This is a genomic window from Janthinobacterium psychrotolerans, assembly GCF_001677885.1.
GTDB lineage: Bacteria > Pseudomonadota > Gammaproteobacteria > Burkholderiales > Burkholderiaceae_D > Janthinobacterium > Janthinobacterium psychrotolerans.
Genome location: NZ_LOCQ01000062.1, coordinates 1 through 56,727 on the forward strand (window position 1 = coordinate 1; position 56,727 = coordinate 56,727).

The window sequence follows — 56,727 nt, forward strand, 5'->3', positions numbered from 1 at the left end:
GCGCTCCGCCTAAGTTGTTATCCAACGGCAAGCCTTCAGCGCTTGCCGTTTTCTTTCCCGGATTGCCATGCCCGACTTGCGCCGACCATTGACCGCTGGTGAAACCGCCATGGTGCGCAGCGTCTTCCAGGACGCCATCGACACCACGCGCGTGCGCGTGGTGCGCGGCTCTTTTCTTCCCTTCAATTTGCAGGACCGGAACACGGCCATGACGCCACGCGGCAGCCTGTATTTCATGCCGGCCCAATACCGCATTGACTTTTCACGCGAGGAGGCCGGCGGCAAGCTGTTCTTCATCCATGAAATGGTGCATGTGTGGCAGTGGCAGCTGGGCTACAACTGCCTCTGGCATGGTTTGCTGCTGGCGCTGTCCGGCGGCTATTTTCGCCAGCGCGCCTACCGCTACGACAGCAGCGTCCAGGAGACGACCTTGGCCAGCTACAATATGGAGCAGCAGGCCGAGCTGGTGTCCCATTATTTTGGCGCCACCCAGCTGGGCCTGGCGTCGATGACAGCCAGGCTGCCTTTTTTGCGCCAGGTGCTGGGCGGCTTTTTGCAGTCGCCCGGCAATGCGAACCTGTTGCCGAGGCGCTGGTTTACAAGGTGAGTTCGCCTTCTTCCTCGCCATCCCAGTAATGGATGCGCCTGGCTTGCACCTTGATCAGGATGATGCCTGGCGTGGCCGGGCCCTGCTTGAACCAGCGGTCCATGCTGTCGTCCCAGTGTTCCGTGAATGCGGCCTGGTCGGTGATCAGCTCGGCCTGGCCTTCGACGGCGATAAACAGCGGCGGCGCGCCGAACAGATGCGCCTTGCCCTGGTAGGCCAGGCCGACGGACGGATCGCGGCGGATATCGTCGACCATGCGCGCGTCGCTCCAGGTAAAGTACCAGGAAGTGCCGTCGTAATCGACGTCCTCGTTATTGCTCATCGGGCGGGCCGCCAGCTGGCCGTCTTCGGCGCGCGTTGACAACATCAGGTAGTCGATATCGGCCATCTTTTTTGCCAGTTCCGGCAAGGTCATAGTGCTCATGTGATGCTCCCGTGGTCATGGTGATTGGATCGTGGCGGCGGCAACAGGCACGCCGCGTCCATGGATGGAGTTGACCACAGGATGCGTCCGCCCTGCGTGCGGCAGCTCACCTTGCAGGGCAGATAGTCAGGCAGGCGCTGCGGGAGGCGAGACGTTGCTGACGACGCGGTTGCGTCCGCCGTCCTTGGCCTGGTACAGCGCGCGGTCGGCGGCGCCGATCAGCTGGTCCATGTCGAGCGGCGCCGCGCCGCTGTGGGTGGCCACGCCGATACTGACGGTGATATGGCGTGGCGCACCGTCTTCATGGCCGTTGTCGATGGACAAGGTGCGCACACTCTTGCGTATCGCCTCGGCCAGGCCCAGCGCCTTGGCCAGTTCGGTGTCGGGCAGGATGGCGGCAAACTCTTCGCCGCCGTAGCGGGCCAGCACATCGCCGGAACGGTTGAGCATGGCGGCCAGCGCGCCGGCCACTTGCTTCAGGCAGGTGTCGCCCTGCTGGTGGCCGTACTGGTCGTTATAGTCCTTGAAGTGGTCGATATCGATCATCAGCAGCGACAGCGGAATGCCGCTGCGCCTGGCGCGGCGCATTTCCTTGTCGATCGCCACGTCGAAATGGCGGCGGTTGGCTACGCCCGTCAGGCCGTCCGAAAAGGTTTGCGAGCGCAACACCATGGTCTGTTCGCGCAGCAGTTTTTCGCGGCCGACGGCGATGGTCACGTCGCTGATCTGGATCAGGCAGTGGCGCCGCGCGCCAGCCAGGCTGATGGGCGTGACCGCCACCGCCTGCTGCATGCGTTCGCGGCTTTCGCTGGCCATGGCGGACTGCTGGTACAGCGGGAACGGGGCTTTGTGCAAGGACTGCGACAGCAGGGACTGGAAGTTGTCGCGCAAGGCCTGGGTAATCGCCGACTCGATGCGCTTGTGCTGCAGTTCCGGGAATACCTCGAAAAAATCGCGTCCCAGCACGGTGTCGGCTTTCCATCCGGAATGACGCTCCAGCCAGCGGTTCCACAGTACGATGCTGCGGTGGTCATCGAGCACGATGGCACCCAGGTTGACGGCGCCGACAATGCTTTCGAGCAGGCTCAAGCGGTGCAAGGTCTCGGCCATGGTGCTCACGCCGGTCCGAAGACCTTGGCCAGGTAGCGGCTGACCTGTTCTTTCAGGTCGTGCAAGGCCGACAGGTTCAGCACGAAGGCGACATAGCCGTGGATCTGGTGCTTGGCCAGCACAAAGTCGATATGCAGCATCAGCACCACGTCGTCGCCTTGGTCGCCGAAGACGGACAGGATTTGCGCACTGGTGCCCACGTGGTAGACGGGCAGGGAGCCGTGCAGTTCGCTGTCGAACAGATTGGCCAGCGTGCCGACGCAGGAATTGAGGATGATGTTGCCGATTTCACACATCGCCTCCTGTTCCATTTCCGTCAGTTCCTGCAGCGGCACCGCGTCGCCCACCATCAGGCGCACGATCTCCAGGCTCTTATCCTCGGGAAACATCAGGATGGCTTCGGTGGCAAACGCGCCATCGTAATGCTGGCTCACGCCGCAGATGCGGTCGCCATCGCGCTTGCTGCCCAGCAGGGCTGCCGCGTCGGCGCGGTTCAGGAAGGTAATCGAGGGCACCGACATGATGACTTCCTCGTTGACGATCTCGCTCATGGCCGCCGCCGCATGGCCCACGCCGATATTGAAGATTTCGACCAGCGCGTCGTTTTCCAGCTCGGACAGGTTGACCATGTTCAGGCGTCCAGCGTATCGATCAGCTGGTGGATGCGCGTTTCCGTGATCGGCTTTTCCATGAAGCCCACTTTCAGCTCGCTGGCGCGGTGGCGGATGGCGTTTTGCACATTCGCCGTCACCAGGAAGATATGGGTCTGCGGATACAGGGCGCGCAACTGCTCGGCAGCGGCCACGCCGCCCATGCCCGGCATATTGACGTCCAGTAAAATCAGGTAGGGGGTCAGCGCCTGGGCTTTTTCCAGTGCTTCTTCGCCCGTGGCCGCTTCGGTGACCTGCCAACCGGCATGTTTGCTGAGAATGAACTGATGCGCCATCAAACGTGAAACCCGGCTGTCATCGACAACAAGTACCTGTTTACTGTGATCCATTTGCTATTCCTGAAGCGTCATTTCTGTCAATCTCGCATTTTCGCATAGATTGCCCGGGTAGCTGATAATTCGCCATGCGAATTGCCCTATGGCAAAAAAATGAAGATCTGTTTGCTTGCAGTCTGTTGTGCTGCCGCCCATGCGCATGTTTTCCGCTACGGCGATCCAGTAAAATAGCGCCATTCCCACTTCACCCTGCCCACCATGACCCAAGACGAATTGAAACAAGCCGTAGCCCGCACCGCCATTGATTACGTTGTAAAAGGTGAAATTATCGGTGTCGGTACCGGTTCGACCGCCAACTTCTTCATCGATGAACTGGCCAAGATCAAGGACAGCATCAAGGGCGCGGTCGCCTCGTCCGAAGCCACCGCCGCGCGCCTGGCCGGCCATGGCATCGCCGTGTTCGACCTGAACGACGTGAGCGAGATCGCCGTCTACATCGACGGCGCCGATGAAATCACGGAAAGCGGCGCCATGATCAAGGGCGGCGGCGCGGCATTGACGCGTGAAAAGATCGTCGCGTCGGTGGCGAAGCAGTTCGTCTGCATCGCCGACGGCTCCAAGCTGGTCGACACCCTGGGCGCCTTCCCGCTGCCGGTGGAAGTGGTGCCGATGGCGCGCGCCAGCGTGTCGCGCCAGCTGGCCGCACTGGGCGGCACGCCGCGCCTGCGTTTGAAACCGGCCAGCGACGAAGCGTTTATTACCGACAACGGCGGCGAGATCATCGACGTGCTGGGCTTGAAGATTGTCGACCCGGTGGCGCTGGAACAGCAGATCAACCAGATCGTCGGTGTGATTGCCGTCGGCCTGTTTGCCGCACGCGGCGCCAATGTTTGTTTGCTGGGCACGCCTGAAGGCGTGCGTACGCTGGCTTACTGATCGCCAGCGTTGTCTTAAACAGCGGCCCCCTGCGGGCCGCTTGTCATTTGCGCCGCCCGGTACACTGCCAGTGTACGCAGCAAGCCGCCCAGGAAGATGCCGCTGAAAACGCCGTACAGCAGGCAAACCGCCAGTACGAAGCCGGTCGCATGGGCATAGGCCGGATGCATCGCCAGCGATACCGCCACCGCATATTTCATGCAGAAGATCGCCAGCATCAGCGCCAGCGGCAACCAGCTGCCGGCCAGCTCCATCGTGCCGCGGTCGGGGTGTGCCACCAGCTTGCGCGGATTGGTCATCGACCAGGCCAGCAGGCCGCCAGCGAGCGCACCGCCCGCCCAGGCGATTGGCGCCACGCCGTCAAAACCGAAACTGCCACGCACGCCGGACAGCGACAGCGCCAGCATCACCAGCGGAATAATGCACAGCTTGCGCAGGGTCACTTCGCGCGCACGGCTGGCCAGCACGCCGCGATAGACGAGAAAACCGAGGATGGCCCAGACGTAGAGGGGAGTGTGGTTGAAGAGCTGTTGCATGGTATCCGCCTTGGAAAGTCGTTGTCGATGGAAACACTGTGCCAGCTGGCGGCCAGGGCGGCGAGCGGACTGCGACGAAACAAAGGAGCGATGCCGTGAAACGGCTGGAGGCGACGTGAAACGAAGATGAAAATCTGCCCGTGACGCGGTCACGGGCAGGCAGTAAAACTTATTCCGTCGGCGGCACGTAACCCATGGCGGCGTCGGCGCCGTCACCGAAGAAATGCTTTTCCATCTGCGTGGCCAGGTATTTGCGGGCGCGCGCGTCGGCCAGGTTCAAACGGTTTTCGTTGACCAGCATGGTCTGGTGCTTGAGCCAGGCGGCCCAGGCTTCTTTCGACACCGATTCGTAAATTTTCTTGCCCAGTTCGCCCGGGTACGGCGGGAAGTCCAGTCCTTCGGCTTCCTTGTTGAGTTTGACGCAATGGATAGTGCGGGCCATCTGTGCTCCTGAATCGGTATAGAGATAAAGCGTGATTATAAGGCACTTTGCGCGGCGCTACCCGCAGCCATGGCCAGCCGGCCGCGCCGCTTGTGGATCGCCCTTGCGCCAGATCAAATTTGATCTGCGCCGCCCCAGCTAGTAAGATGTGTTGTCGCGCAAGTGCGCTCTTGCGCCAGTCATGCATCAACCACGCGGCCTGCCCGCCCAACAAGAATGGAATCCCCTATGGTCTCGGTCCAAGTCAACGACATCAGTGTCAGCAATGAAGGCAAGTTTGTGCTGTTTGGCGGCATCAACGTGCTCGAATCGCGCGATCTCGCGCTGCGCGCCTGCGAAGAATATGTGCGCGTCACGCAAAAGCTCGGCATCCCGTATATTTTCAAGGCCAGCTTCGACAAGGCGAACCGCTCGTCGATCCACTCCTACCGCGGCCCGGGCCTGGAAGAGGGCATGCGCATTTTCCAGGACGTGAAAGCCGCCTTTGGCGTGCCGATCATTACCGACGTGCATGAGCCATGGCAGGCGCAGCAGGTCGCCGAAGTGGTCGATGTATTGCAGCTGCCCGCTTTCCTGGCGCGCCAGACCGACCTGGTGGTGGCCCTGGCCAAGACCGGCAAGGTGATCAACATCAAGAAGCCGCAATTCCTCAGCCCCGGCCAGATGGCCAATATCGTGGAAAAATTCAAGGAAGCGGGCAACGACCAGTTGATCCTGTGCGACCGCGGCACCTGCCTTGGCTACGACAACCTGGTGGTCGACATGCTGGGCTTTGGCGTGATGAAGCAGACCTGCAACGACTTGCCCATCATTTTCGACGTCACCCACGCCCTGCAGCAGCGCGACCCCGGCGGCGCCGCCTCCGGTGGCCGCCGCCAGCAAGTGGCCGACCTGGCCCGCGCCGGGCTGGCGGTCGGCATCGGCGGCCTGTTCCTGGAAGCCCATCCCGATCCCGACAACGCGCGCTGCGACGGGCCGAGCGCCTTGCCGCTCGATAAACTGGAACCGTTCCTGACGCAATTGAAAGCGCTGGACGACCTGGTGAAATCCTTCCCCGCACTGAATATCAATTAATGGAAAACGGTAAATTGAACGCGCGCCTGGCCATCGTCATTCCGGCCCGCTACGCTTCCACGCGCCTGCCGGGCAAGCCGCTGGCTGATATTCTCGGCAAGCCGATGGTGCAGCATGTGTATGAACGGGCGCTGCAAGTGCCCGGCGTCGACACGGTGGTGGTGGCCACCGACGACGCGCGCGTGGCGCACGCCGTGCGCGGCTTTGGCGGGCGCTGCGTGATGACCTCGCCCGACCATCCTTCCGGCACCGACCGCCTGGTCGAAGTGATGCAAACGGTGGAGGCCGACATCTATATCAACCTGCAGGGCGACGAGCCGCTGGTGCGACCAGGCGATATCGCGCTGCTGGCCGAGGGCATGCGCGCGGACAGCGCGGTGCAGGTGGGCACCTTGTGCCATGCCATCGATGCAAAGGAGGCGCGCAATCCGAATACCGTCAAGGTGGTGCTGGCCGCCAATGGCGACGCCCTGTATTTCAGCCGCGCGGCGATTCCGTTCGCGCGCGACGAAGCTCCGGCCCAGTACCTGAAACATGTGGGCGTGTACGCCTACCGGCGCGACGTGCTGGCCGCGTATTCGGCCCTGCCGGCGGCCATGCTGGAGCAGGCCGAAAAGCTCGAACAATTGCGCCTGCTGGCGGCCGGCCTGCGCATCCGCGCCTTCCAGGTGGCGCCTTCCGGGCCCGGCGTCGATACGCCCGAGTGCCTGGCCAGGGTGCGCGCGCTGATGGCCGGCGAAACGCCGGCAGCGCTGCCGGTGCTGGCTGATATCAAACTGGTGATTACCGACGTCGACGGCGTGCTGACCGACGGCGGCATTTACTATGACGCCACCGGCGAATGCCTGAAACGCTTCCATGTGCGCGACGGCCTGGGCATGCGATTGCTGGAAGAAAACGGTGTGCGGGTGGCGGTGCTGTCCGGCCGCGATTCGCCGACCTTGCGCAAGCGGGTGGCGGACCTTGGCATCACGCTGTACCAGTTCGGCGTGAAGGACAAGCATGGCGCCTGCCGCGAACTGATGGCGCAAGCCGGCGTCGAAGTGAACCAGACGGTGTGCATCGGCGACGACAGCATCGACCTGCCCGCGTTTGCCGCCTGCGGCCTGTCGTACGCGGTGGCCGACGCTCCCGTCTACGTGCAGGCGTGCGCCAGCGCCGTGCTGGTGAAGGAGGGCGGCAAGGGCGCTTTCCGCGAACTGGCCGACGCCATTCTGGTCGCCCAGGGCAAGGAGCACGTGTTCGGTTCGGCCGAGGGCTTTTCCACCGTGATGGGAAGAGTCGTACAGTAGCTCGAAGTCGCTTGGCGTAGGTCGGATTAGCGCAACGCGCGTAATCCGACACCACCACCGGCATCACAAGGTCTTGATCAGCACCTGCGACTTGCGCTGCCAGTTGTACATATGCTGGCGGTCCTTCGGCAGGTCGTCGACGGTGGCCGGCAGAAAGCCGCGCTTCTTGAACCAGTGCGAGGTGCGCGTGGTCAGCACGAACAGTTTGGTCAGGCCGGCGGCGCGCGCGCGGTTTTCCATGTGCTTCAGGATACGCTCGCCGTCGCCCTGGGTCTGCACTTCGGGGTTGACGATCAGGCAGGCCATTTCGGCCATCTTCTCGGCCGGGAACGGGTACAGCGCGGCGCAGCCGAAGATCACGCCATCGTGCTCGATGACGGAGAAATAATCGATTTCGCGTTCGATCAGCTCGCGGCCCCGTTTGACCAGGGTGCCGTCCGCTTCCATCGGCTCGATCAGCTTGATGATGCCGCCGACGTCCTCGATGGTGGCCTGGCGCAGGCTTTCCAGGTTTTCATGGCTGATCATGGTGCCCACGCCATCGTGGGTAAACAATTCCAGCAGGGCCGAGCCGTCCATGGTGAACGGCACGATGTGCGAGCGGTCCACGCCGTTGTGGCAGGCTTTCACGCAGTGTTTCAGATAGAACGCGGTGGCGTCCGGCAAAAATCCGGCCATCAGCACGGCTTCGGCCTGGTGCGAGGACAGCTCGCGAATTTCCACGCCGGTGGCGTCCGCCATCATCGGCGTTTCGGTAATGAAGATCAGCTTGTCGGCGTGCAGGGCGATCGCGGCGCTGCAGGCCACGTCTTCCATGGTCAGATTGAACGCTTCGCCGGTCGGCGAAAAGCCCAGCGGCGACAGCAGCACCAGGCCGTCGGAACCGAGGATGGAGTGAATGGTTTCAGCGTCGACCTTGCGCGTGATGCCGGTCAGTTCCAGGTCCACGCCATCGATCACGCCCAGCGGACGCGCCGTGATGAAATTGCCGGAAATAATACGGATCGCCGCGTTCGACATCGGCGTGTTCGGCAAGCCCTGGCTGAAGGCGGCCTCGATATCGAGGCGCAATTCGCCAGCCGCTTCTTTCGCGCACTCGAGCGCGGCGATGTCGGTGATGCGCACGCCATTGTGAAAACGGCCTTCGACGTTACGCAGCGCCAGCTGTTCGGCCACCTGCGGACGCGAACCATAGACCACGGTCACATTGATATCGAGCGCATGCAGCAGAGACAAGTCATGGGCCAACACCTGCAGCGCCCCGGCGCTGACGAGTTCACCGGGGAAGGCGACCACGAAGGTCTTGCCGCGAAAGGCGTGGATGTAGGGCGCGACGGAGCGCAGCCATTGGACGAATTGGGTAGGGTTTTCCATTAAGCGCATTATAATTCGCTGCGCGATGTGCGCGCTCAAAATACCTGTAAAAAACAATGTCTTCAGCCAGCAATAAGTCTTCCCCTCCTTCCACTGTTGCGAATGCGCCCAATCTGGACGCTCGCCAGCGCCCTTCCGCCAGCCGGCAAGCGCCGCAAGACCGCGAAGCGCGCGATGCCGCCCGCGCCGCGCGCGAGGCGGAAAAAGCGTTCCGCAATCCGCTGCCGCCGATCACGTATCCGGAAGACTTGCCGGTGTCGGGCCGGCGCGCCGAAATCGCCAAGGCCTTGACGGAAAACCAGGTCATCATCGTGTCGGGCGAAACCGGTTCGGGCAAGACCACCCAGCTGCCGAAGATTTGCCTGGAACTGGGGCGCGGCCAGAAGGGCATGATCGGCCACACCCAGCCGCGCCGTATCGCCGCCTCGTCGACCGCCAAGCGCATCGCGCAGGAACTCGGTACGCCGCTCGGCGTTACCGTCGGTTTCAAGGTGCGCTTTGCCGATACCCTGACCAGGGGCGCGTCGGTCAAGCTGATGACGGACGGTATTTTGCTCGCCGAGACGCAGACCGATCCGCTGCTGAAGAACTACGACACCATCATCATCGACGAGGCGCACGAACGCAGCCTGAACATCGATTTCCTGCTCGGGTACCTGAAGCAGCTGCTGCCGCGCCGGCCGGATTTGAAAATCATCATCACCTCGGCCACCATCGACGCCGAGCGCTTCGCGCGCCACTTCGGCACGCCTGAGAAACCGGCGCCCGTGATCGAAGTGTCGGGCCGCTTGTACCAGGTGGAAGTGCGCTATCGCCCGGTCGAGCGCGAACAGGTCGCCATGCCTGGTGCCGCGAACCCGGACAAGCCGGGCCAGCGGACGGCTGCGGCGCGCGAAAAGCGCGACCTGATGGACGCCGTGGTCGATGGCGTGGAAGAGCTGTGCCGCATCGGCTCTGGCGACGTGCTGGTGTTCCTGCCGGGCGAGCGCGAGATCCGCGACTGCGCCGAAGCGCTGCGCAAGCATCATCCGCCGCATGTGGAGATTTTGCCGCTGTTCGCGCGCCTGTCGGCCGAAGAGCAGGAGCGGGTGTTCAAGACCAGCAATGCGCGCCGCATCGTGCTGGCCACCAACGTGGCGGAGACCTCGCTGACCGTGCCCGGCATCCGCTATGTGGTCGACGCGGGCCTGGCGCGCGTGAAACGCTACAGCTACCGCAATAAAGTGGAGCAGCTGCAGGTCGAACCGATCGCGCAGTCGGCCGCCAACCAGCGCGCCGGTCGTTGCGGCCGCGTCGCCGATGGCGTCTGCATCCGCCTGTATGAAGAGCAGGATTATTTGCTGCGCCCGAAATTCACCGAGCCGGAAATCCTGCGCTCGTCGCTGGCGGCCGTCATTTTGCGCATGAAGTCGCTGCACCTGACGGACGTGGAAACCTTTCCGTTTATCGAGCCGCCACTGGCGCGCGCGATCGCCGACGGCTACCAGCTGCTGCAGGAACTGGGCGCCGTCGATGAAGTCAACAAACTGACGCCGCTGGGTAACAAGCTGGCCAAGCTGCCGCTCGATCCGCGCGTGGGCCGCATGATTTTGGCGGCGCTCGACAACGCGTGTTTGACCGAAGTGCTGATCGTGGCGTCGGCCTTGTCGGTGCAGGACCCGCGCGACCGTCCGATGGAACACCAGCAGGCGGCCGACGAAGCGCACAAGAAGTTTGCCGATGAAAAATCGGAATTTATCAGCTACCTGAAGATCTGGCGCTGGTTCGAGTCCGCCATCGAGCACAAGAAAACCAACCGCCAGCTGCAGGACAATTGCCGCAGCAATTTCCTGTCGCAGATGCGCCTGCGCGAATGGCGCGACGTGCATTCCCAGCTGCTGACCATCGTCAAGGAGCAAGGCTGGCGATTGAACGAGGCGCCGGCCACCTATGACAACTTGCACATGGCGCTGCTGACCGGATTGCTGGGCAATATCGGCTTCAAGGGCGAGGACGAGCCGGGCGCGGGGTATCTGGGCGCGCGCGGCATCAAGTTCCATATCTGGCCCGGTTCGTCGCTGCTGAAAAAGCCGGGCAAGTGGATCATGGCGGCCGAACTGGTCGATACCACGCGATTGTATGCGCGCTGCGTGGCGCAGATCCAGCCCGAGTGGCTGGAAAAAGTCGGCGAGCACCTGCTGAAAAAATCGTGGGGCGAGCCGCGCTGGGAAAAACGCTCGGCGCAAGTGACCGCCTCGGAACGCGCCACCTTGTACGGCCTGGTGGTGTACAGCCAGCGCCGCATCAACTACGGCAATTTCAACCTGCCGGAAGCGCGCGAAATCTTTATCCGCGACGCGCTGGTGGGTGGCGACTTCGACACGCGCGCGCCGTTCTTTGCGCACAACCACAAGCTGATCAAGGACATCGAAAACCTCGAACACAAATCGCGCCGCCTCGATGTGCTGGTCGACGATGAACTGATCGCGGCCTTCTACAACCAGCTGCTGCCGGCCGACGTGTGCAATGGCGCCGGCTTCGAAAAATGGCACAAGGAAGCCACGCGCGAGAACCCCAAGCTGCTGTACCTGAACCGCGAAGAGCTGATGCGCCACGAGGCGGCCGGCGTGACCACCGACCTGTTCCCGAAAACCATGTCGGTGACGGGCCTGGAGATGGGCCTGACATACCACTTCGAGCCGGGCAGCGTGCGCGATGGCGTCACGTTATCGGTGCCGCTGTATGCGCTGAACCAGCTGCCGCGCGAGCGCTGCGAATGGCTGGTGCCGGGCATGCTGAAGGAAAAAGTGCATCTGCTGTTGAAGTCGCTGCCGCAAAAGCTGCGCCGCCACTGCGTGCCGCTGCCCGATTACGCCGCGAAATTTTGCGAGCGTGTGCACGAGGCGGGCGTGTTCGGCCGTGGCGATCTGATCGACGCGATTATTGCGGACATCCGCACGCAGATCACCATCAATGTCTTGAGCACCGACTTCAAGCCGGAAACCCTGCCTGCCCATCACTTCATGAATTTCAAGGTGATCGACGAGCATGGCCGGCAACTCGACATGGGCCGCAACCTGGCCACCTTGCAAGCCGAATTCGGCAGCCAGGCGCGCCAGAGTTTTCAAAAGCTGGCCGAGGTGTCGGGCGTTTCCGGCGCCGGCACGCCGGGTGCGAAAGTGGCGGGCAGCCAGGTTGCCGCGCGCTTGCAGGCACAGGCGGCGCCGGCCAAGGGGGCGGCGCCAGCCAAGGCCGCTGCTGCTGTTTCTGCTGCGGGCAATACCGTCGCCCAGCATATGGGCCTGACGGGCTGGACCTTTGGCGAATTGCCGGAGCTGCTAGAAATCGTGCAGGGCAAGCTGACACTGATCGGCTTCCCGGCCCTGGTCGACAAGGGCACGCATTGCGACCTGGAAGTGTTCGACGACCCCACCGTGGCGGCGCGCACGCACCGTGCCGGCCTGCGCCGCCTGTTCGCCTTGCAGATGAAGGAGCAGATCAAGTTCGTCGAGAAAAGCATCCCCGGCCTGCAGCAGATGGGCATGCAGTTCATGGCCCTCGGGTCGCAGGAGGAATTGCGCGAGCAAATCATCAACAAGGCGATCGACATCGCCTGCCTGCAAGATCCGCTGCCGCTGGATGCCACCTCGTTCGCCAAGCGCCAGGCGGAGGGCAAGTCGCGCCTGGTGTTATTGGTCAATGAAATCGCCCGCCTGCTGTCGCAGGTGCTGACGGAATTCCACGGCCTGCCCAAGCGATTGCAGAATATTCCCGCGCCGGCCGCAGCCGATATCCAGGCCCAGCTGCAGGGACTCGTGCACAAGCGCTTCCTGACGGAAAACGAGTACACCCAGCTGTCGCATTTCCCGCGCTATTTGAAGGCGATCAATGTGCGCCTGGAAAAACTGCGCGCCGACCCGGCCCGCGATACCAAGCTGATGGCCGAATGGCAGTCGGCCGCCGCGCCGTATCTGCGCCAGGCCAAGGATCGCCAGGCTGGCAAGAATACCGACCCGAAACTGGTCGATTTCCGCTGGATGCTGGAAGAGCTGAGGGTGTCCCTGTTTGCGCAGGAATTGCGCACGCCGATGCCGGTCTCTGCGAAACGCTTGCAGAAAGTATGGGAGTCGATGCAACGATAGACGACGTTGCGTAGGTCGGATTAGGCGCGAAGCGCCGTAATCCGACATCACCGTGACGTCAACAATGTTGTCGGATTACGCGAGGCGAAGCCTCGCTAATCCGACCTACGCTACCCCTGCGGCTTGATCAACTGCGCCGGTTCATCTCATCATCGTCGCTCAAGGACGAGCGCGAGCCCAGGTCGTCCTGCAAGCTGCCGGTCCCGGTCCCGGTCCCGGTCCCGGCCCGGCTGCCGCTCATCGACGAGCCAGACATCGACGAGCTGCTCATGCTGCCGCTGGTGTCGGACTGCAGGCTGGCGCCACCGCGCAGGTCGCTGCCGGAGCGCGCGCCGCCCATGCTGCTCATGTTGCCCATGCCATAGCGCGAGGTGGTGCCGTAGAACTGGTTCATCTGGTCGTTCCACGCGTCGCTGGCCATGTCGGGCCAGTTGTCCTTGTCGAAGCCGGGGGCGTTTTTCAATTGATCCTTGTCGACGTCGAGCAGGAAGCGCTTGTTGACGGTGTCCAGGGTCAGCTTTTCCCAGGGCACGGCAAACAGCTTTTCGCCCAGGCCCAGCACGCCGCCGAAGGACAGCACGGCATAGGCGATCTGGCCACTGCGCATGTCGAGCATGATTTCCTTGATGTCGCCAAGTTGCTCGTCGCTGTGGTTGTAGACGTCGTCGCCAATCAGGGTGTCGGCACCCATCAGTGCGGGGCCGGGGCCGTTGTTGTTGCGGTACATGCCCAGCATGTCGCGGTCCAGATAGCTCATGGTGTTTTCTCCAGTGAAAAGTGGATGGAAGTGCGCGGTGAGCATCCAGATTAAGCATGGCGCCTGATGGGCGTTTGAGTTGCCTCAATTGTGCCTGGGGAACTTTTAAAAGCTCAGGATCGTACTGTGTCGGGCGGCAAGTGCGGTACTCTATGCTGTCCAATCAGGAGACGGTGCAATCATGGTTAAACCCGCCACGACCTGGCTGCGCGGCTTGCTGCGTGCCGGCAAGGTGCAGCAGCGCACGGCGACCAGGCTGGCCAAGGTGCTGTTCGGTCCACCTGCGGCCAAGCCCGCTTCCAAGCCGCGCCGCAAGGCCGTCCCCAAGGCCGGGCCCACCGGTGCCGCCTTGGGGCCGCCGCGCGTGCGCAAGAAGGCCGCACCGGCGCCGGGCAAATGGCTGGCCGCGCACTATGCGCCGTTGGTGGAGCCGGGGCAGTTGCCGGGCCGGCGCCTGCCGTATTACCTGTATCTGCCTGACAAAGCACCCAATGCCGCCATGCGTACCGGTGGCCGGCCGCTGCTGGTGATGCTGCACGGCTGCGAGCAGAGCGCCACCCAGTTTGCCGAAGGCACGCGCATGAACCGCCTGGCCGAGCGCAAGGGTTATGCGGTGCTGTATCCGCAGCAGTCGCTGCGCTCGCATGCGCGGCGCTGCTGGAAATGGTATGAAAAGCTGACCCAGGATGGCGGTGGCGATGTGAGCCTGATCGTCGGCGCCATCGCCCAGGTGGCCGCGCGCTATCCGATCGACCGCTCGCGCATATATATCGGCGGCATTTCGGCCGGCGCCGGCATGGCCCATATCGTGGCGCTGAACCATCCGCAGCTGTTTGCCGCCGTGGGCCTGCATTCCGGCCCCGTGTTCGGCGCCGGCCACAGCCTGATCGGCGCCATGCATGTGATGCAGCATGGCGCGGTGGGCCGGGTCGACAGCGCCATCGATGAAGTGCTGGCGCGCCAGCCCCTGTTTCCACACCTGCCGACCATGCTGATCCAGGGCCAGCAAGACAGTGTGGTGCGTCCCGTTAACCAGACCCAGCTGGTACGCCAGAGCATCCGCATCAACCGCATGCCGTTCGACACCGTGGTGACGGCCGAGCGCTGGCCGCCAGGCGCCACGGGTAGCCGCAATCCGGCGCATGGCTACGCCGTGCATGATTATCAGGTGGGTGGAGAACTGCTGCTGCGCGTGGCGCAGATCGAACAGCTGGAACACGCCTGGAGCGGTGGCGACGCCAGCCTGCCATTCAATGCCAAGGCGGGGCCGGACGCCAGCAAGCTGCTGCTGGACTTTTTTGCGCGCCAGCAGCGGCGCTTTTAACGATGGCCATCGTGCTACTTGAAAAAACATGGATACGGAACGACTCAATCACTACATCGACAGCCATCACTACACGCTTGATTTCAAGACCGATGGCACAGGCATGATGTGGGGCGTCAGTCATGTGCGCCTGGCCATCGGATCAAGAAATACCTTTGAAAATATCGAACACTTTTTTTTCAGTACCCTGCATTCGGATGAAAGCATGACATCGGCAATGCCAGATGGCGCAAGCTGGCTTGAGCGCACGGATCTGAAACAGTGGGCGCTGAATTTGACGATCACTGAAGTAACACAAGAAAAACTTGTTCGTTTCATCGAAAAATCAAGCGCCGCAATACAGCAGCATCGTGCATGCTGGGAAAGCGAAAACTCGATAGACATGGCATTGCTCGATACGCTGAAAGCGTATGAGGAATGTGTGCTGATCAAGGAAAATTTCTCACCCAGACACCATATCAACACGACCGAAACTTATCTGGCGCTTGATCAGGACAACTACTATTATCTTGAAGCGCATTACGAATCCTGACACACAAAAGCCAGCAGAGCTTGCTGGCTTTTGTTATGCACCACCCGGCGGGCTTGAACCTTACAGCAGCAGGAAGGCCAGCGCCGCCACCATGGTCGGTGGCAGGGCGCCGGCCAGCAGGCCCAGCGCACCGATCGACTCACTGTCGAAGCCGCGCCGCAGCAGGGCCACGCCGGCAGGGTTCGGCGCATTGGCGATCACGGTCAGGCCGCCGCCGGCCACCGCACCGGCCATCAGCATGTATTTGGCTTCCGCGCTGATGCCGACGATCAGCGAGCCGAGGTAAGTCAGGGCGGCATTGTCGGTAATCGCCGTCAGGCCCAGTGCGCCGAAGAACAGCGCCAGCGGTTCCAGGCTGGAAACAATCGGCTGCAACCACCATTGCTGCATGCCGCCCAGCACCACCAGCCCCGCCAGGAAGAAGCCGACCAGCAAGCCTTCCTTCAGGATCAAAGGGTTCTGGTAACGCTCATACGCCTGCACGAAGCCGAGGAAGAATAAAAACAGTCCCAGGAACAATACCGGATGATGGGCCAGCGCCACCACGCCGGCCAGCACGGCCAGGTGGACCAGGCTGATGGCCAGCGGCACCTTGGGCAGTTCCACGTCGCCCGGTTTCGGCTTGATGTCGGAAGTATTGCTGTGCAAATACTTGCGCAACAGCAGGCAGGCGCCGGTCGAGTTGATCAGTACCGCAATCGCCGCCTTCCAGCCGAAATGGCTGGCCATGAAGGCGCTGTCCCAGTTCCAGGTGGTGGCCACCATCAGCACCGGCGGCGCCGCATACGAGGTCAGCGTGCCGCCGATGGAGACATTGACGAACAGCACGCCCAGGGCGCCATATTTCAGCCATTCGGGTATGCCTTGGAGAAAGATTTGCGGCGCCAGCATCAGCGCGGCCAGGGTCATGGCGGCCGGCTCGGTAATCAGCGAGCCGGTCAGCGGCACCAGCGCCAGGCCCAGCCACGCCAGCGCCAGTTCGGTGCGCAGCGGCAGGGCGCGCGCCAGGCCTTTCAACAGGCGCTGCACGGCGTCGAGCACGGGGCGCGACGCGGCCACCACCATGACGACAAAGACAAACAGCGGCTCCGTGTAATGGCGCGACTCGGCATAGCTGATCGCCGCATCGCTGCCGGAAACGAAGGCCATGGCGATAATCAAAATAAACGCCCAGAAGCCAAACACCACTTCCACCTCGCCCAGCAGGTGGAACAGTCCCGCATGGCGCGGATGGCGGTCGGCCAGCAGGTCGAACGTCTTGGCGGCAAAAGTGTGGACGAGGGCAAGGCCGAAGATGACGGCGCTGATCAGTTGTATGGTGGTCAAATGCGATTTCCTTGAGGAATGTGAAGCTGTCCGGTGCAATGCCGGACAACAAGGAGAGCGCTTATGGTACAGCAATCGTGATCTTCGGCCCTGTTTTCCGGCACTGCGGACAGGTAGGCAGGATATGGACAGACAGATAATGCTTGCCAAAATGGCCTGCCAATAGTACTGTATATGCATACAGTATTTTACGTGAGTACCTTCATGCAGCATTCCGAACTGATGGCCGCGCCGGAAACCTTGCATCCATCGCTGTGGCGCGCCTCGCAGCTGGGGCAGGGCGCGGCGCGCTGCGTCGACACGGGCTTTGCCGCCTTGTCCACCCAGCTGCCGGGCGGCGGCTGGCCCACCGGCAGCCTGGTCGACCTGCTGGTGCAGCAGGCCGGCAGCGGCGAGTTGCGGCTGCTGGCGCCGGCACTGGCGCAGCTGCAGGGCTTGCCCATCGTGCTGCTGCAGCCGCCCCATCCGCCGCAGGCGCTGGCGCTGGCCGCGCAAGGCCTGCAGCCGTCGCAGCTGCTGTGGCTGCGCAGCGCCAGCAGCAAGGACGCCTTGTGGGCGGCGGAAAACATCTTGCGCAGCGGCAGTTGCGGCGCTTTGCTGTTCTGGCAAAGCCAGGTGCGCGCCGACAGCCTGCGCCGGCTGCACCTGGCGGCGCAGGGCGGCAATACCCTGTTTTTCATGTTGCGCCCGCTGCATGGCGCGCAGGACGCCTCGCCCGCGCCGCTGCGCCTGTCCGTGCGGCCGGCCGCCGGCGGCATCGATATCGGCTTTATCAAACGCCGGGGACCGCAGCGCGATGCGCCGCTGTTCCTGCCCTTGCAACCTCCTTCTTTACTGCAGCGCCATGCGCCTCTGGATCGGCCTTTGCCTGCCCCGGCTCCCGCTCGACGTGTTCTTGCCGAACTGGTCGGCTGACACCTTGTGCGTCGTGCTCGAGCACGAACAAGTCATTGCCCTGTCGCCGCTGGCGCGCGCGGCCGGCATCAAGCCAGGCATGCGCCGCGCCAGCGCCCTGATGCTGGCGCCGCAGGCGCGCGTGCATGAGCGCTCGCCTGAACTGGAAGCGCAGGCGCTGCAGGAGGTGGCGCTGGCGCTGCTGCAATATTCGCCGCAGGTGGCCAGCGCCGAAGAAGCCACCTTGCTGGTCGACGCGGGCGCCAGCCTGCGCCTGTTCGGCGGCGTGCGCGCGCTGTGCCGGCAAATCGAAGCGAGCTTGCACGCGCTCGGCTACACGGCCGTGCTGTCGTGTGCGCCGACGGCGCGCGGCGCCTGGCTGCTGGCGCAAGGGCGGGCCAAGGCGGGCGCCGGATCGGGGCGCGCTCTGGGCATGGCCAGCCTGGTGCGCCAGCTCGACCGCTTGCCCTGCGCCTTGCTGCCGCCGGCGCGCGCGTATCTCGACTGGTTCGAGGGCATAGGCTGCATGAGCCTGGGGCAAATGCGCCGCCTGCCTCGGCCCGGCCTGCAGCGCCGCTGCGGGCGTCCTTTGCTCGACATGCTCGACGACGCGCACGGCCACAGCACGGAGCTGTTTATCTGGATCGAGGCGCCAGCGAGCTTTTGCGCCTCGCTGGAACTGTTCGACCGCGTCGAGCACGCCGACGCGCTGCTGTTTGGCGCGCGCCGCCTGCTGCAGCAAATGACGGGCTGGCTGTGCGCGCATCAACTGGCCGTCGCCCGCATTCAATTGCTGCTGCTCCATGAACGGGGCAGGGTGGCGAAACCGCCGACCGTGCTGGCGCTGGCGCTGGGCGAAGCCGTCTGGCGCGATGAGCACCTGGTGCGCTTGCTGCGCGAGCGGCTGGCGCAAGTGACGCTCGATGCGCCTGTGATCGGCTTGACCTTGTCCGCACCGCAGGTGCAGCCGATGGCGCCGCCCAGCGACAGCCTGTTTCCCGAACCGGGCGGCACGCCGCAGGAACGCCAGCGCCTGATGGAATTGCTGGTGGCGCGCCTGGGCGTGGAGAATGTATTGCAGGCCATGCCGCAAGCCGACTACCGGCCCGAAGCGGCCAATCGCTGGCTGCCGCTGCCGGCCAGAGTCCCCGCCAAAAGCGCCGTGCCCGACTTGCCGCCCGGCCTGCCCGGCATGCCCCGGCCCGGCTGGCTGCTGGCCCAGCCGATCGCCCTGTTGATGCGCGAACACCGGCCGTTCTATGGTTCGCCGTTAAGAATGGTGTCGGTGGCCGAACGCATCGAGGCCGGCTGGTGGGGCCAGTCGCAGGCGCGCGATTATTTCATAGCCGAGGGAAGCGACCATGCCCACTACTGGGTTTATCGTGAACGCATTGCCGGCAGCGCGGACGAGGCGCCGCGCTGGTATTTGCATGGGCTGTTCAGTTGAATTGCCTATCACTAAGGGCAAGGTGTAGTAAAAGCTTGAAAACGGCGCGCTTGGACCGGGAAGCCTGTGCGGACGACTGGGTTTTAATCCATTTTGCTGGCATGCATGTGGTTAAAAACATGCTTGCTCCAGTAGCGCTACAATGTTCCATCTTTTGGCATATGCGGTATATGCGGCAGCTTTTGATCAACACTTTATGAAATCCACCCGGCAAGACTTCCCCGGCGCGCATGGCCATCTCTTGGCGGCGCGGCTCGATGCGCCCGATGGCGCCATTCGCGCGTATGCGCTGTTTGCCCACTGTTTTACCTGCGGCAAGGATGTGCTGGCCGCGCGGCGCATCGCGCAAGGCCTGACCGAACACGGCATCGCCGTGCTGCGCTTTGATTTTACGGGCCTGGGCGCCAGCGAAGGCGAATTTGCCGCCACCAATTTTTCGTCGAACGTCGATGACCTGGTCGCCGCTGCGGACTTCTTGCGGGCCAACCATGCGCCGCCGCAGTTGCTGATCGGCCATAGCCTCGGTGGCGCGGCCGTGCTGGCGGCCGCAGCGCAGGTGCCGGAAGCGACTGCCGTGGTAACCCTGGCCGCGCCCAGCACGCCCGCGTATGTCACGCGCATGTTCAGCGCGCACCTGGACCGGATCGCCGCCGATGGCGAGGCGCTGGTGCAGCTGGAAGGGCGGCCGTTTCGCATCCGCCAGCAATTCGTCGACGATGCGGGCAGCCACAGCCTGAAGGAATGCATCGCCGGCCTGCGCCGCGCCTTGCTCGTCATGCATGCGCCCAACGACACCACCGTCAGCCTGTCGAACGCGATGGAGATCTTCACGGCCGCGAAACACCCGAAAAGCTTTGTCTCGCTCGACGACGCCGACCATTTGCTGACCGGGCGCGACGATGCTGCGTATGTTGCCAACGTAATCGCGGCCTGGAGCGCGCGTTACCTGGCGCAGCCTGACGCACCATGAAAAACGCCGCACCGGCAAAAGCGGGTGCGGCGCATTGGAATGTTTTATCTTAAACATCTGATAAAACCGTAGCGAGCGGCAGTGATTTGTGGTCGAGAAGCGCAACCGTGCTTGAGCACGGTGAGCATCGCAGGCCGCAAAGCGCGACGCGCAGTAGGTTTGATCAGGTGTTTATTATTCGTCGTCGAATTCGGCCGATAAATCTTTCCAGCCCTTGCTGGCGGCAAAGGCGGAAAACTCTTCCGGTGCTTCGAGCACGATCAGTTTCTTGTCTTGCAGGCCCAGGTCGCCATGGCCGAAGTCGGGGCCGACGTAGCCGAGGCTGCGCAGGCGCGCCAGGATATGGCCGACCAGGGTCTTGTCTTTATACGCGCCCGCTTCGAGCGGGGCGGAAAAATCGACATACACGTCGATGATGCCGTAGCCTTCGTCGAAGATGCGGATGGCCTTGATGTCGTGGGCACGGCCGGAGCCGTCGGTGGCCTTGAAAGGGCCGCTGAGCTGGATGTCGGTGTCATTGTTCATGGTGTCAGCATACACCAATCGATCAGACTTTGGGCAGCGCCATGCCGCGCTGTACGGCCGGGCGCTCGCCCACCAGGGTCAGCCAGCGCTGCAGCGCCGGACTCGTTTCGATTTGCGTGCCCAGCGCACCCTTGAGGCGTTCCTCGGCGGCGCGCACCCAGGGATAGGCGGCGATATCGGCAATCGTGTACTCGCCGCCGGCCAGGTAAGGTAGGGTGGACAACTGCTTTTCCATCACATTGAGCAATCTTTCAGCTTCTTCGCGGAAACGTTTAAGCGCCTGTTCCGATTTTTCCTCGGCGCGCTCGAAGTAGCCGAGCTGGCCCAGCATGGGACCGAGGCCGCCGATTTGCCAGCTCAGCCATTCCAGCGCCTTGTAGCGGGCGGGCCCTGACGGCGCCAGGAAGCGCTGGTGTTTTTCCGCCAGGTAAATCAGGATGGCGGCGCTTTCGAACAGCGGCAGCGCGCCGCCCTCGGCGTCTTCATCGACAATGGCGGGGATCTTGTTGTTGGGCGAGATGGCCAGGAACTCGGGCGTGAATTGCTGGCCTTCGCCGATATTGACCGCCTCGATGCGGTAGGGAATGCTCAGTTCCTCGAGCAGGATGGTGGGCTTGCGGCCGTTGGGCGTGGTCCAGGTGTAGAGCGTGATCATTGTGCCTCCTTGGTGACATTATTGGCTGTGCTTGTCGGCTTACGCCCTGCGGGCTAAGCCGACCTACGTTATTCTCACGCCATATTAAAACGGCAGCGCGCGCACCAGCGCGCGATAGCCTTATTTCAATGCTTGCAGGATGGTGCCCAGGCGATCCTTCGTGCCGGGGATGCGTTCGAGTTGCGGATATTTCAGGCCGCCGTGATAGTCGAGCGCCACGGTGCGGAATTGCTGGCCCTTTTTCAGCAGCAGCTTGATCGGCTCCCTGCTGCCTTTGGCGGCCGTGATGGCCGCTTTCAGCAGCTTGGGCGTATAGGCCGTGCCATTGACGGCCAGCAAGGTCGTGTTGCCCGACAGCCCGGCCCTGAAGGCGGGGCCGTCCCATAGCAGCCGGCCCAGCTTGCCGTCCTTGTCGATCACCATGCCCAGCGAATAGGTCAGGTCGGTGCTTTTGGCGCGTTCCTCGTCGGCCTTCAGAAAGGCGGTGGGCGTGTCGCGGTAGACCAGTTTCCAGCCGGCGCGCGCCAGGCCGTCGAGCGGCGCGCCGGGGCCGTGGCCGTCGACGCGGCTGCGCAAGAAGGTGGCCCAGTCGTAAGGCTGCACTTTGTTGAGTGCCGCCACCACATCGTCGAAAGTGTAGGGCAGCGGCGTGGTGCCGCCGTCGTTGACGCCAAAAAAGGCGCGTGCAAAGTCGTCGAGCGAACGGCGCTCGCGCGACAATTCGCGGATCAGGGTGTCGACGTCGAGCCAGACCAGCGCGCCCTCGATGTAGTAATCCTCGTCGCGCTGCCAGCTGCTCCAGCCCTGCGGGCGGCGGGCGTTGATGATGGGGTCATTGGTGGTGTCGCCCATGCTGCGCCAGCTGCGCCCCGGCTCCACGTCGTAGCGCGCGGCGGCGGCGGCGAACAGGTCGCGCATGTGGACCGGGTCGACCAGGCCGGAGCGCGCCGCCAGCACATTGCCCCAGTATTGCGTCTGGCCTTCGTAGACCCACAGCAGGCTGTTTTGCAGTGGCGTGTTGAAGTCCGGCGTGTCCTGGCCGGCGGGGCGGCGGAACTTGCCGTTCCACGAATGCGTCAGTTCATGCGGCAGCAGCACGCGCACCGGCGCCGTCTTGTCCCAGTCGCTGAAGTAGCCGGGCTTGACGCCGTTCTCGCTCGACTGCTGGTGCTCGCGGCCGATGCCGCCGAATTCATCGCTTTGCGCGAGCAAAAAATCGTAATGCCGGTAGTGGCGCGAAGCGAACAGTTTATAGGCCTGCTGCATCAGCGCGCGGTGTGGCGCGATCTGTTCCGGCGTCGCTTCCAGGCTGTCGGCGCTGTCGGCCACCAGGTTCAGGTGCACGGGAAAGCTGGCGCCCGGATCGAGGTCGATGCGCTTGAAATGGCGCCCGGCGAACAGGGGCGAGTCGACCAGGGTTTCCAGGTCCAGCGGCTTGAAGGCCACCTGCTGGCCGGCCGGCGTGGCCGCCTCGCTTTGCACTTCGAGGGCGCTGCCGAACTGCCAGCCGGCCGGCAAGGTCAGGTTGGGCTGCACGGCGATCTCGCGCGTGGGACGCCCGGCCGGATACAGGGTCATGGCCTGCCACTGCACGCCCAGCATCTCGCGCGTCATGGTGATGCGGCCCTGGTTCGCTTCGACCGGCGAGAGGAACTGGTAGCGCGCTTCGAGCGTCGTGGCGCCGGCCGGCACGGTGACATGGAAGGCGAACATATTGACCGGATCGCGCCGCCATTCCAGGTTCTGGCCGTTGGCGCTCAAGCGCAGGCCGGCCAATTGGTTCAGCGGGCCGCTGGGCCCGTGATTGCCCGGTATCCATTGCGGATACAGCAGGGTCATCTCGCCGGGCGTGGCGGGAATCGCGGCGTGGATCGTGAAAATCTGCTGAGCCACATTGCTGGCGTCCACGTTCAGGACGATGGGTGCGGCGGCTTGCGCATGGCAGGCAACGGCGAACAGCAGGGCAAGCAAGGGGCGCGGAAAGAGGGTCATGGATGGCGGTAAAAAGTGTCAGGAGCCGAGCAGGATAAAACCGGCCCAGTAGTAAGGGTGGTCGCGCGACTCGCCCGTGGCAGCCGGAGATGCCGCGTCGAGTGGCGTGAGACCGCGCCCGGCCCGGTTTGCGCCATCTTGCCGGCCGGCCCGCAACTGGCGCAGCTGCGCCTGGCGCAAGGCTTGCGGCTTGCTTTTGCCTTGTGCCAGGGCGGCGTAAAAATCGCGCATCAGGGTGGCGGTCGACTGGTCCGGCACGCGCCACAGGCTGGCCAGCACATTGTGCGCGCCGCGCTGGCGCGCCAGCCAGGCCAGGCCTTCCAGTTCGCGGCCCGTGTCGTCGGTGCCGGCCGGCACGGCCGTCTCGCAGGCCGACAGGGTCAGCAGGTCCAGGCCGTCGAAGCGGTAGCCGCTGCCAGCCAGTTCGGCCAGGCTCAGTTTCTGGCCATCGCCGAGCAGCAGATAGGAATCCTGGCCGGCGCCCGAGCGCAGCACGAAGTGGCTGGCGACATGCACGACGCTGTTGGCCGGCAGCGCCTGGCGCAGCGCGTCGGCGGTAAATTCGCCATCGAGATACACGCGGCTGGGGATGCGCGCCGCGCGTTCGATCGCGTCGACGGCCTGCAGTTCGCGCCGCACGAAGGGTAGCGCCGGCAGCTCGCCGCTGGCGCCGGTCTGGCCGAACAGCGCCATCGACGGCGCGCGCGCCGGCGCCGGTGCCGGTTCCACGGTGCCGGTGCCGGCCTGCAGCGACACGGCCAGCCGTTCGACCAGCCAGCGGCGACCGTCATGCAGCATGGCGAACGGCAGGTAGCGCAGCACGCCGTCGAGCGACAGCGACAGTGAGGTGGCGCCCGCCAGTTCCGCGTGCGCCGGCGCGATCAGCAGCGCATACAGCGCTTGCGCCTCCGCTTTGGCATCCACGCCCGGGTCCTGCGCGCTGCGGCGCAGGCGGGCGATCCGCTGGGCCAGCGCGCGCTCGTCGATGGCCACGTTATAGACATGGGTGGCGGCGCGGCCGGCACGCCGGGCGACGATGCGAAGTCGCTGGCCCGTTACCAGGTAGCTCAGGTGCAGGGCGCCGCGTTTTAACGGCGTTGCCTGCACGCTGGCCGAGGGCGATTCGCGCACGGTGGTGGCCGCTGGCGCGGACGGCAGCGCCAGCAGCGCCCTGGCGGCATCGTCGACCAGGCCGGCCATCGACGCTTGCGCCGCCGCCAGGCCGGCATCGGCCTGTGGCGCGTTTTGCGCCTGCTGTTCGCGCGCCGTGGCCAATGCCTGGCTGCCCGCGCGCAGGGCGGCGCCGCTGGCGGCGAACTGGCGCTGCCAGGCCGCTTCCACGCCGGTGTAAGCGAGGCGGGTGGTGCGTGGATCCGGGCCGCTCCTCACCAGGCTGTGAAACGCGTCTTCGCGCACCATGGCCAGCACGGTTTCGGCCTCGAGCAGGCGGCGCTGGTCAAGCAGGCGGTCGGCCAGCTGGCCATAGGCGGCGCGCTTTTGCCGCACAAAACCCAGGCGCAGCGCCACTGGCAGCCCGCTGGTGGCCACGCGCGCCGTCTGCAGCGCATTGACCGCCTGCTTGCCGAGGAAAATCGCGGCGCCATCCGTTTCCAGCGCCGCCAGCTGCAACGCTGCGCGCGCCTCAGACAGGGTGTTGTCATTGGCCACGGCGATGGCCAGCGCACGCGCCGCCTGCTCGCGTGCCGTGCCCAGGTCGCCCGCGCGCGCCTGCAGGCTTGCCGCGTCGAGCAGCGCCTGCGCGTAAGCGGGGTGCGACAGGCCGCGCGTGTCGGCCAGGTGCCGCGCCATCGCCGACGCATCGTGTGCCAGCGCCTGCAGGGCGGCGGCATCAAGGATTTCCGCGCGCGCCAGCAGATGCGCCTGGCGCACCGTGTCCTGCAGCTCTTTTGACGCGGGCGGCGTTTGCGCCAGGCGCGCTTCGAGCGCGTCCAGGGTTGCCACCGCTTCCGCTGGCCGGCTCAGCGCGATCTGCGCTTGCGCGCCCAGCAGCAGCGCCTCGGCTTCGTCGCCGGGCAGCGCCTGGGCACCCGACATGGCCAGGCTGGCTGCCGCCTGGGCCGCATCGAGCGCAGCTTCATACTGGCCCAGCGCCAGCAGCGCGCCGCCTTGCGTGAGCTGGTGCAAGGCGCAAGCGGGGGCCGTGTCGCCTTGCACGCTGCGGCAGTGGCGCAGCGCTTCGCCAGCGGCCACCTCGGCGCGTCCCAGCTGGTTGTCGGCCAGCGCCGCTTGCGCCACATCCTGCCAGGCGTTGACGGTATGGGCGTGGCGGTCGCCGTACAGGGCGCGGCGGATGCGCAGGGCGTCTTCGGCTTCCTGCAGCGCCTTGCCGCTTTCGCCCAGGCGCAAATGGATGGCGGCCAGGCGGCCCAGCGCCACGCTGGCCTGCATGGAATCAGAACCGGTTCTGCGCACGGCGCTGGCCAGCGCGCGCTGGGCGAACGACAGCGCCTGGCGGTCGTTGCCGGCCAGGGTGTGCCAGTTGGCCAGATCGTTGACGCTGGTTTGTATTTCGGTACTGTCTTCGCCGAACGCGCCCAGGCGGATGCGGTAGGCCTGCTCCAGGTAGCCGTACGCTTCCTGCATGCGCTCCATGCGCAGCAGCAGTACGCCGACGTCGCGCATGCCCCACGCATGGTCGGTGCTGTTCTTGCCCGAGGTGCGCTCCCAGGTGTCCATCGCCTGCCGCGCGTATGGCAGGCCGCGCGCGTATTCCCTGGTCTGCAGCGCCACGCCGGACAGGTTCGACAGGCTGGTGCCATACGATACCGTGTCCTTGCCGATCAAGCGCGCCTTGGCGGCCAGCGCGATATCGCCCCATTGCCAGGCCAGCTCGAACCGGCTCCACTGGCGATACAGGTACATCAGCTCGCTCGGGTAGTACATGTTTTCGCGGCCCGGATCAGCGTCGCCATCACCAAGCTTCTGGCGGATGGCCCAGCCTTCGAGCAGCGCCTGTTCGCTGTCGGCGTAGCGGTGCAGCATCTGCAGGCTCTGGCCCAGGCCCAGCAGGCTGCTGGCCATGCCGGCCTGGTCGCCCGCCTGCCGGCACGCCGCCAGCGCCTGCCGGAACAGCGGCAGCGCGACGGCCGGCTGCTCGGCCGCGCTGGCGTCATTGCCCTTGTCCAGCCACGGCGCGATGGTGGCCCGGCAGCTGCCTGCCGCCATGGCGGTGACGGGGCCGGCCAGCAGCAGCGCGAGCAGCAAGCGCTTCATGGCACCGACTTCCACGACACGCGCGCCAGCTGCGCCTGTTCCGGCGTATCCGGCGGCACCCCGGATGGGCCGCCGCGCGTGGCTGCCGGCAGCGCTTCCAGGATGGCGAAGCGGCGCGGCGGCGCGCCATTGGCGGCCGGGGCGGCCACCAATGCCAGCCACTCCAGGCCAAAGGCCGGACCGCTGACGACAAAGCTGCGCTCAAAAACGCTGATGCCGTTGCCGATGGCCGGCGGCATGCGGTTGCTGTCGCCCGCCAGCGCCGGGTAGATTCGGGTGGCGGCGCCGTGCTGCGGCAAATGTGCGAGACCCAGGTCGACCGAGCCGGCGCCACGGTTTTCCACGCTGATGCGGATGCGCGTGCCCGCCGGCAGGATGCCCAGGTCGCCATCGGCCAGCGGCAACTGGCGCGGCGGCTGGCCCGGCAAGGTCAGTTCGATGCGCGCGTCGAGCAGCGCTGGACCGTGCGAGGGCGGCAGCGCCAGCAGGGTGCCCATGCGTCCCTGCGGCGTTGCCGGCGCCGGCGTGCGGCGCGCCCAGTTGGTGTCGGGCAGGGTTTGCTGGCTATCCGATGTCAGTCGCGCACTGTTCCAGCTCACCTCGCCGGCGCGCCAGCGCCCGCCGCCCGCAGCGAACACATCGCCGCTGCGCACGCCGTCGAGCAGGCCATGGGGCAGCTTCCAGCCGTTGCTGTCGCGCTGCACCGGCCATAGAGTGGCGGCGTTGGCGGCATCGTCCGCCTGCCACAAGGCGGCATCGAGCTGGCCCGCATACACGGGCGAGGGCCAGGCGGAGCGCGGCAGTTGATACGATTGCAGCGCCACGCGGTACTGCGCGCTGGCGTTGCCGGCCCAGGCTGCGTAGGTGGCCGGCTGCGCCTGCAGGCCGGCGATCACCGCGCGCGTAAATAGCCCCGCCGCCTGGCCGGGCGCGGCCACGCTGCGCGCTTCGGGCGTGCGCTGCTGCGCTTCGGCGGCAAAGAAGCCGACAAAACGGGGGCGGGCACGGGCCGGCGGCGATCCCGGCTCCTGGTCGCCACCGGTCGACTGGCGCCAGCCGATCTCGCTGGCCGACAGGCCGCGCCAACTCAAACCGTCATCGCTGCGCGTGCCGGCCGCCGCATGGCAGGTGTCGAACACGGCCACCACCTGCACCTGGCGCGCCGACAGCGCATCGATGGCGCGGCCGATGTCGGCGCTGCCGAGGCCGCCGTCGAGCCGTTTGGACGGGCCGATGCGGCTGTCGCGCGTGAGCAGGCGCGTGCGCTGGCCTTGCGCGGTGGTGCCCGGGTAGCTTGGCGCCAGCACGCTGTGGCCGGACCAGTACAGCAGCAGCACGTCATCCTTGCCCAGCGTTTTTTCCAGCTGCGCCAGGCGCGCCAGGATGGCCGCGCGCGTGGGCGCGGCGTCAAAGGCGCCGCCATCGGCCAGGCTGGCGATATGGCGTTCGGCAAAGCCTTGCTGGCGCAGCGCGGCGCGCATCGCCGCCACGTCGCTGGCGGGACCGGCCAGCCAGGCGGCGCGCGGCAGGGCCGGCAGCTCGCCCACGCCGACCAGCAGCGCATGGCGCTCGCCGGCCAGCGCCGCGCCGCTGACCAGGCAAGGCCATATCAGCCAGCACAGCTTGCGCTTCATGGATGGCGCAACTCCACCGCTTCCACCGTGGCCCTGGCCGCTTGCAGGCTGCGCTGCGCCGCCGGCGGGTCGGCCGCGTCGAGCAGATAGCTGCCGTCGGCCAGCGGGCCGGCGACGATGGTGGCGCCGGCCTGCGTCAGGGCGGCGCCCGCCTGGTCGACGCTGGCGCCGGGCACGAAGCGCGCGCGCAAGGTTGCCGCGCCCTGGGTTTGCACGCCGGGCAGGCTGCGCCATTGCAGCTGGTCGGTGCTTGTATCGTGCGGCCGCCACAGCATCCAGGCCTGCGCGAGGCAGACGCTGGCCAGCGCCGTGATGGCCCATGGCGCGAGGGTGGGCAAGGTGGGCAAGGTGGGCAGGGTGGGCCAGCGCAGGCGGCGCCACCAGCTTGCCGGGCGCAGGCGCTGGTGCAATTGCGCCAGGCCAGCGTCGGGCGCCATGGCCGCCGCTTCGGCGTCGAGCGCTGCGCGCAGCATGGCGCGCAGGCGCTGGTCTTCGGGATCGATGGGATCAGTCATGCCGGGCCTTCCTGTACCAGCCAGCGCTCCAGGCACTGGCGCAAATTGAGGCGTCCATGGAACAAACGCGTCTTGATGGTGCCCGCCGGCGCCTGCTGGATGCGGGCGATATCGGCCACCGACAGGTCATCGATGGCCCACAGGGTCAGGCTTTCGCGCTGCATCGGATTGCGCAGCCGCCGCAGGCAGTCGAGAATGCCGTGGCGCCGCTGATGCTGTTCGTGCTGTGCCTGCGGACCGGGATCGTGGTTGGCTTCATCGAACTGCGCCTGGTCGTCGCCATCGCCGTCGATCGGTTCTTCGCGCGCCTGGCGCTTGCCGTGGCGGCGGATCTGGTCGATGGCCTTGTTGCGCGCCAGGGTCAGCAGCCAGGTACCGAAGGCGACCCGGCCGTCGTAGCGCATCGGCGCGCGCCACACATCGTGGAACACGTCGACCGTGACTTCGTCTGCGATCGCATGCGCGTCAAGGCCGCAGCCGGCCAGCTGCAGGCGCGCAAACACGCGCACGCGCGGCGACCAGGCGCGGAACAAAGCATCGAGCGCGCGCTGGTCGCCCGCCGCCATGGCGGCAAGCAGTTCGGCGGGGTTGACGGGCAATGCACTCATGAGGGGAGGGGTGGCGACAGGGCCGGACGATTATAGCACTGGGGCAACATTGAAATTGTTTGCAAAAAGATTGAACCGGATCGCGCCTGGCTGCGAACAAGACGGTGAAGGGCTGCAAGTGGCGGCCCACGACCCGGGATGCATGACAATGAGAGAACACGGCAATATGCACAACACCGGCGGCGCCATGCAGCGCCTGACGCCGGCCGAACGGCTGGTGGCGGCGATGGCCATGCGCGGCACGCCGTATAAAAGCATCGCGCGCAGCCTGGACAAATCACCGGCCACCGTGCGCAACCAGCTGCACATGATTTACCAGAAGCTGGGCGTGAGCAACCGCACGGCGCTATCGTGCGCGCTGCTGAGCGACCTATAAACCAGTTTTGAAAAAAAGCGCATTTTTTTTGGCTTCTGGGGCAAAAATCCTGTTTTTCAAGGCCTTGAAGGGGGCTTGATCGTCCTTAGATTGGGTAGCAAGCGGATGCTCATCGTGAGGTCCGCCCCTCTTATCGCTTCACTTGAAAAGGATATTTATCATGCGACCATTTGACCTCGCTCCCCTGTATCGTTCCGCCATCGGCTTCGACCGCCTGGCCCAATTGCTCAACGAACAGCGCGCCGATGCGCCGCCGAGCTATCCACCGTACAACATCGAACTGGTATCGGAAGACAAATACCGCATCGTGATGGCGCTGGCCGGCTTCTCGCGCGCTGAGATCGACATCATCACCGAACGCGACTCGCTGCATGTCACGGGCCGCAAGCAGAAAGATGGCGTCGAGCGCACTTTCCTGCACCGCGGTATCGCCGCCCGCGATTTCGAACAGCGCTTCCAGCTGGCCAACCATGTGAAGGTCACCGGCGCCACGTTTGAAAACGGCATGCTGACCATCGAACTGGTGCGTGAAGTGCCGGAAGCGCTGAAGCCGCGCAAGATCGAGATCGGCGCCGGCAGCGGCGACGTGGTGGACAATCAGGTCGCCTCGCTGGAACAGCGCCAGGCAGCCTGATCCTTCAGCCGAACCTGACAGGGCAGAAGGATTTCCCCTCCTTCTGATGCAGTAAAATACTGGCCGGTTGATCCGGCCAGTGTCACGTCCGGTTCCCTGGAAAGATAAAATTAGACGATGCTTAAATGGCTGGAAAAGGCCCATGCAGCTGTTTCTCAATGGAAAAATGTTAAGCAGTGCCTAAGTCTGGTGGCCCAATATTGCATGCATCAAAGTCTCATTGAATGAGGAGCAATCCATGGAACACCAAGAACAAAAAACGGCCAGCCCATCGCTGAAAATCAAACGCACCGTCGCCGCCCTGGCCGCCATCGGTGTGCTCGGTGCCGGTGGCGCAATGGTGGTGCATCAGAACAATGCCGGCGCCAATGGCGCGCCCGCCGCCGCACCGGTGGCCGCCGCCGTGGCGCCCGCCGCAGCCACGGCCGCGCCCGGTCCGCTGGTTTCCTTGCCCGACTTTAGCCAGATCGCCGCGCGCAACAGCCCGGCCGTCGTCAATATCAGCGTCACCGGCAGCACCAAGGTGGAGCTCGACACCTCGGGCCAGGCCGGCGCCGACGATTTCGGCAACGATCCCTTCTTTGAATTCTTCCGCCGCTTCCAGGGTCCGCAAGGCGGCCAGCGCGGTGGCCGCGACGTGCCCACGCACGGCCTCGGCTCCGGCTTTATCGTCAGCCCCGACGGCGTCATCATGACCAACGCCCACGTGGTGCGCGATGCGCGCGAAGTGACCGTCAAGCTCAACGACCGCCGCGAGTTCCGCGCCAAGGTATTGGGCTCCGATCCGAAGACCGATATCGCGGTGCTGAAAATCGACGCCAACAACCTGCCGGTGGTGCCGCTGGGCCATTCGAACGACCTGAAAGTGGGCGAATGGGTGCTGGCCATCGGCTCGCCGTATGGCTTTGACAGCACGGTGACGGCCGGCGTGGTCAGCGCCAAGGGCAGGTCGCTGCCCGACGACAGCAACGTGCCCTTTATCCAGACCGACGTGGCGGTGAACCCCGGCAACTCGGGCGGCCCGCTGTTCAACACGCGCGGCGAGGTGGTCGGCATCAATTCGCAGATCTACAGCCAGACGGGCGGCTTCCAGGGCCTGTCGTTCGCGATCCCGATCGACCTGGCCGGCCGCATCAAGGACCAGATCGTCGCCACCGGCAAGGCCAGCCACGCCAAGCTTGGCGTGACGGTGCAGGAAGTGAACCAGGGCTTTGCCGACTCGTTCAAGCTGGCCACGCCCGAAGGCGCGCTGGTCGCCAACGTCGAGCGCGGCAGCCCGGCCGACAAGGCGGGCTTGAAGTCGGGCGACGTGATCCGCAAGATGAACGGCCAGCGCATTATCGCCTCGGGCGACTTGCCGGCCATGGTGGGCATTGCGCTGCCGGGCGACAAGATCAACATGGACGTCTGGCGCGACGGCAAGATCGTCACCCTGACCGCGACTCTGGGCAATGCCGCCGACAAGGTGGCCGAAGCGGCGCCCGAGCATGGCGCGGCCGGCAAGGTAAAACTGGGCCTGGCGCTGCGTCCGTTACAATCGGATGAAAAGCGCGAAGCGGGCATCAGCGCCGGCCTGCTGGTGGAAGACGCTGGCGGCGCCGCGGCCAATGCCGGAGTGCAGCCGGGCGACGTGTTATTGTCGGTGAACGGGCGCCCCGTCAACACCGTCGAGCAGGTGCGCGACGTGGTCGACAAGTCGGCCAAGTCGGTTGCCTTGCTGATACAGCGCGGACCGGACAAGATCTTTATCCCGGTGCGCTTGGGCTAAACCAATAACAAAGAGAGGCAACCATGCGCTTGCTGCTGGTAGAAGACGACACAATGATCGGCGAAGTGGTGCTGGACCTGCTGCGCGCCGAGCACTATGCGGTGGACTGGGTCAAGGATGGCGACATGGCCGATACGGCCCTGCAGACGCAGACCTACGACCTGGTGCTGCTGGACCTGGGCCTGCCGCGCAAGGACGGCCTGGAAGTGCTGCGCTCGATGCGCGTGCGCAAACTCGACACCCCGGTGCTGGTGGCCACCGCGCGCGACGCCATCGAGCAGCGCATCGCGGGCCTGGACGCCGGCGCCGACGATTATGTGTTGAAGCCGTACGACCTCGACGAACTGCTGGCGCGCATCCGCGCCTTGCTGCGGCGCGCCTCGGGCCGCCCCGAGCCGGTGTTCGAACACCAGGGCGTGTCGATCAATCCGCTGACGCGCGAAGTGATCGCCGACGGCCATCCGGTCAATCTGTCGGCGCGCGAATGGGCGGTGCTCGAAGCGCTGATCGCGCGGCCCGGCATCGTGCTGTCGCGCGCGCAGCTGGAAGAAAAACTGTACAGCTGGAAGGATGAAGTCAACAGCAATGCCGTCGAAGTGTATATCCACGGCCTGCGCAAGAAGCTGGGCAGCGAATTGATCCAGAACGTGCGCGGCCTCGGCTACATGGTGCCCAAGGCATGAGAATGAAGGTGACGGTAACGCACTCGCTGCGCGGCCGCTTGCTGTGGTTCCTGCTGGCCGCCATTATCATGGCGGCGCTGGCGCAGGCGTCGATCGCCTACCGCAGCGCGCTGTACGACGCCGACCAGATCTTCGACTACCACATGCAGCAGATGGCGCTGTCGCTGCGTTCCGGCGCGCCGCTGGCCAACCATGCCGAAGCCCTGCCGGCCGATCCGGCCAATAACGACATGGTGGTGCAGGTGTGGACGCCGGACGGGGTGCAGGTGTTCCGTTCGATCACGCGCGCCGAACTGCCGCAGCGCGCCGTGCTGGGTTTTTCGAACGTCAAGGCGAACGGCACCACCTACCGCATCTTCTCGGTGCAGACCAGCTCCCAGACCGTGCAGATCGCGCAGGACATGGCGGTCAGGAAGCGCATGGCCGGCAGCCTGGCGCTGCGCACCGTGGGGCCGATCGCGCTGATGGCGCCGATATTGATGCTGGTGGTGTGGTGGGTGGTCAGCGGTTCGCTGGCGCCCGTGTCGCGCGTGCGCAAGCAGGTGGCGGCGCGCCAGGCCGACGACCTGTCGCCGGTGTCGGAGTCCGGCCTGCCCGACGAAGTGCGCCCGCTGGTGCATGAACTGAACCTGCTGTTCGACCGCGTGAAAACCGCCTTCGACGCGCAGCAGCATTTTGTCGCCGACGCGGCCCATGAATTGCGCACGCCGCTGGCGGCGCTCAAGCTGCAGGTGCTGAGCCTGGAGCGCGCCGAGTCGGAAGACAAGCGCAGCCTGGCCATTTCGCGCGTCAGCGCCGGCATCGAACGGGCCACGCGGCTGGTCGAGCAGTTGCTGGTGCTGGCGCGCCAGGAGGCCAGCGCCGCCAGCGGCGACCAGCTGCAGCTGGTGGACCTGAACGATGTCGTCAAGCGCGCGCTGGGCGACATGGCCGGCGTGGCGCAGGCGCGCAAGATCGACCTGGGCCTGCACCATATGGACCCGGCCAGCGCCGCCGGCCAGGCCGACGCGCTGAACATCCTGCTGCGCAACCTGGTCGACAACGCCATCAAGTACACGCCGCAGGGCGGCCGGGTCGATATCGACTTGCGCTCGACGCCGGTCGGCGTGACGTTGTCGGTGGAAGACAGCGGCCCCGGCATCCCCGAGGAAGAGCGCGAGCGGGTCTTCAGCCGCTTCTACCGCGTGCCCGGCACCGACGCCAACGGCAGCGGCCTGGGACTGGCCATCATCAAGGCGATCGCCGAGCGCCATGGCGCGCGCCTGGTGCTGGGCAGCTCCGAGCGGCTCGGCGGCCTGTGCGTGCGGGTGGAGTTTCCGCTGCCGCTGAAAAAGTAGCGAATGGATACTGTTCTTTAGCATGCTGCATTGACGCGCGCGGCGCAGGCCTATATTGTCTGCCCAATAAGCAATCAAGCAAACGGAGCGCAGCATGCAGAAGATCGGTTTTTCAGGCACCCTCGACCCCATCACCAATGGCCATATGTGGGTGATCGGCGAAGCGCGCTCGCTGGCCGACGAGGTGATCGTGTTCCTGTCGCAAAACCCGGCCAAGAAGCCGCAGTTCCCGGCCGAAGACCGCAAGCGCATCATCGAGCAAAGCGCGCGCGAATGCGGCTGGGACAATGTGCAGGTGGTGATCGTCAAGGGCGACTACACGGCGCGCGCGGCGAAAAAGCACGGCTGCGACTACCTGATCCGCGGCATCCGCACCACCGCCGATTTCGACTATGAAAACCTGATCCAGCAAACCAATGTCGACGTGCTGCAAGGCGCGAAGACCATCTTCGTGATGCCGCCGCGCGACCTCGGTTCCGTCAGCTCCAGCTTCGTGAAAGCGCTGGAAGGCCCGGTCGGCTGGAACTGGACCATGAAAAAATTCGTTCCCGGCCCCGCCTACCAGGCGTGGATACTCGACTGCCTGCGCAAGGAATGGCAAGCGCTGTGGCACTACGCCACCGCGCCGGCCGAACAGATCGCGCGATTCGATCACTGGTTCGCCCACCTGACAGGGTCCGACGCCTACGGCGGCGCCGACCGCCACTATCACAACCTCGACCACCTGGTGCACGGCCTGTCCGAGATCCGCGTGTGGGCCGACAATACCTATGCCGCGCCGCGCGACAGCGCGCTGGTCAAAAAAGCCTTCTGGTTCCACGACGCCGTCTACGGCCACGACGAAGACGCCCTGTATTCGAGCGAGGAAGCCAGCGCCCAGCTGTGGCTGGGCAGCGGCCTGGATGCCGATGACAACCAGGAAGTCGCCCAGCTGATCCGCGCCACCGACCACTTCCAGGGGCCGGCCATCGCCCATGTGCTGAAAGACGTGATGCTGAGCGCCGACCTGGCCATCCTGGGGCAGGATGAAGAGGTCTACCAGGCTTACACGCAAGCCATAGCCCGTGAGTACGCGCATGTCGAGCCGACCCGTTTCAACCAGCAGCGCGGCCTGGCCCTGCAGCATCTGAGCGCCAAGGCGCAGGCCGGGCAGCTGTTTGGCGATGCGTATTTTTCCAACCAGTACAACCAGCGGGCGATCGAGAACATGCAGCGCGAGATTGTGGCGCTGGCGAGGGCATGAAAGCAGGCTCGATGAGATGCCGTCAAGCTGGAAGGGACGTTCCGTGAAGAAGCAAATGATTTTTTCAAGCCTGATGGTGTGCGCTTTGCAGGCAAACGCAAGCGCCAGCGATTGCGCTGACGCCGGCATGCGCTTGAACGACATGGCCGGCAAGGACCAGCAAATCCGGCAAGAGTGGTATGCGCTGGAGCAAAATTCGAAAGGTACGTCTGTTGAAAAAGAGGCGTTGCAAAAACGCTGGAAAGTCATTGATGGCGAGAATCTGAAACAGGTCAAGAACATCATCGCCGCGTGTGGCTGGCCCGGGACGGCAAAAGACAGTCACAGTGCCTGGTTATTGGTGCAGCTATGCCGATAGCGACCTCGCATTCCAGCGCGAAGCGCGGGCACTTCTGGAGGGCTCGGTCAAGGCCGGCATAGCCGCAGCGCGTGATCTTGCCTACCTTTCCGATCGCATCGCCGCCAACGAAGGCCGTCCCCAGGAGTATGGGACGCAATTCTCGCAGCCGGATCGCTGCCATCTGGTCATCGAGCCGGTCGATGATCGCGCCATGGTCAACCGCCGCCTGGCGGTCGGGCTGCAAAGTCTGGAGGAGTACGAGGCGGAAGGACGCCAGCGTTTTATTCCGGCTGATTGTCCGGGTGGCACGCCCGAGGCTCAGTGACCGTAGCCCATGCCAGCGCATCGTGCAGCCGGTCATTGCCCCAGAATAGTTCGCCATTGCAGACAAAGCCGGGTGCACCGAACAAGCCCAGCGCCTGCGCCTGTTGCGTCTGGCGGCGCAGGCGCAGCTTGTTCTCATCCGTCAGCGCCAGCGCCAGGATGGCGGGCGCATCGAGGCCGAGTGTCGTCAATGCCTCGCCAACCGCATCAAGGTTGTCGATATCGCGGTCTTCGGCAAAATTCATCGTCATCATGCGCCGGGAAAACGGCGCGATCCAGCCCTGGTCCGCGCCGATCAGCACCACACGCATGGGCAGCAGGGCAGTGCGCGGAAATGTGCTCGGCTGCCGCCATGGCAAGCCATATTTGGCGCACAGGCGCGCCATGTCGCGCCACACATAGTCGCCCTTGAGCTTTTGCAGCACGAACGGTGACGACTCCCAGCCCAGCGCCTTGAACACGACACCGAGCAGGAAGGGCTTCCAGACTACCTCCACCTTCTGTTCACGCGCCAGCGCCTCGATACGCATGGCGCTCAGGTAGCTGTAGTTGCTGCCGAAATCGAACCAGAATTCCACTGGGGACGCGGGCATGGCATGCTCCTTCAATGTGGTGACACGGATTGGACTGCAAATACGTTAAAGTAGCAATAACACAGCCGCAGCCAGCAGGGTTCAATGTGCTTGATATAAGGTAGATATGGAGACAGGAATCAGCTTTCTCAGGATATGGGCCGATGAGGATATGGTCGAGTTACGTATCGAAGCCAATGACGGCGCCTCAACCTTCGGCATCAACGTGTATGCGGGACACCAGCGCTTGAAGGAGGCCGCCGCCGGATTGGACCGTTTCAAGGATCATGTCCACGGCGGCATTCATGACTTGCGATTCGGGGAATTCGGCCCTGAATATGCATCGGGTGCCTTTCATGCCCGCCTGCATTTTCAGGAGATGGGAAATTTGTACATCACCATTGCCGCGCAGTCCGAATATTTTGACTTCGGTAAAAAGCACGTCGCCACCGAGAGCACCTTCTACATGATGACCCAGCCGGCGCTGCTCGATGATTTTATCCGCGCATTGAAAGCCCTGAGCGATGGGCATGCCGACAAGGCCAGTTTGAGTGCATGGTCACCTTTTTGACAGCGGCAGCCGGGCTTTCATGCTCAATGTAAAGGAAAAGACGAGTGACCAGTGACGTTCAAAGCAGGAAATTGATACGGCAAGAATATGGCGCATTGTTTGATGTGCTTTCAAAGATTTTGTTCGATGCCGACCCGGCAGGAATTAATTTTGCATCGAATACTGACGAGTATGATCCGGAAGTGGAAACCATACTTCCACGCTTGAAGGACGCAAGTAATGAGGCCGACGTCAGGCAAATAATTCATGAGGAGTTTTGCCGTTGGTTCGATGCCGAGACTGCAGGGCCTGTCGATGCTTATGTCGACATCGCGGCAAAATTCTGGACCGAATGGCAGCGATATGCAAGGCTTGAGATGAAAAACGGATGCCAGCGTGATGAATATTGAGGTGACCCTTGCGGGACAGGCCGAGCGCCTGATCGTCAGAAATCTGATGGAGCTGTACCAGCATGATTTTTCGGAACTCGACGGCACCGATCTCGATGAGCATGGGCAGTATGGTTATCCCGATCTCGATTGTTTCTGGAACCATGCCGGCCATGCGGCTTATGTGATCAAGGTCGACGGCAAGTGGGCCGGTTTTGCGCTGACGAATCAGGAGGTCTGCATGCCAGGAAGTACCCATGCCATCGTCGAGTTTTTCGTCGTGCGCAAATATCGTGGTCTGGGCGTGGGCCAGCATGCCGCGCAGGCGATCATGCGCCACTGTCCGGCGCGCTGGGAAATGCATGTCATCGCGGAAAACGATGCGGCGCGCAGGTTCTGGCAGCGGCTTGTCACGCTCAACTGGCCGGACAAACATCGGATGGTGCTGTTCGATAACGAGCAGTGGCACGGACCGGTTTTCGCCGTCGATACCGTGACGTAAATGGGCCTGCGGCTGCCGTCAAGGTTGACCCGCTTGCCGCCTAGAACTCTTCCCAGTCTCCCCCGGCAGCGGCTGCCTTGCGTGCCTTTGCCTGCGACAAAGGCATGACGTTCGACGCAGGCGCCGGCTTTGCCGATGACACGCGTGCAGGCGCCTTGGCCGCGGCGCCAGTCTTGCTGGCATTGCTCAACTTTGGCCGCGCGGTGGGCGCGACGACCGGGTGGCTGCCGTTTGATGGTATCTGGAAGACGCTCACGGTGCGCACCAGATGGTCGGCTTGAATCCGCAGCGACTCCGCCGCGGCGGCCGCTTCCTCGACCAGCGAGGCATTTTTCTGGGTGACATTGTCCATCGCACTGACGGCCTGATTGATCTGTTCGATCCCGGTCGACTGCTCCTGGCTGGCGCTGACGATCTCGGCGATCACATCGGTGACACGCGTCACGCTGCCGACCACCTCGGACATGGTGGCGCCCGCTTCATTGGCAAATTTGGTGCCCAGGTCGACCCGTTCCACCGAATTGTCGATCAGTACCTTGATTTCCTTGGCGGCGGTGGCGCTGCGATGGGCAAGACTGCGCACCTCGGAAGCGACCACCGCAAATCCGCGTCCCTGTTCACCAGCCCTGGCCGCTTCCACCGCCGCATTGAGCGCGAGGATATTGGTTTGAAAGGCGATGCCATCGATGACGCTGATGATATCGACGATCTGGCGCGACGCTTCGCTGATCGATTCCATCGTGCCCACCACCTGCGCAACCACGGCGCCGCCCTTGGTCGCCACATCCGACGCCGTGATGGCCAGCACGTTGGCCTGGCGCGCATTCTCGGCATTCTGCTTGACGGTCGAGGTCAGTTCTTCCATCGAGGACGCGGTTTCTTCCAGTGCACTGGCCTGTTGCTCGGTCCGGCTCGACAAATCGTTATTGCCGGTGGAGATTTCCACTGCGGCGGTCGACACCAGTTCCGAATCCTGGCGCACCGACGAGACCACCTGCACCAGCGACAATTGCATGCGCTGCACGGCCGCCAGCACACTGCTGCTGTCGCCGGCCCTGACAGGCAATTCGCCGGTCAGGTCGCCGCTCGCAACCTTCGTCACGGCCTCGCACAAGGCAACCGGTTCCGCACCCAGTGCGTTCAGCAGGCGCTTCGAGATCAGGATGCCGGCCGCAATCGCCAGTGCGGTGGCCAGCAGGCTGAGCAGAACCAGCTGGTTCCGGGCTGCCGCAAATTTGTCTTCCGCTGCCTTGATCAGTTCCAGCGAGTGTAGCGTGGTGTATTGCGCGTATTCATTGGAAGCGGCAACCAGGGCCGCCAGCAAGGGGCGGCACTCCTGGTTGATCTTGATGGTCGCCTCCTCTTTCTTTTCTTGCAGGGCAAGATCGACAATCGCCAGCGCCACCGGTGAATATTGTTTTTCGATGCCGTCGATCTTGTCGACCATGCGCTGCTCAACGTCCGACACGGACGCATCCCTGGCAAGTTCCTTCAGCTTGCGCAGATTGTTCACCACCTCCTCCTGGGCCTTGAAAACAACTTTCTTCTCGAGCTCACGGTCGGCCGGCATGGTGACGAGCACCAGGTTTCTTGCCGCGACAGCCCGCATGCCTACCGATTCTTGCACGACATGGGCAGCTTCGGAGCGTTCGCGCACGCCATGCACATAATTCTCAAAGCTTGCTGACTGACGCGACATGCTGAAAATGGCAATGATGGCGATGCCCGCCAGCAGCAATGTGATGGCGCCGAAGGCGAGCGCGAGCTGGGTACGTACAGATAAATTTTTCACGATATTCCCTTGGTCTATTATTTGCATATGGTCCGCACGTGTTGTCGGAATTTGACGCATGCGAGGACAGAATGCAGGTCGACGCGCCGTCAAGTGATCAATCAGTTAAACAATGCAATTTCGAAGGCAGGATGAGCGTGACAAGAAGATACGCCATTCATGCGCGAAGTCAGCGCTGGGCAAAAACAATGCACTGTCATGGCACAGGGCTGGGTGCTGAGTATGACGAAATAAGTTATTTGGTTATTTCGTTTTATTTGTTGTATTTAGTTTCTCACAGAAGCACAAAAAAAACAATCTGCTTGGCGATTTGGTTGTAGATAGGCAACGGTCAACCAGGCCGTGTTGATGGCCTTGCCCAAAAAAACAGCGGCTGCCCATGCTGGCGCAGCCGCTGTTTTTTCAGAGGGCCTCAGGTCAGAACTTCACCCACAGTCGTCCGAACCAGGACGCGCCATTCAGGCCGAACTGCACGCTGTCATACTTGAAACCGTTATCGGTTTCGTCGGCATTCTGCGTGGTTGGCTTGACGTTGAAGATATTGTTGCCGCCGAAAGTGAGCTTGGTGTTTTTATTGATGCTGTAGGTAAAGCTCAGGTCGGCCGAGGTTTTTGCCGCATAGCGCGCGTTCGGCACGCCGTCGGCGGTGCCGCTGAAGGTGCCCAGGGTTTGCGGGCCGAAGTGGATCACGCGCAGGTTCGATTCGAGCTTGCCGGTCAGGTAGTCGAAGCCCAAAGTGGCTTTCGAGCGCGGGCCGCCTTGCTCGATGAACAGGCGTTCGCGTTCGGATAGCAGCACGTCTTCAAAGCCGGCCAGCGAAGCCGGGGTTTTTACCTTCGTCACTTCCGTCTTGCTCAGGTTCAGCGCCAGGAAGGTGGTCAGGCGGTTGCTGAACAGCTCACCCTTGTGCGAGGCTGTCAGGTCCAGGCCGCGCGTGCGCGTGTCGATCGAGTTGACGAAAAATTGCGCTTCGACCACGCCCAGCAGCGACAGGCGCGCCGCCAGGTCCGGGTAGTTGTCGGCGTTGAAGCGGCCCGACAGCACGATGCGGTCCTTGATCTTGATGTTGTAGAGATCGGCCGTGACGGAGATCGCCTGCGTCGGCGTCCAGGTGGTGCCGAGCGTAAAGCTGGTGGACTTTTCTTCCTTCAGCTTTGGTATGCCGGCCGCATTGGCCACCGCGCCGCCATTTGGCGCCAGCACCACGTCGGTCGGCACGCCGCCGACGAAATCGGTAAAGGTCGACGAAAAATAGACTTGCTGCAGCGATGGCGCGCGGAACCCCGTGCTGGCCGAGCCGCGCAGCAGCACAGTCGGCGCCGCCTTGTAGCTGGCGGCCAGCTTGCCGGTGACGGTCGAGCCGAAGTCGCTGAATTTTTCATAGCGCACGGCGCCCTGGGTTTTCAGGCGGTCCGTCAGGTCCAGCTCCACGTCGCCATAGGCGGCGATGCTGTGGCGCTTGGCCTTGGTCACGTCGCCGGGCTGGAAGCCGGGAAAGCCCTGGCTGCGACCACTGCCGCCCACGCCCACGCCGTCCGCGTCGATATAGGAGCCCGGTTCGCCGGCCATGATCTTGTATTCCTCGCTGCGGTATTCGGCGCCGAAGGCAACGTTCATGCCGCGCAGCACGGTGTCGTAATAGCGGCTGAAGTCGGCATTGGTGGTCAGCTGCTGGAACGAGAAGCCGCCCGCGTCAAAACGGCTGGGGCTGATGCCTTTGCCGCCACCCAGCAAATCGAGATTGGCGATCGAGGCGTTCAAGGTATTGCTGATGTCGTAGCGCATCTTGTTGTAGCCATAGGTCTGCGAAAAATCCGCATTCCAGTCGCCGATCTGGCCACGGTGGCCCAAGGTGGCGTAGCGGTCGTCGATCTTGCCGTTGATAAAAGGGACAAAACCGTTCGGATACATGGCGGCCGAGTTGCGCCCTGGAATATCGACACTGCCGATGCCGCCGCGCCCAAACGCGGCGCTCGATGCATCGCGGGTCTGCGCACCGGCCGTGAAATACAGCTTGCTGGTGGCACTGGTGGCGTAGTCGCCATTGACATACAAGGTCTGGTTTTCCGCCTTGGTATCGCCGATGGTGCGCAGGCTGCCGGCGTCGGCGCGGTTCGAGCGGCCGCGGTCCAGGTATTCGCCGGTGACCGCGATGGTGCCCTTGTCGCCGAGTGCCATGCCGCAATAGGCCGAGGTCATGTAGTTCTTGCCGTCGCCTTCCGAATACTGGCTGTAGCCGGCCACCGCTTCGCAGCCCAGGCTTTTTTTCAGTTCAATATCGATCACGCCGGCAATCGCGTCCGAGCCGTACTGGGCGGCGGCGCCGTCGCGCAGCACCTGCACGTTCTTGATGGCCAGCAGCGGGATCGCATTCATGTCGGTGCCCGTGTTGCCACGGTTGCGCGCGCCAAACAGGTTGACCAGGGCGGTGGTGTGGCGGCGCTTGCCGTTCACCAGCACCAGGGTCTGGTCGGAACCGAGGCCGCGCAGGGCTGCCGAATCGACCAGGTCGGCGCCGTCCGCACCGGTCTGGCGGGTGGAATTGAATGAAGGGGAGATATATTGCAGCGACTGCGCCAGGTCGAACTGGCCACCCTGTTCGGCGACCTTGGTCATGGGAATGATATCGACCGGCACCATGGTGTCGGTGGCGGAACTGGCGCTGACGCGGCGCGAACCGACCACGCTGACCGTTTGCACGGCGTCGGCCGCGCTGGCGGCGTCGCCGGTTTGCGCCATGGCGGGCGAGGCAAATACGCCGAGGGCGGCGCTGCCATACAGGCTGATCAGAACGGCTTTACGCAAGGTGGTCAGGGTCGGCACGCGGGTATCTCCAAGTGATTTTGTCACTTGATTCTAGTGCCAGTTTTTAACTATCTGCCAGCAATACCGTATTTTCTTATTACAAATAAAGCGTAACTGTTGTTTCCTGGTATGCAGCAGTTTTGTTGTCGCTTTGTCTGCATTGCCATGGTGCACGATGCCCCGTTCAGGTGCTGCTTTGCACCATTCCGCCCACCCATATTTCACCTTCGGCGTACTCGACCCGGATCAGACAAGGCTGATCGGTGACATGGCCCTGCGACAGGCTCAGCGACTGTTGCAAGTGATGTGCCAGCGCCCCGGCGGCCACGCCGGTGGCGCTGTCCTCCATCGCCGGGTCCAGGTGGTTGAAATTGCGTCCTTCATAGCGGCCGTCGGCCAGCTTGCAATACACATAGCAGCCATTGACGCCATGCAGGCGGCCCCAGTCGGCGATCAGCTCCAGGTTCGGCCGCAGCGCCCGCAAGGTGGTGCTGTCCGCCACTTCCAGCAGCAGCTTGGGGCTGCCGATGGAAGCGATCACGGGCGGCGACAGCAAGTGCATGTGCTGGCCCATCAGTTCGGATGGCAGATAGTGCTCGATGATCACGGCTGGCGCCGCTTGCGGTGCCAGGCCGATCAGCAGACCTGATGCGCGCCGCGCCAGCCGCAAGGCTTGAGCGCGCATGGCCGTGTGGACAACCAGGCTGGGCGGGGCACCGGGCGCCGTCAGCAGCACATGGGCGGCGGCCAGTGTCGCGTGCAGGCACAGCGGGCTGCGCGTGTGCGGATAAAAATAGTCGAGCACGATGGCGCCGTCGGGCTGGCGGTCGATAAAGACGCAGGCGCTGAGCTGGCGTTCAAGCGCAAACTGCTGGCGTTCGGTTTCCGTGCCGGCGTCGTGCTCGACGACCAGCGCCGGGTTGCCGCCGCCGGGCGCGGCGCCGAAACATTTCAGGAGATGGATGGTCATGACGATGCCGATATAAGTTATGCCGAAGGGAAAGCACCAGCATAACCGAATCGCCGGCAGCTCACGTCATTGCTGTCTCGACGTTTCCACGCGCGATGGCAAACGCCACGCGCAGCACGTCCGGCTCGCCGATATGGTTCGACAGCAGCAGGACCAACTGGGCGTTGAGCATCCTGCTCTGCTCGTCGCTGAGGTCCTGATGCGTGTCGACCAGCATCTCGTAGTAGGCATCGGGGTCGGCCAGGTTCGGTTCAAGATTCAAATGCTGGTGCATGCGGGCTCCATCTGGTTTTGGCTAGGTGTTGCGTTGGTCGCCATGGGCGGGTGGCCGCAGGCGCGCGCCACCGCCGCGCGCACCGCATGCGCATCGAAGCTGCGCCAGCGCGCGCAGACGTGCTGGTCCGGCCGCAGCAGATAGAAGCTGCCGGGGGCGGCATCGTAGCGCGCCGCCGCCAGGCCTGCGCTGTCTTCGAACATGCCCGCCTGCGCCTGTCCTGCCGCCGCGACCACCAGCAGCCGCAAGGGGATGGCCTCGTTTGCCAGCGCGAGCGCCGCGGCGATGGCCTGGCCATCGTGTTCGGTGCCGGCAAAATAGATGCCGGTAAACGCGTTGCCGGTATGGCGCAGCAGCCAGTCGGCGTGGCCCTCGAACACCAGCGGTGCGTCGGCGGCCGGTGAGCCTGGCCGCAAGCCTTGCCGGAAAACATCCGCGTCCGCAGTGTTCAGGGCCGATTGCGCATACACGGACGGCATCGACAGCCGGCCGCTATTGACCAGCTTGCGGGCGAAGGGCTGCTGCTTGGCCAGTTGCAGCACCGCGTCGCGGAACAAACGGCTGGCCGCGCTCTTGGGTGTGATGAAGTCGGTGGCGCGCGTCGAGTTCAGGATGTTTTCGTCAGCGGCGTATTCGCGTTCCTGGCAGTAGCTGTCGAGCAGCGCCTCCGGCGCCTTGTTTTCGATCACCAGGCGCAGCTTCCAGGCCAGGTTGTCGGCGTCCTGCACGCCGCTGTTGGCGCCACGCGCGCCGAATGGTGACACGCCATGCGCGGCATCGCCGGCAAACAGCACGCGGCCATGGCGGAAACGGTCCATGCGCAGGCAGCAGAAGGTGTAGATGCTGACCCATTCGAGTTCGAACCGCGCTTCCTTGCCGAGCAGGGCTTCAATGCGCGGGATGACGCGTTCGGGCGCCTTTTCGGCCACCGGATCGGCGTCCCAGCCCAGCTGGAAGTCGATGCGCCAGATATTGTCGGGCTGGCGGTGCAGCAGCACCGACTGGCCGGGGTGAAATGGCGGGTCGAACCAGAACCAGCGCTCGGCCGGAAAGTCGGCCGTCATTTTCACGTCGGCGATCAGGAAACGGTCGCGAAAGACCCGGCCTTTGCTCTCCAGGCCCATCAGTTTGCGGAGGGTGCTTTTGCCGCCGTCGGCCGCCACCACATGGGCCGCCTCCAGCGTGTAGGGGCCATCGGGCGTGTCGACCGTCAGCGTCGCGTGATCGGCATGCTGCTCGATCGCGGTGACGCGGCTGCACCAGCGCAGGTCGAGCGCTGGCAGTTCCTGCGCGCGTTCATGCAGATAGCCTTCCACATAGTATTGCTGCAGATTGACAAAGGCCGGCCGCTGGTGGCCAGCGTCGGGCAGCAGGTCGAAGCCGTAAACCTCTTCGTCGCGCATGAAGATGCGCCCGAGGTTCCAGCTGACGCCCTTGTTCGCCATGCGCTCGCCGCAGCCCAGGCGGTCGAAGACTTCGAGCGTGCGTTTCGAAAAGCAGATGGCGCGCGAGCCGGCCGACAGCTTGTCGTCGTCGTCCAGCAGGACCACGGGCACGCCTTGCTGGGCCAGGTCGATGGCGGTCGCCAGGCCGACCGGGCCGGCGCCGACCACCACCACCGGATGGCGGACAGGCTGGCGCTTGTGTGGCGCGTAGTGGAATACGCGGCGTTGATAATCGATATCCATATCAGCTCCAGGAGTACGTCAAGGGCGGACGAGGGCCGGCGCGCAGCACGCCGCGCAGGCCGTCGGTGGGGATCAGTTCTGCAGCGAATGCCACATTTCCTGGTCACGCGCCGCGGTCCAGATGCGCGGATGCTTGATGCCCTTCGCTTCGTCGTAGGCGCGCGTGACGTCGAACGGCAGGCAATGCTCGTAGATAAAGACGTGGCCGAATTTCGGGTCCATCTTGCCGCGCACGTGCGCCATGGTTTCTTTCAAGTTCATGCTGTTTGCCACCGCCTCTTTGGCGCTGCCCAGCAGTGTCGTGACAAAGTCTTTCGTGTAGTCGATGCCGGCATCGACCTGCTGCGCATTGAGCAGGGCCGGGCCGCGTCCCGGTACCAGCTTCTCGGCGCCCAGGGCGCGCAGCGCTTCGAGCGTGGCTGGCCATTCTTCGAGCTGGGCGTCGCCGGTGTAGGCCGCGGCGTCGAACTCGACCAGGTCACCCGAGAAACAGATCTTCTGCGACGCGATCCAGGCCACGGTATCGCCCTTGGTGTGGCCCATGCCGATATGCGCCAGCCTGACTTCGAGCTTGCCCATGAAGATCGTCATCTCTTTCTCGAAGACCATGGTCGGCCAGCTCAGTCCGGGCACCGATTCGACCCCGGCGAACAGGCGCGGGAAACGCTCTATCTCCGACTGCATGTCCTGCGCGCCGCGCTCGACGATCAGTTCATAGGTGCCACGCGAGGCGATGATCTGCTCGGCGCCTTCCGCAAAGTAGGCCGACGCCCCGAGCACGCGCACCGCGTGGTAGTGCGACAGCACCACGTATTTGATCGGCAGGTCGGTGACACTGCGGATATGTTTGATCAGGGCCTGCGCCATCACCGGGGTGGCGGTGGTATCGATCACCATCACGCTGTCGTCGCCGATGATGACGCCGGAATTCGGATCGCCTTCGGCCGTGTAGGCATAGGCGTTGTCGGACAGCTTGATGAAGCTGGTTTTCTTCACTTCCAGGTCGGCTTGTGACGCAAATTTTTTCTCTGCCATGATGCACTCTCCTCGTAATGCCGCGCTCAATGTCGGTAGGCAGATCATGCGAGTTGCCGTATTATTTGTAAATCAGCGTACATCGATCATAACTATGAATAACATACATAACGCGGATTTTGATCTCAACCTGCTGCCGGTCTTCGACGCCTTGATACGCATCCGTAACGTCAGCCGTGCGGCGCAGGAGCTGGGCATGTCGCAAAGTGCGGTCAGCCACGCCCTGAAACGGCTGCGGCTGTTCTTTGGCGACCAGCTGTTTTTGAAGACCGGCAGCGGCATGCAGCCGACGCCGCGCGCGCTCGAGTTGCTCGAACCGGTGCTGGCGGTGATGGGAACGGTGCGCGGCGAACTGCTGGTACGCGAAGGGTTCGACGCGGCGACGGCAAGGCGTGTCTTCAGCCTCTGCATGACCGAAATGGGCGAGCTGATTTTCCTGCCCAAGCTGATCGAGCGCCTGCGCAGCGCCGCGCCGGGATGCACCTTGCGTACCCTGCAAGTGCCGATGCAGCAGATCGAGGACGTGCTCGAGCGTGGTGAAGCCGATCTGGCGCTGGGCTCGCTGCATTCCATGCCCGACGGCTTGTTCCAGCAGCAGCTGTTTACCCGCTCGTTCGTAACCATCGTCAATCGACGCAATCGGCAGATCGGCGAGGCGCTGTCGCGTGAACAGTATTTCGCCATGGAGCATATTGTCGTCTCGCTGTCGGGCAGGGTGGAGGACGCCTACGACGGCATCGTTGACCAGCTTGCCGGGCCGCGCCGGATCTACCTCACCACCCCGCATTTCCTGACCGTGCCGATGATCATCGAGGCCAATGCGAACCTGATCGCCACCGTGCCGCGCGAACTGGCAAGCCGCTTTGCCGGCTATCGCAGCATCAAGGTGGTCGAGACGCCGGTGGTGGTGCCGGCGTTCGCGATCCGCCAGTACTGGCATCCGCGCTTCCAGCATGATGGCGCCAACAACTGGCTGCGCAAGCAGGTCAAGGACGTGTTCGACCTGCACCAGGAGTAGGCCTGGCCAGGCTCGCCAGCAGCACGGCGGCGCTGACGACCAGCAGCACGGCCAGGATGTAGAGCGCGATGTCCATGCTGCCGGTGGCCGTCTTGATCTGGCCGATCGCCCATGGCGCGACGATGCCGCTGGTAATGCCGCAGCTGCTGATCATGGCGATGCCTCCCGCGCGTCCTTCGCGCGGCAGCAGCGCCGTCGGCATGGCCCAGAATATCGGCAAGGCCGAGAAGATCAGGGTGGTGGCCACCGACAGCAACAGCAGCGCCAGCGCCAGGCTGGACGGGTGGGTAGTCAGGGCCGCCAGGGCCAGCGCGCCACCGACGGTGCAGGCCGCGAAGAACTTGCCATGCTGCGCCCGGCGGTCGGCAAGGCGGGCGATCAGGATCACGCCGACGGCGCCGATCGCGTTCGGGATCACCGAATACAGGCTGACCATCAGCACATCCTGCACGCCGAAATCGCGGATCATCAGCGGCATCCAGAAACTCAGCGTCAGCGAACCGCAGGTCAGCGCAAAATAAATGAAGGCATACAAATACACGCGCGGGTTGCTGAACCAGGCAGCGCCCCGGGCCGCGCCGCTGCCGGCGGGCGGCGCATCGTCGGCGAGGTTGTCCGCCAGCCGGGCTTTTTCGTGCTGGCCTAGCCACTTGGCGTCGCGCGGGCCATCATCGAGATAAAAAAAGGCGATCACCGCCAGCGCCAGCGCAGGCGCGCCTTCCAGCGCGAACATCCATTGCCAGCCTTTCAATCCCAGCACGCCGGCCATGTCGCGCATGATCCAGCCCGACACCAGGCCGCCGATGACGCACGCCACCGCCACGCCGGCGAAGAAAAACGACAGTACCGAGGCACGCCGCAGCGGCGGATACCAGTAGGTAAGGTAGAGCACGATGCCGGGGAAGAAGCCGGCTTCGAACACGCCCAGGGTGAAGCGCAGCAGATAGAACTGCATCGGCGTCGATACCCAGGCCATCGAGACGGAAGCGGCGCCCCATAGCAGCATGATGCGCACGAAGGTCTTGCGCGCGCCGTATTTTGCCAGCAGCAGATTGCTCGGCACCTCGAACAGTACATAGCCGACGTAGAAAACCGCCGCGCCCAGCCCGTACATGGCGTCGCTGAAACCGAGGTCCTGCTTCATCTGCAGCTGGGCAAACCCGATGTTGATGCGGTCGAGGAAGGAAATAACGTAGCAGACGAACAGAAACGGAATAATGTGGCCCGTCACCTTGCGGTAGAGCGCATTGTCCGCATCCGCGGCGGTGGCCGGCGGCGCCGCGCCGGCCCCGGTAATGGCGTTGTACATGGATGGTCCCCTTGATCAATCGTTGAGCCCTGCCTGATGGCATGGGCTTGCCGGCTGGCGCCGATGTGCGGCCCGATGGCTGGTGCACGTCAGGCATCCTAGAATTGGCGGGGATATATGTAAATCGCATTTCAGTCATACCAGTTATGAATGGTGCGCATGCCGCACCTCAGCCATGGTGGTACAAGGAGAGGTTCTCAGGGGAAGCGATGGGCAAAAGCCAATGCAGTTTTGACTTGCGTATAATTACTGTGTTTATATACAGTGTTGAGGTGCATCATGGCGATCGCGAGCTTGCCCGATTATGCCGAGTTGTTCTGCCTGACCAACTTCAGCTTCCTGCACGGCGCTTCGCATGCGCAGGAACTGGTGGCGCGCGCCATCGAGCTGGGCTACAGCGCACTGGCCATCACGGACGAGTGCTCGCTGGCCGGCGTGGTGCGCGCGCACGGCGTGGCCAAACGGGCGGCTTTTCCCCTGATCATCGGCGCGCATTTTCACCTGACGCATGCCGATGGCAGTCCCGCCTGGTCGCTGCTGGCGCTGGCGAAAAACCGCGAGGGCTACGGCAACCTGTCCGAGCTGATCACCATGGCGCGCACGCGCGCGGCCAAGGGACGCTATTTGCTGACACCCAACGACTTCACCGCGCCGGCGCCCGAGTTCGCGCATCTGAAAGGCTTGCCCGGCTGTTTGATGATCTTGCTGCCCAGCTATCCGGCCGATGCCGATGCCTTGCGGCCACAGGCGGCGTGGATGCAGGCCACCTTCGCCATGGAAGAAGACAAGGGAGAGAAAAAAGAACGCAACTGGATCGGCCTCAATTTGCTGCTGCGCGCCCAGGACGATGCGCACCGGCTGGCCGTGCAGGCGGCGGCAAATGCGCAGGGCTTGCCGGTGGTGGCGGTCGGCCATGTGTGCATGCACGTGCGCTCGCGCAAGCCGCTGCTCGACACCCTGTGCGCCGTGCGGGTCGGCAAGCCGGTGGCCGAGTGCGGCTATGCGCTGGCGCAAAACGCGGAACAGCATCTGCGCGCGCGGCTGCGCCTGGGCAATGTGTATCCGGCGCAGGCCCTGGCCGAAACCATGGAGATTGCCCGCCGGTGCGATTTCTCGCTCGATAGCCTGCGCTATGAATATCCCGATGAACTGGTGCCGGCCGGCCATACGCCGGCCACTTACTTGCGTGAAGAAACCTACCATGGGGCCCGCACGCGCTTTCCGCTGGGCATCCCCGCCAACGTGCAGGCGCAGATCGAGCATGAGCTGGCACTGATCGCCGACCTCGCATACGAGCCATATTTTTTGACCGTCTACGATATCGTGCGCTTTGCCCGTTCGCAAAATATCCTGTGCCAGGGTAGGGGCTCGGCCGCCAATTCGGCCGTCTGCTACTGCCTGCATATTACCGAGGTGGATCCGGCGCGCGGCAACTCGCTGGTCGAGCGTTTCATGTCGCGCGAGCGCAATGAGCCGCCCGACATCGACGTCGACTTCGAGCACCAGCGGCGCGAGGAGGTGATTCAATATATCTACGGCAAATATGGCCGGCGCCGCGCCGCGCTGGCCGCCGTGGTGATCAGCTACCGTCCCAAAAGCGCCTTGCGCGACAGCGGCCGCGCGCTGGGCGTGGACCTGGCCATCGTGGAAAAAGTGGCCAAGGCGCACCGCTGGTTCGACGGCAAGCGCGACCTGCTGAACCGCCTGGCCGAAAGCGGGCTGGACCCGGAGGCGCCCTTGTCGCGGCAATGGGCCAGCCTGGCGCAGCAGCTGCTGGGTTTTCCGCGCCATTTGTCGCAGCACCCGGGCGGCTTCGTGATTGCGCAAGGCAAGCTTTCTCGTCTGGTGCCGATCGAAAACGCCACCATGGCGCAGCGCAGCGTGATCGAGTGGGACAAGGATGACCTGGAAGAGTTGGGCCTGATGAAGGTTGACGTGCTGGCGCTGGGCATGTTGTCGGCGCTGCGCCGCGCCTTCGACCTTGTCAGCCTGCGCCGTGGCGAAGCGTTCGTGATGCAGGATATTCCGTCCGAGGACAAGGCCACGTACGACATGATCTGCGAGGCCGACACCATCGGCGTGTTCCAGATCGAATCGCGCGCGCAGATGAGCATGCTGCCACGCCTGCGCCCGCGCGAGTTCTATGACCTGGTGATCGAAGTGGCGCTGGTGCGCCCCGGCCCGATCCAGGGCGGCATGGTCCATCCCTACTTGCAGCGGCGCCAGCAAAAGGAAGCGGTGGTGTATCCGAAGGGGCTGGAAAAGGCGCTGGGCCGCACCCTGGGCATCCCGATATTCCAGGAGCAGGTGATGCAGGTGGCGATTATCGCCGCCAATTTCACGCCCGGCGAAGCGGACCAGTTGCGGCGCGCCATGGCGGCCTGGAAACGCAAGGGCGGCCTGAACAATTACCACGAGCGCATCGTCAACGCGATGGTGGAGAACAAATATGAAAAAGAATTTGCGGAAGCCATCTTCAGCCAGATCGAAGGCTTTGGCGAATACGGTTTTCCCGAATCGCATGCGGCCAGTTTTGCGCTCCTGACCTATGCCAGTTCCTGGCTGAAATGCCACGAACCGGCGGCCTTTCTGTGCGCCTTGCTCAACAGCCAGCCGATGGGGTTTTACAGTCCTTCGCAACTGGTGCAGGATGCGCGCCGCCATGGCGTGCAAGTGTTTCCCGTCGATGTGGCCGCCAGCGGCTGGGAAGCGGCGCTGGCGGGCGAGGCCAACACGCCGGCGGTGCGCCTCGGTTTCAATACCCTGTTCGGCATGCGCGCCGACGCTGCCCGGCGCATCGAGGACGCGCGCGCCATCGCGGCGTTTGTCGACGTGGCCGACCTGGCCCGGCGTGCATCACTCGATCGCCACGACTTGCAGATACTGGCCGCCGGCAATGCCCTGCAGGCGCTGGCCGGCAACCGCCACGAAGCGCTGTGGCAGGCGGCCGGCGCCGTGCCCGAGCGTGACTTGCTGCGCGCCACCACGGTCGAGGAAGACTTGCCACAGCTGCCGGCACCGAGCGAAGGCGCCAGCATCGTCAGCGACTACCGCGCGCAAGGCCTGACCCTGGGCCGCCATCCGCTGGCGCTGCTGCGCAAGCAGTTGCTGGCGCAGCGTTTCCTGCCGGCCTCCATCCTGCGCTGTTATACCAACGGGCAAGTGGCGCGCGCCTGCGGCATCGTCACCGTGCGCCAGCGCCCCGGCACGGCCAAGGGCGTGCTGTTCCTGACGCTGGAAGACGAGACCGGCACGGTCAACGTGATCGTCTGGCCATCGCTGGTGGAAGCGCAGCGCAAGGAGGTGCTGGGGGCGTCCTTGCTGGGCGTGTATGGCGTGTGGCAGCAGGAGGGCATCGTGCGCAACCTGGTGGCCAGGCGCCTGGTCGACATGTCGCACCTGCTGGGACGGCTGCGCACCAGCAGCCGCGATTTTTGTTAAGACGTCAAGACTTATGGCATGATCTGCCCATGAATACTTTGCCCGCATTGACCTTGCGTCCGGCTTTGGTGGCCGACGCGCCCGCCATCGTTGCCCTGATCGACGACCTGATGCCATTCCTGACCCTGCACCCGGACGGCGCCGGGGCGGAAAAATTCATCGAACACTGCCGCCTGCCGGCCATTGAAAATTATCTGTCGCAGGAAAAATACCGCTACCAGATCGCCGATCTTCAGGGCGAACTGGCGGGCGTGGTGGCGATGCGCGACAACACGCATCTGTTCCATATGTTCGTGCCGCGCGCGCTGCACCGGCGCGGCATCGCCCTGCGGTTGTGGCAGGCGGCGCGCGATGCGGCGCTGGCCAGGGGGAAAGTGACGGCATTTACCGTCAATTCCTCGCTGTATGCCTTGCCGATATATATCCGCATCGGATTCGTGCCGACAGGGCCGAAAGTGGAGCAGGGCGGGATTGCGTTTGTGCCGATGCAGATGACGCTGACTGAGTAATTACCAGCGTACGATTTTGCCCGGATTCAGGATATTTTTCGGGTCCAGTGCATGCTTGAGGGCGCGCATGGTATCGATCGCGCCCTCGCCATGTTCTTCCACCAGGAATGCCATCTTGTGCATGCCCACGCCGTGCTCGCCGGTGCAGGTGCCGTCCATGCCGATGGCGCGCGTGACCATGTCGGCGTTGACCTTTTCGGCGCGCGCGATGTCAAAAGGGTTGTCCGGGTCGACCAGCATCTGCACATGGAAATTGCCGTCGCCGACATGGCCGATAATGGCGTACACCAGGCCGGCGCGCTCGCAGTCGGCGCGGGTTTCAAGGATGCATTCGGCCAGCCGTGAAATCGGCACGCAGCAATCGGTGGAAATGGCGCGGCTGCCCGGGCGCAGCTGCAGCAGCGCAAAATAGGCATTGTGACGCGCCGCCCACAGGCGCGAACGTTCTTCGGGCCGGCTGGCCCATTCGAAGCCGCTGGCGCCGTGTTCGGCGGCGATCTCCTGCACCACTTGCGCCTGTTCTGCCACGCTGGCGGGCGTGCCGTGGAATTCAAACAGCAGCAGCGGTTTTTCCGGCAGAGCCAGCTTGTCGTAGGCGTTGATGGCTTTCACGCCGTTTTCGTCAAGGAATTCCACGCGCGCCACCGGCACCCCCATCTGGATGGTCTGGATCACGGCGTTGACGGCCTCGCCGGTGCCCGGGAACGAGCAGACGGCGGCGGAAATGGCTTCCGGTAAGGGGTACAGCTTGACCGTCACTTCGGTGATGATGCCCAGCGTGCCTTCGCTGCCGACGAACAGCCGCGTCAGGTCGTAGCCGGCCGACGATTTTTTGGCCCGCGTGCCGGTCTTGATGATGCGTCCGTCGGCCGTGACGACGGTCAGCGCCAGCACGTTTTCGCGCATGGTGCCGTAGCGCACGGCGTTGGTGCCCGAAGCGCGCGTGGCGGCCATGCCGCCCAGGGATGCGTTGGCGCCCGGATCGATGGGGAAGAACAGGCCGGTGTCGCGGATGTCTTCGTTCAGTTGCTTGCGCGTCACGCCGGCCTGCACCGTGGCGGTCAGGTCTTGCGCATGCACCGCCACCATCGCATTCATCTGCGACAGGTCGATGGTCACGCCGCCATGCAGGGCCAGCACGTGACCTTCGAGCGAGGTGCCGCTGCCCCAGGCGATCACCGGCACGCCGTGCGCGGCGCACAGCTTGACGGCGGCCGCCACTTCTTCGGTGGAGTGGGCGAAGATGACAGCGTCGGGCAGCATCGGGTCGTAGCTGGACTCGTCGCGGCCATGGTGTTCGCGCATCGCCTGCGTCGTGCTGTAGCGGTCGGCAAAGATCAGCGACAGGGCGGCCGCCAGCGATGCGGGTAGCGGCCGTTTCAGTGCGGCCAGATGGTCTTTTTGGTTCACGCGTGTCCTCCGTTTTTTTTATTTTACTCTGGAGTGAGCGGAAGAAGGACTCGGCGGAAGGCTGGGGTCAGACGGGGACGCCGAGTCCCGGCGGGTCTGACCCCGGGGCAATTAATAGTCGCGCGCGGTGGTGCCGTAGTAGCTGTGGATCTCGTTGGACCAGGTGCTGTCGGCCATGTTGGGCCAGTTGTCCGTATCGAAGCCGGGGGCGTTTTCGATGCGTTCCTTGTCGATGTTCAGGGTAAAGCGCTTGTTGACGGTATCGAGCAGCAGCGCTTCCCAGGGCACGGCAAACAGTTTTTCGCCGATGGTGAAGACACCGCCGTGCGACATGACGGCGTAGGCAATTTTGCCGCTGCGCATGTCGATCATGATTTCCTTGATTTCACCGAGATGTTCATCCTTGGCGTTATGCACGTGGTCGCCGATCAGGGTGTCGGCGCCCATCAGTTCGGGGCCCGGACCTTTATGGCCACGGTCCACATACATGCCATAGGCGTCGCGTTCTTCATAGCTCATGATATACCTCCGTTGAAAAATGCCAGTCTGCGCCCCGGCGCTGCACGGGTCTGTTCGCTCACCCACATAACATGTAAGTGTGGAAATATTTCATATATTGCCACTATGAAATCTCATGGTGCTGACGGCCAGCCCGGCACGACGTTAGGGGCGGTTGGCGTAATTTTGCATGCGCCAGACGTGCTTTCAGCGGGCTTTAGTGTATAATTTCAATTTCCCGCACGTGCCGTTCGGCACCATCTGCAATGACCAAATTTGTCTTCGTCACCGGTGGCGTTGTGTCTTCCCTTGGTAAAGGGATTGCCGCCGCCTCTCTCGCCGCGATCCTCGAATCGCGCGGCCTTAAAGTCACCATGCTCAAGCTCGACCCGTATATCAACGTCGATCCTGGCACGATGAGCCCGATGCAACACGGTGAAGTGTTCGTCACCGATGACGGGGCCGAAACCGACCTCGACCTCGGCCACTACGAGCGCTTCATTTCCACCCGCATGAAAAAGGTGAATAACTTCACCACCGGCCAGATCTATGAGTCCGTGATCCGCAAGGAACGCCGTGGCGAATACCTGGGCAAGACCGTGCAGGTGATTCCGCATATCACCAATGAAATCCAGGATTACATCCGCCGTGGCGCCGAAGGCTACGACGTGGCCCTGTGCGAAATCGGCGGCACCGTCGGCGATATCGAGTCCTTGCCCTTCCTGGAAGCGGCTCGCCAGCTGAGCCTGCGCGCCGGCCGCAAGAACACCGCCTTCGTTCACCTGACCCTGGTGCCGTATATCGCTTCGGCCGGTGAGTTGAAAACCAAGCCGACCCAGCACTCGGTGCAGAAGCTGCGCGAAATCGGCATTTTGCCCAACGCGCTGCTGTGCCGCGCCGACCGCGCCATTCCGGAAGACGAGCGCGCGAAAATCTCGCTGTTCTCGAACATCGAGGAAGATGCCGTCATTTCCGTGTGGGACGTCGACACCATTTACAAAGTGCCGCAAATGCTGCACGACCAGGGTCTCGACAAGATCATCTGCGACGCGCTGGACCTCAATCCCGCGCCGGCCGACCTGTCGGTCTGGAGCAAGCTGATCTACACGCTCGAGCATCCGAAGTCGGAAGTGACCATCGGCATGGTCGGCAAGTATGTGGAACTGACCGAGTCGTACAAATCGCTGACCGAAGCGCTGCGCCACGCCGGCATCCACAACGAGTCGAAGGTCAACATCGAGTACATCGATTCGGAAGAGATCGAAACCACCGGCTGCGACGGGCTGGCCAAGTACGACGCCATCCTGGTGCCGGGCGGCTTCGGCAAGCGCGGCGTGGAAGGCAAGATCATGGCGGCCCAGTTCGCCCGTGAAAGCAAGGTGCCTTACCTGGGCATCTGCCTGGGCATGCAAGTGGCGCTGATCGAATACGCACGCCACAAAGCCGGTTTGACGTCCGCCAACTCGACCGAATTCGACCTCGAAACGGCGCAACCGGTGGTGGCCCTGATCGATCAGTGGCAAGGCGCGGACGGCAAGGTTGAAAAGCGCGACGAGAACTCGGACCTGGGCGGCACCATGCGCCTGGGCGCACAAACCTGCGAAATCAAGCCGGGCACCCTGGCCGCCGAGATCTATGGCGCCGTCGTTACCGAGCGTCACCGCCACCGCTACGAGGCGAACAACCACTACCTGCCGCGCGTGGAAGCGGCAGGCCTGGTGGTGGCCGCCCGCACCCCGACCGAAGACCTGTGCGAAATCATGGAATTGCCGCGCACGGGCGATAATGCCCACCCCTGGTATATGGGCGTGCAGTATCATCCGGAATTCAAATCGACCCCGCGTGACGGCCATCCGCTGTTCACCTCGTTCATCAAGGCAGCGCTGGCCCACAAGGAAGCGAACGCCACCGCCGAATAAACGTGGTTGATGGCGTTAAGCCTTGAAGCACCGCTCCCGGTAAGCAAGTCTCGCCGGGAGTTTCCT

51 protein-coding genes and 1 pseudogene are annotated in these 56,727 nt (G+C 63.8%); 26 read left to right on the forward strand and 26 right to left on the reverse strand.

The features are described from left to right. The first annotated feature begins 67 nt into the window (after positions 1-67). Positions 68-607 (forward strand): hypothetical protein, encoded by a 540-nt coding sequence (locus ASR47_RS24085; RefSeq protein WP_065310341.1) that lies wholly within the window; start codon positions 68-70, stop codon positions 605-607. On the opposite strand, the gene ASR47_RS24090 is transcribed toward ASR47_RS24085, so the two are convergent. The 4 genes from ASR47_RS24090 to ASR47_RS24105 form a co-directional block, all read right to left on the reverse strand. Further along, positions 597-1,031 (reverse strand): pyridoxamine 5'-phosphate oxidase family protein, encoded by a 435-nt coding sequence (locus ASR47_RS24090; RefSeq protein WP_065310342.1) that lies wholly within the window; start codon positions 1,029-1,031, stop codon positions 597-599. The two genes, ASR47_RS24085 and ASR47_RS24090, sit on opposite strands and share 11 nt — an antisense overlap. 126 nt (positions 1,032-1,157) lie before the next feature. After that, positions 1,158-2,141 carry a sensor domain-containing diguanylate cyclase gene (locus ASR47_RS24095; protein ID WP_065310708.1) on the reverse strand — a complete coding sequence of 328 codons (984 nt, stop codon included), beginning with the start codon at positions 2,139-2,141 and terminating at the stop codon, positions 1,158-1,160. 5 nt (positions 2,142-2,146) lie between these two features. Further along, on the reverse strand, positions 2,147-2,770 hold the full coding sequence (locus ASR47_RS24100; protein ID WP_065310343.1) for a chemotaxis protein CheC: 624 nt from the start codon (positions 2,768-2,770) through the stop codon (positions 2,147-2,149). Positions 2,771-2,772: 2 nt separating this feature from the next. Next, positions 2,773-3,141, reverse strand: coding sequence for a response regulator (locus ASR47_RS24105; protein WP_065310344.1), 369 nt, complete (start codon positions 3,139-3,141; stop codon positions 2,773-2,775). Positions 3,142-3,345: 204 nt separating this feature from the next. Here ASR47_RS24105 and rpiA point away from each other — a divergent pair, with 204 nt between their 5' ends. Next, positions 3,346-4,023 carry a ribose-5-phosphate isomerase RpiA gene (rpiA, locus tag ASR47_RS24110; RefSeq protein ID WP_065310345.1) on the forward strand — a complete coding sequence of 226 codons (678 nt, stop codon included), beginning with the start codon at positions 3,346-3,348 and terminating at the stop codon, positions 4,021-4,023. Positions 4,024-4,037: 14 nt separating this feature from the next. Here the strand turns inward: rpiA and ASR47_RS24115 are convergent, their stop codons facing one another. Then, positions 4,038-4,559, reverse strand: coding sequence for a DUF6622 family protein (locus ASR47_RS24115; RefSeq protein WP_065310346.1), 522 nt, complete (start codon positions 4,557-4,559; stop codon positions 4,038-4,040). Positions 4,560-4,728: 169 nt separating this feature from the next. Next, entirely contained in the window at positions 4,729-5,001 is a 273-nt protein-coding gene (locus ASR47_RS24120; protein WP_065310347.1) for an oxidative damage protection protein, read from the reverse strand. A gap of 228 nt (positions 5,002-5,229) precedes the next feature. On the opposite strand from ASR47_RS24120, the gene kdsA reads away from it, so the two are divergent. The 3 genes and pseudogenes from kdsA (at position 5,230) to ASR47_RS28290 (ending at position 7,367) form a co-directional block, all read left to right on the forward strand. Next, positions 5,230-6,075, forward strand: a complete 846-nt coding sequence (gene kdsA / locus ASR47_RS24125; RefSeq protein WP_065310348.1) for a 3-deoxy-8-phosphooctulonate synthase — start codon at positions 5,230-5,232, stop codon at positions 6,073-6,075. Next, positions 6,075-6,812 (forward strand): annotated as a pseudogene (gene kdsB / locus ASR47_RS28285) (3-deoxy-manno-octulosonate cytidylyltransferase); the annotation flags it as partial. The gene kdsA and the pseudogene kdsB, both read left to right, overlap by 1 nt. Then, positions 6,804-7,367 (forward strand): KdsC family phosphatase, encoded by a 564-nt coding sequence (locus tag ASR47_RS28290; protein WP_342670573.1) that lies wholly within the window; start codon positions 6,804-6,806, stop codon positions 7,365-7,367. The pseudogene kdsB and the gene ASR47_RS28290, both read left to right, overlap by 9 nt. A 63-nt stretch (positions 7,368-7,430) precedes the next feature. Here the strand turns inward: ASR47_RS28290 and argA are convergent, their stop codons facing one another. Then, positions 7,431-8,741, reverse strand: a complete 1,311-nt coding sequence (gene argA / locus ASR47_RS24135) for an amino-acid N-acetyltransferase (protein ID WP_065310349.1) — start codon at positions 8,739-8,741, stop codon at positions 7,431-7,433. Between the two features lie 56 nt (positions 8,742-8,797). On the opposite strand from argA, the gene hrpA reads away from it, so the two are divergent. Next, complete coding sequence (hrpA, locus tag ASR47_RS24140) at positions 8,798-12,862, forward strand: ATP-dependent RNA helicase HrpA (protein WP_065310350.1); 4,065 nt, start codon at positions 8,798-8,800, stop codon at positions 12,860-12,862. Between the two features lie 127 nt (positions 12,863-12,989). Here hrpA and ASR47_RS24145 read toward each other — a convergent pair whose 3' ends face one another. Then, on the reverse strand, positions 12,990-13,619 hold the full coding sequence (locus tag ASR47_RS24145; RefSeq protein WP_065310351.1) for a PRC-barrel domain-containing protein: 630 nt from the start codon (positions 13,617-13,619) through the stop codon (positions 12,990-12,992). Between the two features lie 181 nt (positions 13,620-13,800). On the opposite strand from ASR47_RS24145, the gene ASR47_RS24150 reads away from it, so the two are divergent. Then, on the forward strand, positions 13,801-14,943 hold the full coding sequence (locus ASR47_RS24150; RefSeq protein WP_065310352.1) for an extracellular catalytic domain type 1 short-chain-length polyhydroxyalkanoate depolymerase: 1,143 nt from the start codon (positions 13,801-13,803) through the stop codon (positions 14,941-14,943). Between the two features lie 28 nt (positions 14,944-14,971). Next, positions 14,972-15,475 (forward strand): hypothetical protein, encoded by a 504-nt coding sequence (locus ASR47_RS24155; protein ID WP_065310353.1) that lies wholly within the window; start codon positions 14,972-14,974, stop codon positions 15,473-15,475. A gap of 60 nt (positions 15,476-15,535) precedes the next feature. On the opposite strand, the gene ASR47_RS24160 is transcribed toward ASR47_RS24155, so the two are convergent. Continuing rightward, positions 15,536-16,801 (reverse strand): putative Na+/H+ antiporter, encoded by a 1,266-nt coding sequence (locus ASR47_RS24160; protein ID WP_065310354.1) that lies wholly within the window; start codon positions 16,799-16,801, stop codon positions 15,536-15,538. Between the two features lie 204 nt (positions 16,802-17,005). Between ASR47_RS24160 and imuA the strand changes: the two genes are divergently transcribed. The 3 genes from imuA (at position 17,006) to ASR47_RS24175 (ending at position 20,112) form a co-directional block, all read left to right on the forward strand. Then, positions 17,006-17,716 (forward strand): translesion DNA synthesis-associated protein ImuA, encoded by a 711-nt coding sequence (imuA, locus tag ASR47_RS24165; RefSeq protein WP_065310710.1) that lies wholly within the window; start codon positions 17,006-17,008, stop codon positions 17,714-17,716. Beyond that, complete coding sequence (locus ASR47_RS24170) at positions 17,646-19,142, forward strand: Y-family DNA polymerase (RefSeq protein ID WP_065310355.1); 1,497 nt, start codon at positions 17,646-17,648, stop codon at positions 19,140-19,142. Before imuA ends, ASR47_RS24170 begins: the two co-directional genes overlap by 71 nt. 196 nt (positions 19,143-19,338) lie before the next feature. Further along, positions 19,339-20,112, forward strand: a complete 774-nt coding sequence (locus ASR47_RS24175; protein WP_065310356.1) for an alpha/beta hydrolase family protein — start codon at positions 19,339-19,341, stop codon at positions 20,110-20,112. Positions 20,113-20,286: 174 nt separating this feature from the next. Here ASR47_RS24175 and ASR47_RS24180 read toward each other — a convergent pair whose 3' ends face one another. From ASR47_RS24180 to ASR47_RS24210, 7 genes are all read right to left on the reverse strand, one after another. Further along, complete coding sequence (locus tag ASR47_RS24180) at positions 20,287-20,637, reverse strand: hypothetical protein (RefSeq protein WP_065310711.1); 351 nt, start codon at positions 20,635-20,637, stop codon at positions 20,287-20,289. Between the two features lie 22 nt (positions 20,638-20,659). Then, positions 20,660-21,292: a glutathione S-transferase family protein gene (locus tag ASR47_RS24185; RefSeq protein ID WP_065310357.1), complete on the reverse strand. Its 633-nt coding sequence runs from the start codon at positions 21,290-21,292 to the stop codon at positions 20,660-20,662. 120 nt (positions 21,293-21,412) lie between these two features. Continuing rightward, on the reverse strand, positions 21,413-23,284 hold the full coding sequence (locus tag ASR47_RS24190; RefSeq protein WP_065310358.1) for a M61 family metallopeptidase: 1,872 nt from the start codon (positions 23,282-23,284) through the stop codon (positions 21,413-21,415). 18 nt (positions 23,285-23,302) lie between these two features. Continuing rightward, a complete protein-coding gene (locus ASR47_RS24195) occupies positions 23,303-26,518 on the reverse strand; it encodes a CHAT domain-containing tetratricopeptide repeat protein (protein ID WP_065310359.1) in 3,216 nt (1,071 codons plus the stop codon). After that, positions 26,515-28,152 (reverse strand): caspase family protein, encoded by a 1,638-nt coding sequence (locus ASR47_RS24200; protein WP_065310360.1) that lies wholly within the window; start codon positions 28,150-28,152, stop codon positions 26,515-26,517. Before ASR47_RS24200 ends, ASR47_RS24195 begins: the two co-directional genes overlap by 4 nt. Next, positions 28,149-28,667: a hypothetical protein gene (locus ASR47_RS27235; RefSeq protein ID WP_065310361.1), complete on the reverse strand. Its 519-nt coding sequence runs from the start codon at positions 28,665-28,667 to the stop codon at positions 28,149-28,151. Before ASR47_RS27235 ends, ASR47_RS24200 begins: the two co-directional genes overlap by 4 nt. Beyond that, a complete protein-coding gene (locus tag ASR47_RS24210; protein WP_082989152.1) occupies positions 28,664-29,275 on the reverse strand; it encodes an RNA polymerase sigma factor in 612 nt (203 codons plus the stop codon). Before ASR47_RS24210 ends, ASR47_RS27235 begins: the two co-directional genes overlap by 4 nt. A gap of 142 nt (positions 29,276-29,417) precedes the next feature. On the opposite strand from ASR47_RS24210, the gene ASR47_RS27590 reads away from it, so the two are divergent. From ASR47_RS27590 to ASR47_RS27240, 8 genes are all read left to right on the forward strand, one after another. Then, entirely contained in the window at positions 29,418-29,651 is a 234-nt protein-coding gene (locus ASR47_RS27590) for a helix-turn-helix domain-containing protein (RefSeq protein WP_171899032.1), read from the forward strand. Positions 29,652-29,811: 160 nt separating this feature from the next. Further along, positions 29,812-30,285: an Hsp20 family protein gene (locus ASR47_RS24220; RefSeq protein ID WP_065310364.1), complete on the forward strand. Its 474-nt coding sequence runs from the start codon at positions 29,812-29,814 to the stop codon at positions 30,283-30,285. 238 nt (positions 30,286-30,523) lie between these two features. After that, a complete protein-coding gene (locus ASR47_RS24225) occupies positions 30,524-32,053 on the forward strand; it encodes a Do family serine endopeptidase (protein ID WP_065310365.1) in 1,530 nt (509 codons plus the stop codon). Between the two features lie 23 nt (positions 32,054-32,076). Next, complete coding sequence (locus tag ASR47_RS24230) at positions 32,077-32,736, forward strand: response regulator (RefSeq protein WP_065310366.1); 660 nt, start codon at positions 32,077-32,079, stop codon at positions 32,734-32,736. Between the two features lie 2 nt (positions 32,737-32,738). Further along, positions 32,739-34,073 carry an ATP-binding protein gene (locus tag ASR47_RS24235; RefSeq protein ID WP_065310367.1) on the forward strand — a complete coding sequence of 445 codons (1,335 nt, stop codon included), beginning with the start codon at positions 32,739-32,741 and terminating at the stop codon, positions 34,071-34,073. Positions 34,074-34,167: 94 nt separating this feature from the next. After that, positions 34,168-35,316, forward strand: a complete 1,149-nt coding sequence (coaD, locus tag ASR47_RS24240; RefSeq protein ID WP_065310368.1) for a pantetheine-phosphate adenylyltransferase — start codon at positions 34,168-34,170, stop codon at positions 35,314-35,316. A gap of 43 nt (positions 35,317-35,359) precedes the next feature. Next, on the forward strand, positions 35,360-35,674 hold the full coding sequence (locus ASR47_RS24245; RefSeq protein WP_150127956.1) for a hypothetical protein: 315 nt from the start codon (positions 35,360-35,362) through the stop codon (positions 35,672-35,674). Then, positions 35,643-35,981 (forward strand): DUF6624 domain-containing protein, encoded by a 339-nt coding sequence (locus ASR47_RS27240; RefSeq protein ID WP_150127957.1) that lies wholly within the window; start codon positions 35,643-35,645, stop codon positions 35,979-35,981. The genes ASR47_RS24245 and ASR47_RS27240 overlap by 32 nt, the downstream gene beginning before the upstream one ends. Here ASR47_RS27240 and ASR47_RS24250 read toward each other — a convergent pair. Continuing rightward, positions 35,938-36,573 carry a 2-hydroxychromene-2-carboxylate isomerase gene (locus ASR47_RS24250; protein ID WP_065310370.1) on the reverse strand — a complete coding sequence of 212 codons (636 nt, stop codon included), beginning with the start codon at positions 36,571-36,573 and terminating at the stop codon, positions 35,938-35,940. The genes ASR47_RS27240 and ASR47_RS24250 overlap by 44 nt on opposite strands. A 106-nt stretch (positions 36,574-36,679) precedes the next feature. Between ASR47_RS24250 and ASR47_RS24255 the strand changes: the two genes are divergently transcribed. The 3 genes from ASR47_RS24255 to ASR47_RS24265 are packed head-to-tail and all read left to right on the forward strand — an operon-like array spanning position 36,680 to position 37,993. Then, a complete protein-coding gene (locus tag ASR47_RS24255; protein ID WP_065310371.1) occupies positions 36,680-37,123 on the forward strand; it encodes a hypothetical protein in 444 nt (147 codons plus the stop codon). 44 nt (positions 37,124-37,167) lie between these two features. Then, on the forward strand, positions 37,168-37,512 hold the full coding sequence (locus tag ASR47_RS24260) for a hypothetical protein (protein WP_065310372.1): 345 nt from the start codon (positions 37,168-37,170) through the stop codon (positions 37,510-37,512). After that, entirely contained in the window at positions 37,502-37,993 is a 492-nt protein-coding gene (locus tag ASR47_RS24265; RefSeq protein ID WP_065310373.1) for a GNAT family N-acetyltransferase, read from the forward strand. The genes ASR47_RS24260 and ASR47_RS24265 overlap by 11 nt, the downstream gene beginning before the upstream one ends. A 40-nt stretch (positions 37,994-38,033) precedes the next feature. On the opposite strand, the gene ASR47_RS24270 is transcribed toward ASR47_RS24265, so the two are convergent. The 6 genes from ASR47_RS24270 to ASR47_RS24295 all read right to left on the reverse strand — a co-directional run bounded on the left by ASR47_RS24270 (position 38,034) and on the right by ASR47_RS24295 (position 46,557). Then, entirely contained in the window at positions 38,034-39,785 is a 1,752-nt protein-coding gene (locus ASR47_RS24270) for a methyl-accepting chemotaxis protein (RefSeq protein WP_245714458.1), read from the reverse strand. A 417-nt stretch (positions 39,786-40,202) separates the two neighbouring features. Next, positions 40,203-42,635 (reverse strand): TonB-dependent receptor plug domain-containing protein, encoded by a 2,433-nt coding sequence (locus tag ASR47_RS24275; RefSeq protein ID WP_425402761.1) that lies wholly within the window; start codon positions 42,633-42,635, stop codon positions 40,203-40,205. A gap of 139 nt (positions 42,636-42,774) precedes the next feature. Further along, positions 42,775-43,560 (reverse strand): PhzF family phenazine biosynthesis protein, encoded by a 786-nt coding sequence (locus ASR47_RS24280; RefSeq protein ID WP_065310376.1) that lies wholly within the window; start codon positions 43,558-43,560, stop codon positions 42,775-42,777. Between the two features lie 61 nt (positions 43,561-43,621). Then, positions 43,622-43,834, reverse strand: coding sequence for a DUF2783 domain-containing protein (locus ASR47_RS24285; protein WP_065310377.1), 213 nt, complete (start codon positions 43,832-43,834; stop codon positions 43,622-43,624). Next, entirely contained in the window at positions 43,819-45,522 is a 1,704-nt protein-coding gene (locus ASR47_RS24290) for an FAD-dependent oxidoreductase (RefSeq protein WP_065310378.1), read from the reverse strand. Before ASR47_RS24290 ends, ASR47_RS24285 begins: the two co-directional genes overlap by 16 nt. A gap of 72 nt (positions 45,523-45,594) precedes the next feature. Then, positions 45,595-46,557, reverse strand: coding sequence for an MBL fold metallo-hydrolase (locus tag ASR47_RS24295; protein ID WP_065310379.1), 963 nt, complete (start codon positions 46,555-46,557; stop codon positions 45,595-45,597). 94 nt (positions 46,558-46,651) lie between these two features. On the opposite strand from ASR47_RS24295, the gene ASR47_RS24300 reads away from it, so the two are divergent. Next, positions 46,652-47,575 (forward strand): LysR family transcriptional regulator, encoded by a 924-nt coding sequence (locus tag ASR47_RS24300; protein WP_065310380.1) that lies wholly within the window; start codon positions 46,652-46,654, stop codon positions 47,573-47,575. Here ASR47_RS24300 and ASR47_RS24305 read toward each other — a convergent pair. Continuing rightward, complete coding sequence (locus tag ASR47_RS24305; protein ID WP_065310381.1) at positions 47,544-48,884, reverse strand: MFS transporter; 1,341 nt, start codon at positions 48,882-48,884, stop codon at positions 47,544-47,546. The two genes, ASR47_RS24300 and ASR47_RS24305, sit on opposite strands and share 32 nt — an antisense overlap. 279 nt (positions 48,885-49,163) lie before the next feature. Here ASR47_RS24305 and ASR47_RS24310 point away from each other — a divergent pair, with 279 nt between their 5' ends. Beyond that, a complete protein-coding gene (locus ASR47_RS24310) occupies positions 49,164-52,325 on the forward strand; it encodes an error-prone DNA polymerase (RefSeq protein ID WP_065310382.1) in 3,162 nt (1,053 codons plus the stop codon). 29 nt (positions 52,326-52,354) lie between these two features. Beyond that, complete coding sequence (locus tag ASR47_RS24315; RefSeq protein WP_245714459.1) at positions 52,355-52,834, forward strand: GNAT family N-acetyltransferase; 480 nt, start codon at positions 52,355-52,357, stop codon at positions 52,832-52,834. On the opposite strand, the gene ASR47_RS24320 is transcribed toward ASR47_RS24315, so the two are convergent. Beyond that, positions 52,835-54,244 carry an FAD-binding oxidoreductase gene (locus tag ASR47_RS24320; RefSeq protein WP_065310383.1) on the reverse strand — a complete coding sequence of 470 codons (1,410 nt, stop codon included), beginning with the start codon at positions 54,242-54,244 and terminating at the stop codon, positions 52,835-52,837. A gap of 111 nt (positions 54,245-54,355) precedes the next feature. Then, positions 54,356-54,763 (reverse strand): PRC-barrel domain-containing protein, encoded by a 408-nt coding sequence (locus ASR47_RS24325; protein ID WP_065310384.1) that lies wholly within the window; start codon positions 54,761-54,763, stop codon positions 54,356-54,358. 245 nt (positions 54,764-55,008) lie between these two features. Between ASR47_RS24325 and ASR47_RS24330 the strand changes: the two genes are divergently transcribed. Beyond that, positions 55,009-56,661: a CTP synthase gene (locus tag ASR47_RS24330; RefSeq protein WP_065310385.1), complete on the forward strand. Its 1,653-nt coding sequence runs from the start codon at positions 55,009-55,011 to the stop codon at positions 56,659-56,661. The last annotated feature ends 66 nt before the right edge of the window (positions 56,662-56,727 follow it).

Coding starts and splice junctions, on each gene's coding strand:
- ASR47_RS24100 (WP_065310343.1), bottom strand. CDS start 2,770: ATGGTCAACCTGTCCGAGCTGGAAAACGACGCGCTGGTCGAAATCTTC.
- ASR47_RS24310 (WP_065310382.1), top strand. CDS start 49,164: ATGGCGATCGCGAGCTTGCCCGATTATGCCGAGTTGTTCTGCCTGACC.
- ASR47_RS24220 (WP_065310364.1), top strand. CDS start 29,812: ATGCGACCATTTGACCTCGCTCCCCTGTATCGTTCCGCCATCGGCTTC.
- ASR47_RS24250 (WP_065310370.1), bottom strand. CDS start 36,573: ATGCCCGCGTCCCCAGTGGAATTCTGGTTCGATTTCGGCAGCAACTAC.
- kdsA (WP_065310348.1), top strand. CDS start 5,230: ATGGTCTCGGTCCAAGTCAACGACATCAGTGTCAGCAATGAAGGCAAG.
- ASR47_RS24115 (WP_065310346.1), bottom strand. CDS start 4,559: ATGCAACAGCTCTTCAACCACACTCCCCTCTACGTCTGGGCCATCCTC.
- ASR47_RS24190 (WP_065310358.1), bottom strand. CDS start 23,284: ATGACCCTCTTTCCGCGCCCCTTGCTTGCCCTGCTGTTCGCCGTTGCC.
- ASR47_RS24150 (WP_065310352.1), top strand. CDS start 13,801: ATGGTTAAACCCGCCACGACCTGGCTGCGCGGCTTGCTGCGTGCCGGC.
- ASR47_RS24170 (WP_065310355.1), top strand. CDS start 17,646: ATGCGCCTCTGGATCGGCCTTTGCCTGCCCCGGCTCCCGCTCGACGTG.
- ASR47_RS24295 (WP_065310379.1), bottom strand. CDS start 46,557: ATGGCAGAGAAAAAATTTGCGTCACAAGCCGACCTGGAAGTGAAGAAA.
- ASR47_RS24330 (WP_065310385.1), top strand. CDS start 55,009: ATGACCAAATTTGTCTTCGTCACCGGTGGCGTTGTGTCTTCCCTTGGT.
- ASR47_RS24145 (WP_065310351.1), bottom strand. CDS start 13,619: ATGAGCTATCTGGACCGCGACATGCTGGGCATGTACCGCAACAACAAC.
- argA (WP_065310349.1), bottom strand. CDS start 8,741: ATGGAAAACCCTACCCAATTCGTCCAATGGCTGCGCTCCGTCGCGCCC.
- rpiA (WP_065310345.1), top strand. CDS start 3,346: ATGACCCAAGACGAATTGAAACAAGCCGTAGCCCGCACCGCCATTGAT.
- coaD (WP_065310368.1), top strand. CDS start 34,168: ATGCAGAAGATCGGTTTTTCAGGCACCCTCGACCCCATCACCAATGGC.
- ASR47_RS27590 (WP_171899032.1), top strand. CDS start 29,418: ATGACAATGAGAGAACACGGCAATATGCACAACACCGGCGGCGCCATG.
- imuA (WP_065310710.1), top strand. CDS start 17,006: ATGCAGCATTCCGAACTGATGGCCGCGCCGGAAACCTTGCATCCATCG.
- ASR47_RS24280 (WP_065310376.1), bottom strand. CDS start 43,560: ATGACCATCCATCTCCTGAAATGTTTCGGCGCCGCGCCCGGCGGCGGC.
- ASR47_RS24105 (WP_065310344.1), bottom strand. CDS start 3,141: ATGGATCACAGTAAACAGGTACTTGTTGTCGATGACAGCCGGGTTTCA.
- ASR47_RS28290 (WP_342670573.1), top strand. CDS start 6,804: ATGGCCGGCGAAACGCCGGCAGCGCTGCCGGTGCTGGCTGATATCAAA.
- hrpA (WP_065310350.1), top strand. CDS start 8,798: ATGTCTTCAGCCAGCAATAAGTCTTCCCCTCCTTCCACTGTTGCGAAT.
- ASR47_RS24225 (WP_065310365.1), top strand. CDS start 30,524: ATGGAACACCAAGAACAAAAAACGGCCAGCCCATCGCTGAAAATCAAA.
- ASR47_RS24255 (WP_065310371.1), top strand. CDS start 36,680: ATGGAGACAGGAATCAGCTTTCTCAGGATATGGGCCGATGAGGATATG.
- ASR47_RS24305 (WP_065310381.1), bottom strand. CDS start 48,884: ATGTACAACGCCATTACCGGGGCCGGCGCGGCGCCGCCGGCCACCGCC.
- ASR47_RS24210 (WP_082989152.1), bottom strand. CDS start 29,275: ATGAGTGCATTGCCCGTCAACCCCGCCGAACTGCTTGCCGCCATGGCG.
- ASR47_RS24300 (WP_065310380.1), top strand. CDS start 46,652: ATGAATAACATACATAACGCGGATTTTGATCTCAACCTGCTGCCGGTC.
- ASR47_RS24090 (WP_065310342.1), bottom strand. CDS start 1,031: ATGAGCACTATGACCTTGCCGGAACTGGCAAAAAAGATGGCCGATATC.
- ASR47_RS24120 (WP_065310347.1), bottom strand. CDS start 5,001: ATGGCCCGCACTATCCATTGCGTCAAACTCAACAAGGAAGCCGAAGGA.
- ASR47_RS24175 (WP_065310356.1), top strand. CDS start 19,339: ATGAAATCCACCCGGCAAGACTTCCCCGGCGCGCATGGCCATCTCTTG.
- ASR47_RS24085 (WP_065310341.1), top strand. CDS start 68: ATGCCCGACTTGCGCCGACCATTGACCGCTGGTGAAACCGCCATGGTG.
- ASR47_RS27235 (WP_065310361.1), bottom strand. CDS start 28,667: ATGACTGATCCCATCGATCCCGAAGACCAGCGCCTGCGCGCCATGCTG.
- ASR47_RS24180 (WP_065310711.1), bottom strand. CDS start 20,637: ATGAACAATGACACCGACATCCAGCTCAGCGGCCCTTTCAAGGCCACC.
- ASR47_RS24235 (WP_065310367.1), top strand. CDS start 32,739: ATGAAGGTGACGGTAACGCACTCGCTGCGCGGCCGCTTGCTGTGGTTC.
- ASR47_RS24095 (WP_065310708.1), bottom strand. CDS start 2,141: ATGGCCGAGACCTTGCACCGCTTGAGCCTGCTCGAAAGCATTGTCGGC.
- ASR47_RS24290 (WP_065310378.1), bottom strand. CDS start 45,522: ATGGATATCGATTATCAACGCCGCGTATTCCACTACGCGCCACACAAG.
- ASR47_RS24185 (WP_065310357.1), bottom strand. CDS start 21,292: ATGATCACGCTCTACACCTGGACCACGCCCAACGGCCGCAAGCCCACC.
- ASR47_RS24195 (WP_065310359.1), bottom strand. CDS start 26,518: ATGAAGCGCTTGCTGCTCGCGCTGCTGCTGGCCGGCCCCGTCACCGCC.
- ASR47_RS24315 (WP_245714459.1), top strand. CDS start 52,355: ATGAATACTTTGCCCGCATTGACCTTGCGTCCGGCTTTGGTGGCCGAC.
- ASR47_RS24325 (WP_065310384.1), bottom strand. CDS start 54,763: ATGAGCTATGAAGAACGCGACGCCTATGGCATGTATGTGGACCGTGGC.
- ASR47_RS24230 (WP_065310366.1), top strand. CDS start 32,077: ATGCGCTTGCTGCTGGTAGAAGACGACACAATGATCGGCGAAGTGGTG.
- ASR47_RS24200 (WP_065310360.1), bottom strand. CDS start 28,152: ATGAAGCGCAAGCTGTGCTGGCTGATATGGCCTTGCCTGGTCAGCGGC.
- ASR47_RS24285 (WP_065310377.1), bottom strand. CDS start 43,834: ATGCACCAGCATTTGAATCTTGAACCGAACCTGGCCGACCCCGATGCC.
- ASR47_RS24155 (WP_065310353.1), top strand. CDS start 14,972: ATGGATACGGAACGACTCAATCACTACATCGACAGCCATCACTACACG.
- ASR47_RS24265 (WP_065310373.1), top strand. CDS start 37,502: ATGAATATTGAGGTGACCCTTGCGGGACAGGCCGAGCGCCTGATCGTC.